Raw genomic sequence first — 56,953 nt, forward strand, 5'->3', positions numbered from 1 at the left:
TCGATTCGCCGCCTCCACTCATATATTCAGACTAACTGCCCCACACAGCAGCGGCTGTGTGGGGCAGTTTGTATTTCATAAGCGTACTCATCGAGTGCTAACTTCCGCTCATTATCGGTGATAGTGATATCTGTCGGTAGAGATCCGAGTTCAGATTGAGAGTCCGTTTGCGAATCGAGTAGAAAGCAGGGCGATCGAAGCGCGTCCCAAATTTATTTGGAGCGAGGTTTATCGGGGTGTAACTGGTAGGCACATATCATGTCAGATCACAGTGGTTCTGAACTCGATACTGTGTACGAGCTTTTGTCGAGTTCACGATGCCGACATCTCATGTATTCTTTTTTAGATGGAGATGCTGCGAGTGTTGTCGAGCTTACGCAACAGGTAGCAGAGTGGGAGCAGGGAGTGGAGACGGAGCCGATAGCGATGTCGTTGCACCATCAGCAGTTGCCGCGTCTCGCTGATCACGGGATGGTTGAAGTTGAGTACGGAGAGAAGGAGGATACGGTTCGAGCGACGGCGGGGTTCGAACGAGTTCAGGAAGTGGTGGCACAGGTGAGTGCAGTTGAGGAGGAGGATGGGGGAGCAAGTAGCCCACGTGAGTTTTTCGATGGGGATGAGGCTGTTATCGGGCATGGAGAGGAGATTACTGCTGAGTCGAATCTGGAATCGGGAGGCGGGCGTTGAAGTCGGTGTCGTGGTGGAACGAGTGATACAGGGTGGGTGGTTGTGGGAGTAAGTGCTGTGTTGTGCTGTGTTGGGTTGTTTCTTCCCTAGTGTGCTGTCGAGAGGGGGTAGTGGTGGGGTCCCGTGTCCTGTAGCCGCGGGTACTGCGACTATTAGTCGTAGGTGTGGAATTCGATCGCGCGTTCGAGGAGTTCATCTGGGAGTCCGGGGACTTCTTCGGCGCGGACGGGTCCGAGTTCATCGAGAAGATCGAGATCACGCGGAAACGGTCTGCGTTGCCAGTGAATCGAAATGCCGGCTTTGGCTCCGTCCGCGAGTGCGATGGGGACCTGATTGTGGCCGGGTGTCAGGTCGCCGACGGCGTAGACGTTTTCGACGGAGGTTTGGCCGTGGTCGTCGACGGCGACGGTGCCGTCGTCGTTGAGTTCACAGCCGAGTTCGTTTGCGAGGCCGTTGTTATAGTCTGCGCCATACATTGCGAAGCCGCCGGTGTATTCGCGGATGGTTCCGTCTTCGAATTCGAGGGCAGTTAGCCATCCGTCTGCGTCGTTCTGGACGCCGGAAACGTCCTCGTGGATGATGTCGATTGGATGGTTTTTGAGAACGGTGTCGGTGTCGTCACTCCAGGTTGGGGGGTCACCGCGTGTGAGGAGGTCGACGGTATCGGTGAAGTTGAGCATGATTGTGGCGACGTGGGCGGCGCTTTCAGAGGTCCCCATCACGTAGACGGGTTCGTCGATAAACATGTATGCATCACAGTGGAGACAGTAGTGGAGTCCGCGGCCGGTTCGGGGAAGTGGTGGGTCTGGACGGACGTCGGTAAAGCCGGTCGCAAGAACGACGTAATCAGCGATGTAGGTGGTCTCGGTACCGGAGAGGGTGATTTGTGACGGAGCGGTTGTGTCGCCGGGCGTATTGAGGTTTGTGGTGTCGGTATCGTTGTCGGTGTCGGTATCGGTTTCGTCTTCGCTGTCACTTTCGGAACGAGTCTCAGCGGGTGCTGATTCTGATTTTGATTCTGGTGCTGATGTTGATACTGGCGTTTCCGTTGAACAGGACGAGATCACGTCTTTGTAGACGGTACAGCCATATTCTCGAAGTTGTTCAATGCCCGTCGAGAGGAGTTCGTTACCGGTTGTTTCCTCGGTGATACCGATGACGTTGTGGACGTCCTGCATCATTGCGGCACGGCCGCCGCCGCGGTTAATGAGTGCCGTTTGATTGCCGAGGCGCGTACAGTACAGAGCAGCGCTGAGTCCGGCCGGTCCGCCCCCGACGACGATGACGTCGAACTCCTCGTGTGCTGGGTTGTCGGTCATAGGCACCGTTCCACAGAGAGCGATAAAAAGCCCGTTTGAGAATCGATGAGGATAGTGCTGGTAGCGTCTCGTGTCGGATGGCCGTACCGAGAAGTCGCCATACAAAGCTATCCGGTATACTATTCGGTCAGATTTGAAACGTGTCACCCGGAACACTAACGTCCAGCCTCATCCCGTGGCGGCGTGCCGCGTCGGCTGGCTAACCCTCGTGCCGGGTGAGAGAACGCCAGAAGTCGTGGCATCCTCCAGATGCTGCTGTCACGTGCCCGGGTTCGCCGTACTGTCATCGCACCCGAATGGGTTTGCTCGGACGGGGACTAAAGGCACGTAGGTGGTCTAAGTGCCTGCATCGTTTAACTCTTACATGCTCGTTCGACGAGTTCGGTGATGAGTGTCGGTCGAGCGCCTGCTGTTTTCACTCGGGTTCCGGTGTGTCGGTGACGGTCCCCTCGCCGTCGTGTTCTTCGATCCACTGGTCGTAGGTTTCAGGTTCGACGACGATGACGTCAGCGTCCATCCGCGAGTGACCAGCACCGCAGAACTCGGCGCAGACGGCGTCATAGCGGCCGGGTTCGGCGATTGTTCGGGCGCGGGTGTAGTCGCCGGGGAACGCGTCTTGTTTGATACCTAGATCGGGAACGAACAGCGAGTGAATAACGTCGTCACTGGTGAGCCAGATCGTCACGTTCTCATCGGCGGGTATCACGAGTTCATTTTCGGTCGTGATGTTGGAGTCGGGGTAGCTGGCTTCCCATGACCATTGGTAACTCTGAACGTAAATTTCTTCGTCGCCGGTGTCGGGGAGGTCGTCGAACGATTCGATCGTCTCTTGGCCGCTGGTATCCCCCCCGATCGCCTGTGAGGGAGAGACGTACGGGTTGACGAGAACGCTGTAACCGGAGAGGCCGACGAACAGCAGAATAATTGCTGTTGCGGCGGTCCAGGTAATTTCGAGGGCGGGGTCTTCTGTGGTCGGCTCGGGGTCGTCGTTGTCGTGGAACTTGACGGCCGCATAGACGAGGATCATGAGGACGAACAGGGTAAGCGGGAGGGCGACGTAGAGCAGTTGGTACTCGAGGCCGTCGATAAGTTCTCGGTTTTCTGACTGTGCAGCGACTGTGCCGGCCAGTACGAGGTTCGAGAGCGCCGCGATGGCGAGTGCGACGATCGTTCGTCGGCGGCTACTCATTGGTGGGGATTCGACAACCAGGCTGATATACGTCCTGCATAGCTCAGTGAACTGTAACGATATCAGATAAGTACGAAAGAGAGTGACCGAGAGCGGAGATATAAGTTGTACAGAAACTCACGGTTAGAGGAATTCATCTTTATTGGGATTGATGGTGACGACACCCGTATGCAGGATGTCGGGCAGTGTAGTCGGTACAGGAGGGGGGACAAGCGACGATGAACCGTGCACTCGTGGAAGTATCGTTGTTTGGCGCTATCATCGTCGGTTGTCTTCTGGTTGTCCTTCTGGCACAGCGGCTGCGAGCCGAGCCGTCGCCGGACGGCGGCTATGCTGTGGGTCGGTCGCGCCAGTTCGGTCTCGCGGACGTGAAAGCGGCTGCTGTTCGGTGGACGACGACGACGAATCATCGCGAGATCGGATTGCTGTACATCGCGTTCGGCACCGTGGCGGCTATTTGGGGTGGAATCGACGCGATGATGATCCGCACGCATCTGCTGACACCGGCGGCGAATCTCTGGACTGAACAGACGTACAACGAACTGTTCACGATGCACGGGCTGACGATGCTCATTTTCTTCGTCGCGCCGGTGTTTTTCGGGATCGGGAACTACTTCCTGCCGTTGTTGATTGGAGCCGACGACATGGCGTTTCCGCGGCTCAACGCGATCGGATTCTGGTTGTTGCCGCCATCGCTTTTGCTTGCGCGGCTGGGCATCGTTGCCGAAGTGACAGGGTCGATACTCGCGGTCGTCGTTCCGCGCGACCTGTTGTCCGTCTTGCTGGCGTTTCAGGAGCCAGCGATCGGCTGGACGATGTATCCGCCCTTATCACTGGATCCGAATCCACAGACGAATTTCCTCCTGTTAGGCCTCCATCTGAGTGGCATCGCTACCACGATCGGTGCGATCAACTTCATCACGACGATCATCTACGAGCGCGACGAGTCGATCGGCTGGGCGAACCTCGATATTTTCTCGTGGAATATGCTCGTCACGAGTTCGATCATCGTCTTCGCGTTTCCGCTGCTCGGGACGGCTGTCTTAATGCTGCTGTTTGACAGGAACTTTGGGACGACGTTCTACGCGATCGAGGGCGGTGGGCCGCTTCTGTGGCAGCACCTGTTCTGGTTCTGGGGGCATCCGGAGGTGTATATCATTTTCCTTCCGGCGACCGGGTTGATGAGCCTGATACTGCCGAAGTTCGTCGGTCGAAAGTTGTTCGGATTCAAGTTCATCGTCTATTCGACGATCGCGATCGGCGTCCTCTCGTTCGGCGTCTGGGCGCATCACATGTTTACGACCGGAGTCGATCCGCGCGTTCGGGCGAGTTTCATGGCGACTTCAATTGCGATTGCCGTGCCGAGTGCGATCAAGGTATTCAACTGGATCACGACGATATGGAACGGCGATGTGAGGCTGGCTGCGCCGACGATTCTCTGTATTAGCTCGATCGGGCTGTTTATCGTCGGCGGTGTCACGGGCATCTTCCTGGCCGTTATTCCCGTGGATATCATCTATCACGGGACCTATTATGTCGTCGGCCACTTCCACCTCATCGTCATGGGGATCATCCCGCTGATGATGTTCGCTGCGAGTTATTACTGGTATCCCCTGATCACGGGTCGCATGTACGATCGTCGGCTGGCGATTTTCCAATCATCGTTACTTGTTGTCGGCTCTGCACTCACGTTCTTGACGCTGATGGCGCTTGGGTTTCTCGAGTTGCCTCGTCGGTACGCGACCTATCCGGCGGAGTACTCGGGACTGCAGATCGTCGCGACCGTGGGGGCCTTCATCATCGGTATTAGCGTTCTCATGTGGATCTATAATATGATCTGGTCGTATTTCCAGGGGAAGCCGGTCGAGACCGCCGATCCGTGGGACCTGAAAGCGACCGAACAGTTCACGCCCGAGTGGCAGTGGTTCGAGGACCGCCTCGAGCGAAAGCGCGGCGTGGCTCCAACCGAGCCCGACGAGACCCGACCGTCCTACGTGCCCGCGAAGGACCGGCCACTCTCGATCTACAGTCGGATCAAGCCGGTCGCACGAACCGTCGCGAACGACGCGGGAGCAGGCGCGGCCGGCGGCCTCTTCGGGACCGTGCTCATGTCGGGGATGCTCCTGCTGGCAGTCGCCCTGGGTGTGTTCGATCTCGCGACGTTCGCGGACCTCGCGACGCTCGTCGGGTTACCGGCGAACATCGGACTCGGCTACGCGCTGTTCCTCTTTGCGGGGATGACGGTCTGGCCGCTGTTGTTCCTCTCGCTGGGGGAATATCTCCCGGGTGAACTCACGTTCGTGACGGGGCTGTGGTACGCGACGGTTATCGCATCTGGCTTCGCGATCGCCTTCTATACCGGACAGACCGGCCTTGAGCTTGTTACGTACCTCATCTTCGTGATCCTCTCACACTGGATCTACGGGCTGGGACTCGCGGGAACGATCACGTATCTCGGCGGTCGACAACGGCGTCCGTCGACGGAGGCCGAGAACGAATGAGCGGCGGTGACGACGTGTCCGCCGAGACGGACGACTCGTCCGCTACTGACACGGGACCGTCTGAACCGACGATAGCGTCCGAATCGCTGTTACTGACCTACGCTGCGCCCTTTCTTGGCGTCCTTCTAATCGCAATCGGGCTTCCGCTGTCGATCGTCGGCGGATACGTCGTGATTCAGGACGGTGTCGGCCTCTGCGGAGACCCCACGATCACGGCGACTCACGTCGACGAATACGATGGGGTCCCGGACACTATCGAGACGCTTCCAGCAGCAGAACTCACGACGGCCGAACAGGAAGCTCTCGAAGAGGCGATCGAGAGCCCGCTACAGGAAGCGAAAATCGAGGGAGACATCCAGAACCGAGAAGCGTTTCTCGAGGGGGTACTCGTCGAGTACGAGGGCGAGGAGTACTACGTTCAGATCACCTCCCAGAACTCCTGTCTCGAGGTTCAGCCGCTGTTGTTCCCGATCGGTGGAATCGCAATTCTCGTCGGGATTCTGGGCGTCTTGACGCCGCCGATCTACCGGAGGATGGCTGGGTTCGAGGAGCGAATGCAACGCGACCAGCCGTAGTGATCGCCGCCGTGCTTCTGTTTTCGTATTCTCGTATTTTCGTGTTCTCGCGTTCTCGTATTTTCGTCACCCGGTCACGAGCCTACACGTTGCACGCTGACCGTTCGCCGAACGCATCCCGGACGATGGCAGTCGACCGAACGATGAACGATGGCTCCCAACCGTCGGCTCTCGGATAGCCGGTTCTACAGCAGGAAATCTCAACGACGGTGGCTATTTGCCCGACGTGGTCGAGTCATCCGAATCGTCCGACTCGCTCGTCCGATTCGGTTCGTCGTTCGTCATCGGATCGGGCTGTGGGGCGATGACCTCACCGTCACCCGGCTGTTCGGCAGCGTAGGAGAACTCCCCCATTCCGTCCGGCGACTCGCCCTGCGTCCACGGATAGCCGGGATCGGGTTGTTCTTCCCGTCTGGTCGAGATAAACGTGTAGTTGAACTCCTGGTTCTCCTGTTTTTGTGGGAAACTTGCAGGGACCGGCACGGGATCATCGAGCGTCTCCAGCGCGCGCAGCCACTGGTTCTGGTGCATCGTGTCCCGTGCGATGAGGTAGGACAGCATGTCCTTCATGCCGGGGTCGTCGGTGTACTCCCAGAGGCGGGTTGCGAGGGTGCGCCCGGTCGCCTCGGCCATCACGTTCGCGTAGAGATCGCCGGCGAGGTTACCCGATGCGGCGATGTAGCCGCCGGTGAAGGGGACGCCGTTACTATCGACCGGCATCGCGGACTGACCGGCCGAGAGGAACTGCCGCGGATTCTGCCCGGTCATCGCGGCGGCCGTTGCCGCGGTCTCCTGTGCATCCTCGCTCATCTGTTTCGGCGACCCGCGCAGGTTCTTCGTCACGGCGGTTGCGAGCATCTCGATGTGACCGAGTTCTTCGGCGGCGGTCTCCATCAGCAGGTTGCGATACTCTTCGTAGCCTTCCGGGAGCGCCCAGGCCTGGAACATGTACTGCATGGCAACGCGCATCTCCCCTTCCTGCCCGCCGATCGCTTGCTGGAGGAGTTTTGCGAAGTGCGGATCCGGTTGTTCGACGGTAACCTCATACTGGAGTTCAGGTTCTTGGAAGAACATCCACTGGTCCCTGCCCAGCGCCGGCGGGATAAATCTCTGTTGCGGACGAGACTGAACGTATCGGTGCCTGGAATCCTCCTGTAGCTGGGTAGTCAGCGCCGGTGGCAATTGTAATCGTCTCGGTACGTTTCTCGGCGGTACGTTTCTCGGAGTCGTTGTGTCGTCATGCCAAACGATTATATCGACGCTGCTGGTCGGGGACCAGCGCATGAGCGAGAATACGCAATGGTCGATGGCGCGACGCACGTTCGTCAAATGCGGTGCCGTCTCGACGGGTGCGCTGTTGGGAACGTCGGGCGCGAGCGCACGTACCGACTCGACATCTCGGGAACCCGTCGATCACGGACTGCTCCTCCCCTATCAGTTTCGCCCCGGGAGCCGAGTCACAGTCGCCGCATCCGAACTCGACTGGCAACCGGACCGCTTCGAGCGTTCGTATCAGACGAACGTCATCACGTACGATCATGCACCGTCGTATCGTGCCTTTCTCTTTACGGAACCGAACGAGACCCTTGCGCCGGCACAGTCGCTCGAGTTCAGCGGCGTCGAGCGATCAGTGCAAACTGCTGGTCGGGGGGTCGTCACCGTCGGCCTCGAGTGTGATTTCGAGTGAGTCCCCTCAGATCGAGGCGCCGACGTAGAGCACGACCACGAGGAACAGCCAGACGGCGTCGACGAAGTGCCAGTACAGCGAGACGGTCGCAATAGAGGTATCGCGGTCGGGCCCGTAGTAGCCGCGAAGCGCCCGCCAACAGAGGATGGCGATCCCGCCGATGCCGAGTGCGACGTGGAAGCCGTGGAGTCCGGTCAAGCCGAAGAAGGCGCTTCCGAAGATGCCGCTCGTGAGGGAAAAACCCTCCGCGGTGATGAACTCGTAGTACTCGTAGGCCTGGCCGGCGAGGAAGACGATGCCGAGCGCGAGCGTCGCACAGAGCAGTGTGAGAAAGCGTCGCCTGTTGCCGTGGCCGAGTGATTCGTGAGCGTAGTGGAGGGTGATGCTGCTGGTGACCAGGAGTGCGGTGTTGATGACCACGAGCGAGCCGAGCAGCGGGGGGAGTTCCGCGGCCGGCCACGTCCCGACTCTGATAAAGAAGTAGTAGATGAACAGGCCGCCGAACGTCGACACGTCGGTCGTGAGAAAGAGCATCGTGGTCGAGATGTACGACCCCCGAGACTTGTGCGGCTCCTGTCGCTCGCGCGCGGGTGCCAGAAACGCCTGATTGAGCCAGCCTCCGATACCGGCCAGGAGTGCGGCCGCGCCAACGACGGCGAGGGCGATACCGATCGGGCGCGGCACGAGTTCGGTTTCGGCACCGAAGATGAAGAGTGCGAAGCCGCTGTAGAGGGCGGCAGCGCCGGCCGCGGCGATGAACGGCCAGCGGCTCCGGTGGTCGTGTTCGGGGTCGTCGTGCTCGTGGTCCCCGTGGCCGCGGTGGTCGCCGTACTCTTCGGGTGCCTGTCCGTCTGGAACGTGGTGGCCCGAGCCGTCTGCTCGAGCGGTGTTGTCTGTGGGCGGATCGGTGTGTCCACCAGAATCCATACACCTGCTTCTACGTCGATCCCGAAAAAGACTCCCGCGTAGGGGCAGGCCGGGAGCGGTGGTGGCGCTGGTTGAGTCGGAAATCAGAAGTTCGAAGCCGGGAGTCAGTAGAGATAGTCGTCCGCGTCGAACTGCACGTACGCGTCGTTGCGGTAGGCGAACTTGCGTTTTTTGTACGAGATGAGGAGCTTACTCGCGCCGATACCGGCCGCGTAGGTTCGGTTGAGCAGGACGTTTTCGCCGCTGCCACCCTGCATGTCGGTGACGATATCGAACGCTCGGTCCCAGTCGTCGGGTTCGTAATCCGCGACGATGTCGGCGAAGGCGACGTTTCGGCGGATCTCGTCCCCGATAGCGCGCTTCCAGACATCGTTGTAGTGCTCGAGCGAGTCCGTCGCGGCGAGACGGCCGGCGATTTTGCCGGTGCGGACGGCGACGTGATACCCGCCTTCGTGGAAGGCGGAGGTCGTCCCCATCGCGCCGCCGGCCACGGCGATGTTCGCGCCGACGGGCGAGTCGATCGGGCGCGTCGAGGAGATCGGGTACGTTTCGGTGCCCGTCGACTTGCCGCGGTCCTCGACGATCGGCATGTCCGACTCGATGTCGTACTCGTCGCCGAACTCGTGCTCTAAGAGGCGGGTGATATACTCCGAGCCCGACGGAAGGCGCTCGTCCGAGGAGTCGAGTAGCGCGTAGGACGCGGGGTTGTCGACGTCGTCGAGTTCCATGCCGATCGGCATCGTCAGCCCGACGCGGGCGACGGTGCCGTCGTTGGGGAACACCCACGGATAGGCGGTTTCGCCCGGCATGTATCCCCACCAGAATTTGAGCCAGTCCGAGTCGAACAGCTCTTCGGGGAACTCCCGATACTCCTGGTAGGCGATGTGGTTCGCCGTCGGCGGCGAGAGCGCGTCGGCGATGCTTCGCCCCGGCGGCGTGAACTGATCCAGTGCCTCGAGCGTAATGCGGCGCTGTGGGCCATCGGCGAGGACGACGTACTGGGCTTCGATCCGGTCGCCGTTCGAAAGCGCCAACGTGTGCGTCGGTCCCTTCGGGCTCGACGAACGGAGATCCGTCTCCAGATCCGAAACGCCGGTTCCCACGCGCAGGTCGGCCCCCGCGTCGGTCGCGCGCTCGTAGAGCCAGTCGTCCATCCGCGCTCGGTGGAATGTGTAGCCGAACTTCGGATAGCTGGCGTCCATTCCCGTCGTCGTCAACTCGACGGCGCTGTTCGGTCCGACGAACTCGGTTCCCTCGAGTTCTTGGAGGACGACATCGTCCGGGATCTCCGCGTAGTCGAAGTCCATGATGTCGATCCAGTAGTCGAGCATTCCGGCGGCGTCGGTCGAGTCCGGTCCGAGCCCCTCGCGGTCTTCGCGGGGCACTCCCTGCTCGAAGAGGACCGTCTCGGCTCCGTGTGCGGCGGCCCGTTCGGCGGCGGTGGCACCTGCGGGACCGCCACCGACGACCGCAACCTCAACGCGTTCCATACTCCGTGTGGAATCAGTGGCCCGTATTAAAGTACCTGTATTTCGCGTCTGGAACGGACTGCGTGCGACGACGCGTTCGCGGACAGCGGGTGCCAGTGCCCGCACGCCGTCAACGTTTTTGACCGTTCCACACGAGGGCACGTCTATGAGTATGAACTCGAGCGATGGACGCGACGACCGTCCCGGGAGTACCGACGAGGGTGGACGCACGGACGAGACGACTACCGAAACCGAACCGGACGTGCTCGTCCTCCGCAAGGGGACCCACGGCGTCCCCGTCGAACAGTACGCCGGTGCGCTCCGTGACCGACTCCCGGACCACACCGTCTCGCTCGCCCGAACGCCCGCCGCCGAACGCGAGGCCATCCGCTCTGCCGCGTTCGTCACCGGCATGATGCTCGACAGCGACCTGCTCGACCGCGCCGAGGACCTCGATGTCTTTGCATGCGCGTACGCCGGCACCGGCCACCTCCCGCTCGACGAACTCTCGGAGCGGGGTGTCACGGTGACGAACGCATCGGGCGTCCACGGGCCGAATATCGCCGAGCACGTCCTGGGGGCGATCCTTGGATTCACGCGGCGGTTTCACGTCGGCGCGCGCAGACAGCGCCGCCGGGAGTGGCGCCACTACAAGGCCCACGAACTCCAGGGATCGACGGTGACGGTCGTCGGACTGGGAGCGATCGGCCAGGCCGTCTGCGACCGCCTCGACCCGTTCGGCGTCGAGACGATCGGCGTGCGCTACTCGCCCGAGAAGGGCGGCCCGACGGACGAGGTCGTCGGCTTCGAAGGCGATGCGTTCGACGACGCCCTCGCAAGAACCGACTACCTCGTCCTGGCCTGCCCGCTCACGGAGACGACGCGCGGCCTGATCGGCACCGAGGAACTGGTCACGATCGATCCCGAAGCCGTCCTGGTCAATATCGCCAGGGGCCCCGTCGTCGACACCGACGCACTGGTGAGCGCGCTTCGGTCGGGAGCGATCCGCGGTGCCTCCCTCGACGTTACTGACCCCGAACCACTCCCTGAGGACCACCCGCTGTGGACGTTCGACAACGTCCAGCTCACCCCCCACAACGCCGGCCACACGCCGGCCTACTACGACCGTCTCGCCGATATCGTCGCCGAAAACGTCCGGCGCTACACCGCCGGCCGCGACGAACTCGTCAATCAGGTCTCGCTGTAACGCCACCCCGCTCGAGTTCTTCGTGCTGGTCGGGATCGGTTCCGAGACCATCCGCGTCCCCGCACGTCCCGTCCGTCCGAACGCCACTGCGGATACTTTTTTGCCCCGTTCCCGAGATGTGCCACTATGGACTCCACAGTTATCGCCGCTCCCGAAGCGTTCGGCGGAGGACGCAAACAGTGCCCGTGGCGTTCCCCCGGCACGCGGAGGCGACGATGACGCTCACCTTCGACGGAACGGTGATCGTCCCCGTCGCGGATCCCGACGACGGCGAGCAGACGACGACAGCACTCGTCCCGCATCTCACCGACAGCAGCCGCGTCGTTCTCGTCAACGTCATCGAGAAAGGCGGTGGGTCGATCGATAAGGCCTCGCCCGAACAGCGCAAGGAGTACGCCGCCGAAATCTTCACAGCCGCGCGCAAGCCGCTTGCGGACTCACCGGCGACGATCGAATCCGAGGTCCTCTACGGCACCGCTATCGCCGAGACGATCTTTGCGGCCGCAACTGAACGGGACGCAGAAGCCGTCGTGTTCAGCCCTCGAAAAAGCAATCGGATCGCCGAACTCCTGTCCGGCGATGTCGCCAGACAACTGATAAAGAACGGGTCCGTCCCCGTCGTTGCACTGCCGCAGAACTCCTGATTCGTTTTCGCCTCGTACACTTCCTTCGCCCTCGCCTTCGTCTCTGTCCCCGTCCCCCTCGTCACGGTTTCCTCCACCTGTTCTCAGGCTCAGTCTCAGGCTTCAGGCTCAGGCGATCGTCGCCTCGTCCTCCGCAGCATCTCTCTCAGCATCGACTCGCTCGAGTTCTTCGGCCACTGCTTCCCCGTCCTCGCGGAGCGCCACCGTGTTCGCGTCCGGATCGAACGCGACCAGCCCAGCCTCTGCGAGCCGCGGGACGTGGTTGTGTCGAAGCGAACTGTGAACTCGTTTTCGGGTGCCAAACAGCGCGTCGCCGGTCATGGCGAGGACCCCGGAGCGCTGGTCATCCGCGTCCGTCTCGAGAACGACGAAATCCGCGAGATCAGCGAGTGGAACCGGGTCCGCCGGGTCGTGCGTCGCGAGATAGCGAAGGACCGCTCGTCGGTGGCGATCGGCGAGAATATCGATATCGGCGTCCGTGTCCGCCGTTGCACCGACAAGCGGGGTCAGCGATTCGGGATCGGAGATGACTGGAAGCATATCTCACCGTTCGCATCGTATCTATTTGGGCCCCGTGCCAAAATAGCGTGGGAAGACCGGTATTCGAACTCGATCAAAAACGCCGTTTGTGCCCGCGTTTGGATCGCTACCATGGGTTCCGGGGGAACCCGGCCACCCGGTCGTTAGAAGTAGCCGTTCTCGGCGAGTAACTCGCCGTTCAGCACGCTCGCACCGGCAGCTCCGCGGATCGTATTGTGGGCCAGACAGTTGTACTGCAGCCCGAAGGGTGTCTCCTGCATCCCGCCCGCTGCAATTGCCATCCCGCCGCCGACGGTACGGTCCATCCGCGGCTGTGGCCGGTCCGGTTCGTCGAAGACGTGGATCAGCGGCTCCGGTGAGGAGTGCAGGTCGAGCGAGGGGAACGCCTCCATCGCTTCGGCGGCGGCCGCCGCGTCGAGTTCGTCTTCGGTCTCGACCCAGACGTTCTCGAGGTGGCCGTCGATCGTCGGGATGCGGTTACAGGACGCCGACACGGCCATGTCGTTGTGGGTCAGCGACGCGCCGTCGAACTCGCCGAGGAGCTTTCGCGATTCGGTCTCGAGTTTGTCCTCCTCGCTGCCGATGTATGGGATCGCGTTGTCGATGATTTCCATCGAGGTGACGCCGTCGTAGCCGGCTCCGGAAACGGCCTGCAGAGTCGAGACGTGGACCTTTTCGAGGCCGAACTCCGTTAGCGCGGCGAGCGTCGGGACGAAGGTGATCGTCGAGCAGTTCGGGTTCTTGATCAGCGCGCCGTCCCAGCCGCGCTCGTCGCGCTGGACTTCGAGGAGATCGAGGTGTTCGGCGTTGATTTCCGGGATAACAAGCGGCACGTCGTCGTCCATTCGCCCGTTCGACGAGTTCGACGAGACGACGTAGCCGGCCTCGCAGAAGCCGGGTTCGACGGCTGCGCCGACGCTCGAGGGGAGCGAAGAAAACAGCAAGTCGATGTCGTCCGGGATCGCATCGGGTTCGGTCGCCTGGACGGTCATCTCCGCGACATCGGACGGGATCGGGCTGTCGACGCGCCACTTTGCGGCCTGTCGGTACGTCTTGCCGGCGCTCGAATCGCTCGCTGTCAGGGCGGCGAGTTCGAACTCGGGGTGCGGGTCGAGAAGCTGGATCAATCGCTGTCCAACAGCGCCGGTCGCGCCGAGTACGCCTACTCGTACTACCATTTTGTGTCACTGTGTATCGTGGCCGCAAAACCGTTTGGATTCGTATCGCATGCGCCCTCATCACCATTTTTATTTACATATGGGCACTTTTGATAGTCACACCGTAGAGTCGGTAACGGCCGCAGCGCCGCGGTCGCTGCGACGCCCATAGAAGAAATTAAGAAAACGGGGCGGTATCTTCCGACCGATGAACTCTCGACAGACCCGATTCGATGTCAGTGCCGGTCGCCCGGCAGTGTCGTCCGGGCGTCCGTCGGCGGGGCGGGATCCTGGATCGACCGTGACTACGGACGGTGGTTCGAACACGGCGCGTTCGTCGTCGCTGACGGCTGTGACGACCACCCGCCGGACTGGATCGGAGGCGAACCGATGACGGACACGACGACGAGTTCGAAGTCGCGCGAACCCGGGCTCTTCGAGACGCCGTTTAGTATCGGAGCGACAATCCTCTCGGCGGTCAGTGCGATCATCGCGGTCCTGTTCTTCTGGATCGGCTTCCAGGGGTCGACACTGCCGGTCGTTGGTATCGAACTCTCGCTCCTGACCGGGACCGTTGGCTCGTTGTTTGCGCTGCTTGTGGCGGTCGTCGCGCTCGTTGCTGCGTTCTACATGGAACTCGGCTTCGATTATTGACGACGTTGGCGTCAGATCTCGTTTTCCGGAGCTAGCGTTCACGAGGTGAGGGGATGGATCGGGCCGCTAGTAGTGTACCTGGTGACGTAGTGTCGCCTTCTGCTTTCGATTCCGCCTCGCGTTCTGCCGGCCGACCCGCAAGAATCGATCTGTCGGCTCGGAGACGTGCGGACGCCGTGGCTCGCGTAGTGACGGAGTGCCGAAATGCAGCCCGATTCTCAGTTGGTCTTGCAAGTAACTGCCAAGTAATCGCCAAGCGATCGGCTCACCGGCCGGGACAACTGAAGACGAGAACTCGACGGATTATGCGGGAACCTGCGCGCCCTTCTTTCGCGTCACATAGCCCGCGATGCGGTTGCGAACGCCCTTGGATTCGACGTTGGTGAGCTTTTCGACGCTGTCTTTGTTCTGTTCGAAGTCGGTCGTAAACGCGTCCGGGTACCGCTCCAGCAGGAGGTTCCCGGTCTTCTTGACGTAGGCCGGTTTGATTGCCATGCAGGGAGGTTCCGTCCAGAGGCTCTTAATCCCTTTCTCTTTCGTTTTTGTTCTCGTTGCTCTCCACGCCGGGTTGTGTCTGGATTCGAGTTCCACTGATCGGTGTCGCCGTATTCGACGCTGTATTTGCCCCCAACATTCTCTATTTTTGTACTAATCACCAATACAGAATTCTACACTAGATCAATGAATTTAAATCATACCAACATACATTCTGATATGATGTCGCTACATTTCAGAGAAGCAACGGACGTATACAGGAAAACGTGGCCGTTCGTTCTCCTGCAACTCGCTATTGGCATCGCCTTTGCACTGCTCGGAGTAATCTATCTCGCCCTGGTTGTCTGGCTTGGAAGCCTGTTCCTCTGGGGTGACGGCGGGGGTGGAATCCTCGTCGTCGCACTCGTCATGCTCGTCGCGCTCGTGAGTTTTGCGTATATCTGGCGGTTGATCAAACGATACGTCCTCTATATGGTCAACGCTGGACACGTCGCCGTCATCGCACACATCGTCGAGGAGGGTGAGGTCCCGGAGAACCAACTCTCGTACGGGACGACGCAGGTCCAGGAGTACTTCGTGTCCGCATCCGGCCTCTACGGTGTCAACGTCCTCGTCGATGCGATTCTCAAACAGTTCACCCGTTCAATTGCCCGCGTTCAGGAACTGATCCCCGTTCCGATCCCATCTGAACTCGAGGCACTGATCGATGTCCTTCAGAAATCGATCGTCCTTGCCGTCCGGTATCTCGACACCGCAATCCTCGCGTACATGTTTGTCGACCGGAACGACAACCGGTGGGCATCAGCCCGCGATGGGGTCGTCCTGTACGGCAAAACCTGGAAAACGGTTCTCGGGTCGACGCTCCTGATCGTCGTCGGGATGTACGCCCTGTCGTTCGTCCTGGCGACGCTGCTTGCACCCGTCGCAGTCGCCCTCGACGTTCTTCCGCCCGCGTTCGAACTGCTCTCGTGGGTCCTGGTCGCCGGCGTCGTCGCGGTTGTCCACGCCGGCGTCGTCAAACCCTGGGTCAAAACCGTCGTCATCACGACGTTCCTCGTCGAACAGCGCGAGGAAACCACCGACAGCGAAACGATGTCGTGGATCGAAGATCGATCCGACCGGTTCAGTGAACTCGTCGAAAAGGCCGAGAACGACGCTCCAGTCGACGACGATCACCCGGACGCCGGTCGAACGCCAACCCCAGGCGAAACAGCCTGAACTCAGTCACGGTCCGGTCGAGTTCACTCGATCCCAGTTCTATCGTTCTCAAACACGGAAGCGACTGGTAGCAGAGTCTGAGCCACAGTCTGTCGACGACGAGTACCGTTTTGGGTTTCCGTTCGGGACTACCAGTCCGAGTGCGCTCGTACGCGCTCGATCGCCAGCCGTTCTCGCGGCCCTCCGGCGCGGTCGACGACCGACGCGAAGAACTCGAGTCGGTTCCGAAGCGTGGTTTCGTTGTAGCCGGGAACGCCGAGTCGCGAGGCGGCGACAGTCGCTTCGATGACGGCGTTGAAGCCGCGGTTGATCGTGGGAACGGTCTCGCGTTCGATTTCGGTCTCGATCGGTTCGAGCTCCCATTGTTCCCACGGTGTGCCGTCGTCGGATCCGGAATCGACCGGATCGGCGGAGACGCGTGCCCAGGCGGTAGCGGCGTCGAGGACCGGTTTCTCGACTTCATAAATCGTGAGGGCGGCGTCGGCGAAGACGACGGGGTCAGTGACGAACTGGACGTAGCCCTCGCCCTGTCGGTGGAAGTTCCGACGGGTGCGGGTATTACCCCAGGTTCGAGCGGTGATTGGTGCTGTTTCGGGTGGGCGCTTGTCGCTGGCCGTGTTGGAATCGGCGTTATCGACGCTGTCGTCAGCGTCGGTATCGCCGGCGAACAATCCGAGTGCGGCGACGTTCCACCGGTCGTTGGGGCCGAGTGTCGTGACGATGGATTCGGTGACGCCGGAAAGCGGTGCGGGCCAGGCTATCGCCCCGGAATGGGGGCTCGTTTCGTCCCCGCTATGTGTGTCCGCGTCGCGGCCGTCGTTCATATCTCAACCGTGTCGTGCTCGAGGGCGATGAAAAGCCCGGCCGCGGTGATATCCGCCGTCGTTCCCGGATTGATTCCGCGATCGACGAGTTCAGTTGCGAACGTCTCGACGGCGTCCCGATCAGTGGCGATGGCGTTGCGGTCGACCAGCGCGGCGGCGCGCTGGCTCACCTCCCGCGCGGTGGCCTCGTCGTGTCGGTTTGCAACCAGGGTATCGGGGCGGTCGGCGAGAAGGGAGAGGAAGACCGCTGCAGCGCGATCGGGCAGCGGGCCTGACTTTGCTTCGAGACGGTCGGCTGCGGCGAACGAGCGCTCAAAGCCGGTTGTCCATTCGCGGGCGACGTCGTCGCCGGGGACGCTTCGGTCCATCACGTCGACCAGCGTGAGTTCGCGCGCTTCGAGTGCGGGAATCGCGTCGGACCCTCGGCGAACGTCGAGCGGAGCCATGTCCGCCGGCGGGTCGGGGACGAAGACATCGACGTGTTCGAACGCGCGGTAGAAGGCTGCCGCGTCGGCGACGGTCGTTTGCTCGACGACCGATTCGACGGCTGATCGGGAGAGACCGTCCCGCGCGGCTCGAACGAGCGGCACGAGCAAGAGCAGTGCGCCGAACTGGGTGTTGTCGCCCTCCTGGGCGGCCATCCCTTCGATAGCCCGTTCGAAGGCGGGACCGATTTCGGAGTCGGTCGCGGCCATTTCGAGTCCGTCCCGAGCGCCGACCGCGCCCGCGAGAAAGTGTTCGAATCGCAGGTCGTCGAGATCGCGGTGGCGGTCGACGTTCCCCGGTTTCGGGGTGCTTGCGACCTCGAGCAGGAGTGCCAGTTCGCCGTTCTGTGCTGGCGTTCGCATGGGTTGATCGAATGACTGCGGCGGCTTAGGCGTACGGTTGTCGACATCGTTCCGGCGGACCGGTTACGATCGACTGTCGACGCAACCGTGCCGCCGAAAAACGCGACAGCCCCGCGACTTGGATCCGGACGGGAGTTCGTTCGACGGTCCGTACGGCCCTGCTGGCGTCTGCCAGATTCACGAACGCCAGTTACCTGGAATCCGTTACTTGGCCTTCTCGTCGTCTTCCATGGAAGACGAGTGGTGAACCGTTCGGTTCTCCTTCGGAGTACGCATCTCGTATCCCTGTGACGTGATACTCGATTTTCTCCGATCCTCCGCAATCGGTTCTTGCGAACGGATTGACGGAGATCGTCCGGTGTATCCTCGCGGTGCTGCTACAGTATGTGTTATGGTAGCAATGAACATAAACGTTCTCTAGCGGGACGGAGACTGTGTGGCTTCCTGATCGAACCCGGGAGCCGCGAGACACCTTCTATGATGCGCGAACGACCGTTCGATGATGTTGTCAGCGGTCGCGATCGATCGACACCACCATCCCTAAACCGTTCATCCGCCAAGAGCCATCGATGACTGACACGGAGGCAGCACCGACGTGGAGCCTCCCCGACGACCGCGACAGCGTTCGCGACGCGCTGATCGACTGGTACGAGGCCGACCACCGCGAGTTCCCCTGGCGACGGACCGACGACCCGTACGCGATCCTCGTCAGCGAAGTGATGAGCCAGCAGACCCAACTCGACCGCGTCGTCGAGGCCTGGGAAGCGTTCCTCGAGCGCTGGCCGTCCACGACTGAACTCGCGGCGGCCGATCGCGCCGATGTCGTCGGGTTCTGGACGGATCACAGCTTGGGATACAACAATCGGGCGAAGTATCTCCACGAAGCCGCCGGACAGATCGAGTCGGACTACGACGGCCACTTTCCGGAGTCACCCGACGAACTTCAGGAGCTGATGGGCGTCGGCCCGTACACCGCAAACGCCGTCGCGAGCTTCGCGTTCAACAACGGCGATGCGGTCGTCGATACGAACGTCAAGCGCGTGCTCTACCGCGCGTTCGACGTTCCCGACGACGATTCGGCGTTCGAGGACGCCGCGGGCGATCTCATGCCCGCCGACCGCTCGCGAGTCTGGAACAACGCTATCATGGAACTCGGCGGTGTCGCCTGCGAGCAGACGCCGTCGTGCGACGAAGCCGGCTGTCCGTGGCGCGAGTGGTGTAGCGCCTACGCCAGCGGCGACTTTACCGCACCGGACGTGCCGACCCAGCCCAGTTTCGAGGGCAGCCGCCGCCAGTTCCGCGGCCGCGTGATCGGAACCCTTCGAGAGTACGACGAACTCGAACTCGATACGCTGGGTCACCGAGTTCGCGTCGATTACGCGCCGAACGGCGAGTACGGCCGCGAGTGGCTCCGCGGATTACTGACGGATCTCGAAGCCGACGGTCTGGTCGAACTCGACCGAAACGCGGAACCGGTCGTCGCACGCCTCCGGCGGTAACGCACGGGTATCGGGGATCGATTGTTGTCGGCTGCGTGTCGTGGCCGTCGATCGCGAGGAGACAAGCCGAGACGCCGATACCTTCGAACTGCTCGTGGACGGCGAACCCGGCGACCGTCTCCGAGGGCGATACGACGACCGTTTTCGTCGACGCTGAGACCGGTGCAGGGAGCGATCGTGTATCGGGAGCAAAACGCCATCACGAACGAGCGAATCGACGGCTGATCGGGGGCGGTGAGCGATACAGTTAGAGGTCGGGTTCCAGGAGCCGCTGGAAGCGGTGCTGGTGGGCGAGGAAGGCACAGAGGCCGAACACGAGCGCGGCAAGCTGGATCGTTTCGATCCGAATCGCGATAATTCCGGCGTCGAGTTCAGCGAACGGGGAGCCGATCGTCCAGTCGACGAACCAGGCTGTTGTGAGGAGCGCGGCTGCGCCGAGGGCGAGAACCGCGGCGGAAAGGACTGGGGTCACGGCGGAGAGAGTCGGGGTCACGGAGTGGAAGACGTAACATTCGAAGCAGAACTGAGCGGTGAGGGCACCGGTGAGACAGACCGTTGCGACGAGGACACCGGCGACGCCGCCGAGGAATTCGGCGAGGAGGAGCCAGACGACCCAGCCAGCGGTGAGCGTGAGCGCGGTTCCGACCCGTTCGAGTGTGAGCGGTGGCGCCGAGTCGGTAATCGTCGTCTCGAAAATGGTGATCCGGAGAAGCGAGCCGCAGAGAAGAATCCCGAGTCCGGTTAGGGCCGTCGTGGTCGTCCGAGCGGTGATGACGAGGCCGAACCAGAGGCTGACGGCGAGCGCTTCGACGACGGCGACCGTCAGTGCGGCGGCGAGCCCGACGAGCCGACGGCGGGTCCGCTGCCCGAGGACGCCCGGATGCCGGATGACGCTCACGATATCACTGCGCCGTCGTTTGGTCCGAACGGGGTTTCGTTATCCGATGGTTACTGCGCGCTGGGCCGGTGTGAGAGGGATATATACGCCGGAAACAGTGTATTGGCGTGTGTTCTGTCTGCTTCAGTGATGCTGTGGCAACGGGTACCCGTGGACCTCGTTGAACACGGTAGGATAGTGTTACGTCACGTGGTCGTGCCCGCCGTCTGGAAAACGGTCCACAGAGTTATGTAGGGTCGTGTTGACGTAGCGGATTATGCCGGACACAAAACAACAGGACACACTTTCCGAACTCGTTGTCAAGGAAGCAATCGACAGAGGGCTGGACTCGTCGATGCGTGATTCCATTCTGGAGGCCGTCGAAGAAGCTGACGGGTCGCGGGGGCCGAGACGGCGACCGCTCGCACTCGCTGCGAGCGCGTTCGGACTGGGGGCAGCAGTCGGCTTTCTAGCCGGTCGTGAGTCGCCCTCCATCGAGGAGACACCGCTTTCAGATGTCGAGGAGCCCGAGATTATCGAAGACGTTCGAGAGACTGCAACCGGCGAGTCTCCGGTCGAAGAGATCATGGAGGTGACCGAAGAGACGACGGCTGAGTCGGAATCGGACACCGAGAAATCACCGAGTCGGTTCCTGGGGCTGGTACTCGTCCTCGGCGTCGCCGCCGCCGTCGCGTATCTGCGGCGTCGGTTCGCCGGTGACACAGAGGATTGGGAACCGATCGAGGAGTTCGAACCGGCAACGGATCTGACGGAGGAAGACGAGTCGAGCGACGAAGCAGCGATGGACGAAGACGGGACCGAGGAGGAAGCAGACGAAGCGAGTGACGAGGATGAAGACGCAGATACCGACACCGACACAGACACAGCCGACGACGAAACCGAAGACGACGACGAATAGGTCTGCGGTCTGCGTTCAACACGCTCGCCGACGACGCGATTGACGAAGAGCTAAGGGCCCGACGCCGACAGTGTGAACGCAATGGAGACGACCCATCGCGTCTTCGTCGGCGATTCTCGGACCCTCGAGACGATCGACGATGACTCCGTCGAACTCGTCGTCACATCCCCACCGTACCCCATGATCGAGATGTGGGACGATCTCTTTACCGAACTCGATCCCGATATCGGTGAGGCCCTCGACGACGGCGACGGCCGCCGCGCGTTCGACGCCATGCACGCCCAACTCGACCGCGTCTGGGACGAGCTCGAGCGCGTGCTCGTCGACGGCGGTATCGCCTGTATCAACGTCGGTGACGCGACCAGATCCGTCGACGGAAGCTTTCGCGTCTTCCCGAATCACGCCCGAGTTCTCGAGGCCTTCGAAACCCGCGGCTTCGATCCGCTGCCCGACGTGCTCTGGCGCAAGCCGACCAACAGCGCCGCCAAGTTCATGGGCAGCGGCACGCTCCCGCCGAACGCGTACGTCACCCTCGAACACGAGTTCATCCTGCTCTTTCGCAACGGCGGCGACAGCCGCGAGTTCGAACCCGGCGCGGATCGGCGCTACGAGGCGGCGTACTTCTGGGAGGAACGGAACCGCTGGTTTTCGGACGTGTGGACCGACGTGCAGGGCGAACTGCAGGCCCTTCCGGAGACGGATGCGTCGGACGACCGTCGCGAGCGCTCCGCCGCGTACCCGTTCGAAATCCCCTACCGCCTGATCAGTATGTATTCGACGTACGGCGATACCGTGTTCGATCCGTTCTGGGGCACCGGGACGACGACGCTCGCAGCCATGTGCGCCGGCCGGCACTCGCTCGGAAACGAACTCGAACCGGCGTTTCTGGACGACTTCGAGGACCGGGTCGAGAACGTGCCGTCGTTCTCTCGATCGGTCGCTCGAACGCGCCTCGAGCGCCATCGCGAGTTCGTCGAGCGCCAACGGCACCGGGCGGACGGGACGGCGTGTTCCTACGACGCCGTCCACTACGAGACGCCGGTCGTCACGAAAATGGAACGCGAACTCCTGCTTCGGGAGGTGACGGGCATCGAGTCGATCGAGAACGGGTACCGTGCAGTTCACGAGCCAGTCGTCCCGGGCGAGAACTGAACTCGTGTGGGCGACTCACTGATCGGTAAAGCCGAAGTCACTTCCGCCACAACCGGGACAGAGGTCCCAGTTGCGGGGTTGTGGCGCGGTAGTGCTCTTCGATCGAAGAACGAACCCGCAACCCGTACATTCGATATAGTCGTGCACCTGTACGACTGGTAGTCCGCCGATACGCAGTACCCTTTCCCCATGGTAATTTGGATACGATGCGATACGAGCGGTGCCGCGTCTGCCGGTGACGGTTTGCAGCGTCGTGTTTCTCGGACGTCGCTTTCGACGAGTGTACGCAGTGCCGGCCGATTTCGCACTGGTTACCTGCTCCCAGCGGCCGGTCGCGGTACCCGTCCCGGATTCCGCCGGCTCCCCTCGTCTCGGTACTTTTGACCACGAGTTCTTTTGACGAGTCGCGTTCGTGTGGTAATAGTGACCACTGTGAACGATCAGATCGAACTCGATCGCTTCGACTCGCGGCGCTCGACGGCGTACGCGACCGGCGGAATGGTTGCGACCAGCCAGCCGCTCGCGGCGCAGGCGGGTGTTTCGATACTAAAAGACGGTGGGAACGCCTTCGATGCCGCCGTGGCGACGGCAGCCGCGTTGAACGTCGTCGAACCGACTTCGACGGGGCTCGGCGGCGACGTGTTCGCCCTCTATCGAACCGCAGACGGCGAGGTCGGTGCGATGCGCTCCTGCGGCGGCGCGCCGGCCGGGGCGACGATCGAAACCGTGACCGAAGCGCTCGAGACGGCGGCTGAGCCGGGACGGTACTATCCGGAGTCGCGCGGCTACGCCGTCGACGGTGGGACTGGTGTGACCGATCTGCGGATGCCGTTTCTCGGGCCGCACGCGGTCACCGTCCCGGGGACCGCCCGCGGCTGGGAGGCGACGGTTCGGGAGTTCGGTCGGCGGTCGCTCGCCGACGTGCTCGAGCCGGCGATTCACTACGCTCTGGAGGGGTACCCCGTCTCGCCAATTATCGCCCACCACTGGGACGGGGCCGAGGAGCTATTTACCGACGAGCACGCTCGCGAGGCCTTCCTGTTCGGTGGTGAGAGCCCGGCACCGGGTCAGATCGTGACGCTCCCCGAACTCGGGGCCTCACTCCAACGGATTGCGGATGAGGGTGCGGATGCGTTCTACGAGGGAGCGATTGCCGACGCGATAGTCGGGGAGGTCCGGGACGCCGGCGGCGTGATGACGCACGACGATCTCGCCTCGTTCGAACCCGAGTTCGTCGAGCCGGTGCGGACGACCTACAACGGCGCGACGGTCTACGAACTCCCGCCGAACAATCAGGGACTCGTCGCGCTCGAAGCACTGAACATCGCCGAGGAGATCGGTGCCGGCGAGTACGCCTACGACTCGCCCGAACGGATTCACGCCTTCGCGGAGGCGACGAAACTGGCCTTCGTCGACGGCCACCACTACATCACCGATCCGGCCTACGAGACGGTCCCGCCGCTCGCCTCGAAATCCTACGCACGCGAACGCGCCCGTGCGATAGGCGAGACGCCCGTTCGAGAGCCGTCGGTGGGCGTCCCGAACGCACCCGCCGAGGACGCCGATACCGTCTTACTGACCGTCGGCGACGAGGCGGGCAATCTCGTTTCCTACATCAACTCCCGGTTCGCCGGCTTCGGCAGCGGCCTCGTCGCCGGCGATACCGGTATTGCGCTGCAGAACCGCGGCGCGTCGTTCTCGCTCGACCCCGACCATCCGAACAGGCTCGAACCCGGCAAGCGTCCCTTCCACACGCTCGTTCCGGCGATCGCTGCACTCGGGCCGGACGACTGGCTGGCCTTCGGCGTGATGGGTGGGTATATGCAACCCCAGGGCCACGTGCAGGTGCTCTCTAACCTTCTCGACTACGAGATGGCCCCCCAGGCTGCACTCGACGCCCCCCGGTGGCGCTATCGCGAGGACGGCACGCTCGGCGTCGAAGAACGGCTTCCCGCGCAGGCCGACCTCGCTCGGCGAGGACACGACGTTCGCGTGCTCCCGCCAGTCATGTTCGGCGGCGCACAGCTCGTCCGCCGAACCGGGGAGACGCTCGCCGGCGCAACGGAACCCCGGAAGGACGGCGTGGCGATCGGCGTTTGAACGCCGGCGGTCTTCTCCTCCGGTACGCAACCCCGAAATAGCTACCTCCGCTCCTCCACACCTCATATCGACGCGACGTTTTTACCGCTGCTTCACTCAGTGGGTGTATGAACGATCGGCTCGAGACGCTCCTCACACCCGAGCCTCCACAGTGGTCCTCTCCAGAGACGCTCCACGTCCTCGTCGCTGGCTCAGCAGCGCTCCGCCGAACCGTTTCGGAGACGCTCGCTGACAGCGCCCTCCTCGTCTCTACCGCTGACGATCTCACTGACGATCCTACTACCGACGAGACTACCGCCGACGATACCGCCGAACCCGCCGCTGCACGTGAACTCGAACTCGATTCGGATTCCGAATCGCAACCGGACTGCCTGCTCACCGACGATCCGTCACTATTCACGGAGCTGCACGCAGACGAGTTCACGATCGTCGTCGTCTCCGATTCGGCTGGTGACATTGATGTTGGTCTTGACACCGGTGCTGACGCCGACACTGATACTGACACTGACACTACCACTAACACTGACTCGCCAGTCGCTGGCGACTCGCCGTCGGTCGAGTTCATCTCGCGGGAGACAGTCGAGACGCAATCGCTGCTCGAACATCGGCTTCGCCGGGCGGTCGAGTTCGGTGCAGTCCAACGGCTCCAGTCGGGCCAGGCGGAGTGGTATCGGTCGCTGTTGGAGCGCTCGTCGGATCTGTTATTCGTCCTCGACGAGACGGGCGAGATCACGTACTGCTGTCCGTCGGTGGGTGCTGAAGATGGCTCGACCGGAAACGAACCGACGGGTGGCCACGCCCGGGGTGACACTCTGCAGGCGCTGCTTGGGACACACTTTCTGGAGCAGATTCATCCCGACGATACGGCGCAGGTTCGCGAGACAATCACGGCCGTTCGGACCGCCGCGGTCGGCGCGTCCGAGACGATCGAATACCAGTACCAGACCGGCACGGAATCCGACACCTGGTGTATCCACGAGGCGACCCTGACGAACCGACTCGGGGACGGACTCGTCGATGGCATCATCGTCTCGGCTCGAGACGTCACCGAGTTCCACCGCGTCGAACGCGAACTCGACGAGTCGTTTCGCCGCGTGACGGACGCGTTCTTCGCACTCGATGCGGACTGGCGGTTCACGTACGTCAACGAACAGGCCGCGGAGACCCTTGATGTCGATCGGGAGGCAATCCTCGGCCAACCGGTCCTCGACGTATTCCCCGACATGGACGGGACGGACTTCCAGACGGCCGCACTCGAGGCGATGGACCAACAAGAACCGCGCGCCCTGGAACGGTACTACGGCCCCTACGATCGGTGGATCGAGACCCGTATTTACCCGTCACCGACCGGTATCTCCGTCTACTTCCGCGACGTGACCGATCGTATCGAACGCGAACGCGAACTCGAAATCCGTACCGAACGCCTGCAGGCGATCGTCGACAACGCCCCCATTATTCTGTTCACGCTCGATCCCGACGGCACGGTGACACTCGCCGAAGGACAGGGGCTCAACCGTCTCGACACCGTCCCCGCCGAAGTCGTCGGCAAGTCGGTTCTGGACCTCTTCGACGACCATCCCAAGGTCTGGGCCGACTTCCGCGCCGCACTCGAGGGATATCCCATCCACGTCCACAACGAGATCGACGGTCGCGTTCTCGAGGCGTGGTGCCGGCCGATCATGGCAAACCGAGCCCCCGAGAACGGTGCAACAGCAACCGGTGACGACCCCACTGTCGAACGCATCATCGGCACCGCCGTCGACGTCACCGAACGCGTCCACTATCAGGAAACACTCAACGCCCTCCACGATGCCACGAGCCACCTCCTCACCGTCAAATCCAAACAGGCCGCCTGCGAATACATCGTCGACGTCGCCGGCGATGTCCTCGACTTAGATGCCGGCGTCTACCGCTTCGACGACCAGCAAAACGAACTCGTGCCGGCCGCCTACGCAACCGCCTTCGAATCCGTCGTCGACGACCTCCCCCGATTACAACCCGGCGGGAGCATCACCTGGGAGACGTTCGTCTCCGGCACGCCAGCCGTCTACGACGATGTCACCGACGCCGACCTCGCCTTCGATGAGTCGACAGCCGTCCGGAGCGGTCTCTACGTTCCCCTCGGCGAACACGGCGTCCTCGTGGCTGCCTCGCGCGAGCCCGGGCAGTACGACGACGAAACGGTCGAACTCGCCCAGCTATTCGCCCGCACCGCTGAGGCTGCCCTCGACCGGATCGGTCGAACCAGCCGCCTCCACGACCGTGAGCGCGAACTCCAACGTCAAAACACCCGCCTCGAGCGCCTCAACGCCGCCAACCGCGTTCGACAGGACATCGAGCAACTCCTGTTGCTGAGCGACACGCGCTCCGAAATCGAACGCGGCATCTGCAGCCGCCTCACCGAACTCGAGGCGTGTTCGATGGCCTGGATCGGTACTCCGGACCCGAGCGGCACCCAACTTCGACCCCGGACCCAGGCCGGTCGTGACCACGGCTATCTCGACGCCGTCACCGTCACAACCGTCGACGACTCCGCCGCCGAACCCGCCGGCCGTACCGCCCGCACCCGCTCGCCCACCTACGTCGAAAACATCGCCGATGCGGTCCACGACGGCGACTGGCGGGCCGAAGCGCTCTCACAAACCTTCCAGTCCGTCTACGCCGTTCCGCTGGTCTACGGCGAGTTCCGCTATGGCGTCCTCGCCCTCTACGCCGACGACCGCGATGCCTTCGATTCACAACTCCGGGACATTCTCACCGAACTCGGCGAAACGATCGCCTACGCGATCGACACCGTCAAACACAGGCAGGCCGCCGCCGAGGACGACCGCTCCGAGGTCGAACTCGAGATCGAACGGGGCTCGCTCCTCTCCACGCTGGCGACGCGACTCGACGCCACCGTCGAACTCGAAGGTGCGACGACCGGAACGGACGGGCCCCTCATCTTCGTCTCCGTCAACAGCACCGAGTTCGGAACGGACGACTCAAAGGCGTCTTCCGAATCCGTCGAGCCACCCTCTTTTCTATCAGAAATATCCGGGTTCGTCGATGCCTCGGTGATCGCCACCGCCGAGGGACGAACGCTCTTCCAACTCCAACTCACGGAACCGTTCCTCGGCTCTATCGTCGAGTCCCACGGCGGAACACTCCGATCGATCGTCGCCACAGCGGACGGTTCGACCCGCGCTCGCATCGACGTTCCAGACGCCGTCGAAGTCCGCAATCTCCTTTCGGGGCTCGCCGACAACGACGTCCACGCATCGCTCGTCGCCCGCCGCGACCAACCTGCAGACACGTCTCCATCGCTCGATCCAGCCAGCCGAAACGCCATTCTCGAACAACTCACCGATCGCCAGCGCGAGGTCGTTCAGACCGCCTATCACGGCGGCTTTTTCGAATGGCCGCGCCACACGACCGGCGAAGAAATCGCGGCCTCCCTCGAAATCTCCCCGCCCGCATTTCACAAACACGTCCGGGCCTCCGAACAGAAACTCTTCGAGACGCTGTTCGAAGACTCGTTCTCCGCGACGGACAGTTAATCAATTAACCCATCCGACCGAGCACGGTTACACAGTTAACAATCAGCCTCTTTACAGTCAACCGTGAAGGAAGACTACCTTCCACGGAATTGGGGGCTACTGCAATGACTAAAATGCCTTCACCATCGCAACCAGTCTCACGCACAGAGGAACCGTATACCACTCAGTACGACCGTCTCGACGACGAACCGCTCAGCGTCGCGGTCGCAACCGCCGTCGCAACCGCCTGCAACGAAGACGTCACTGAACTCGAACCGCTCCACTACGCAATCAACGCTGACGCACTCGAACGACTGTTCGAGCCGCGTGCCAACGGGCTCCGAACCGATGGCTCTGTCTCCTTCGAGTACAGCGACTGTCTCGTCACGATAACCGCAGACGGCACGATTCAGATCGAATCCTAGGTGTTACTCTTCACCCATTAATCACTCTGGGCGTCCTCCGTCGAGTTCGCTCGTGACTCTGAAAGCCGATCTGCTGTTGGCCGCACGTCGACACGGCCAGTCTCGTCCACACGAACTGTATACCCGCAGTAGGTGAACTCGATTTTCGAGCGTGCTGGCTTCGCGTGGGTTCCAAAGTCAGTGTTCGTCCTGTCGGCCATCGACTGAACCAGTGTATCGAGTGCGTCCGGATCGATAACGTTGTAGAGCGGCGGTTCGAGTTCAGTCGGATCGACACCTTCGGCTGTTGCAATCTGCTGTAGTATCTCGATACTCGGTTGGGTCCCCGACCCCATACTACTCCGTGCCACACCATCCAAGATAAAACCGCTGATGGTTTTCTGACGCGTGGCAGCCACACGTCAGCCACACGTCTGACGATTTCCAGATTCGCGGGCCGATTCGAGGGGCAACCGGGGCTGACTCACCGTTCGACACCCGTTCTCGGCGTCCACTTTCGATGACAAGAGCGGTTTCGACCGAGTTGAACTCGATCATCAACAACGGTTTCAAAACAGAAGCAGTTGCTCACCAGAGTTCAGAATGGCAATTAGTATTCCGTCGGAGGCGGACTCTTGTGGATCGTGAATTATATTGAATACGCCCATCACTCTGCTACACAAAAATACATCATTTGACCATAGAGTCTCGAAACAGTTCCGTCTAGCGACAAATTTGTCCTCCGGTTCGTTTTCGAAGGCGTATATACCTATTACCGGAAAGTAATAAATTACTATCTGCGCCGCCCTTTCGATCACAACTGGCCGAACAGAGCCTTGTAGCTGCGTATAACGGATTACCTCGGAATATGTTAGAACTGTTCTCGTGAGTACTTTCGTTACTGACTTCCCACCAAATACGACTCCACTTGATTTTCTTGTAGAGTTGTATTTGACACGGTTCTTTGAATTCCGAGCAGTCGTTTGGAAGTGAGGCTGAAAGCACTCTTTTCAGCCAATCGTTTTGATTCTAGTTAGGTGTAGTTACTATTGTAACATTTGTTGCCACTAATAACGGTATCCGGATGAGGGAGTGGTGGGGTGTGCGAATCAGAATGACAGACGATCAATCAATCCGTACTCGCCGCAACGTGCTCCGGACGACCGGTATCGTCAGTCTCGGAACGGTCGGACTGACTGGTGCCGTTTCCGCGCATAACGACCAGAAGAAGAAAGACGGGAAAAAGAGAGATAGCAAGAAGAAGCACGGCAAGAAGAAACACGGCAAGAAGCACGGCAAGAAGAAACACGGCAAGAAGCACGACAAGAAGAAACACGGCAAGAAGAAGAAGGACGGCAAGAAGCACGACAAGAAACACGACAAGAAGAAGGACGGCAAGAAGAAGAAGGACGGCAAGAAACACGGGAAGAAGAAAGGCAAGCGGAAGAAAGGCGATAAGAAGGGGCACCATCACAACGAGAAAGACAGGAGAAACGGAATCGTTGTGGAGACAAGCAATGTACGAGTTGCGATCGGGCCGCACGGAATCAGTGTTAGAACATCGAATAATTCCGTCAATCTGTAAGGACTCCGGATAGCCACGGAGACACGATTCCTCCCCTTCTTTTCGGTAAGTACGGTTCCATGAGTTCCCGTGGCCAGCCCACGAGTTCACTTTTGGCGACCGATGGCAGTGACTCGTCCGCCGCTGTCGGTCATTGTAGACACGGTTTCCGGAGAGACGCTGTGATGTTGGCGTGAGGACGAACGAAGTCCTGTACTGAACGCCGTGAGTTCCAGCAATTCACAGCCTATTAGTCACTATCATCACAATAATCTGGACAAACCGTTGGTAGCAGGGAATGCATATCCGTCGTTGCCAACCGCGGACGCCTATCCTGGGGGCAGTTCCCTGCTATCTCACCCATCCCACTCCGTTTCCCACTCCGATGGTGCTTCTCACCGATGTCTCCCAGCCTGCCGTCCGGATCGTCTCGGCGATCCGAGAGCTGGTTGCACTCTCCCCCCGACTATCGATATGGAGCTCTCCCCGCTCGGTAATCACTCACCTGCTACCCGGCGAGGGCCGTCGTCGCACGTGTCGTTCTCGTAGCCGACCGTAGACGAAGCGGCCACTGCACTCGTGGGGAATCTAGCGATATGGAAAAGTGGGAAATGCCCGGGGAGGGCTCCGAACCCTCGATCTCCGCATGTCCCAGGTCCGAGGCTCGGCAGTCCTCTGTGGGACACGGAGGCTTCCAAGGCGAAACCGCACCGAATCTCTGAACCCTATGAGTGCGGCGCTATGTCCAGCTAAGCCACCCGGGCTCACTCTTCGGTAGTGCCGTCTCTCTCTTTAACCTTCTCATTCCCGCCGGTCGTGCAATCTGGACCCACGGATTTATCACACGTTATTACGAACTGCGTTTCATGAACGTTCCCGGCATCGTTCAGTCTACTCTCGATGGCGAGGAGATCGCGGCACGCGTCTCTCTCGGCGGCGAGGATGAACTCTTCATTACACCCACGCGGACGCTCGTCTACCGTTCGGAGGGACTCTTGAGCGACGAATCGGTTAACGAGTATTCCCACGACGCGGATCGCCTTACGCTTTCGGAGGGTCGTCGCAAGACCAAATTCACGCTCGAGTACGCACTCGAGGGTACACAGGAGTTCTCCGTTCCGTCGAGCAAGACGGACGAGGCGTTGCATCCGGTGATTGCAGGTATTTTGAACGGCAACGAGATTACGGAGCCCGGTGAGACGGTCGTCCAGACGTATCGCTTTAGCGAGCTCACGCTGCTCATCACGAGCGAGCGGTTAGTCAAACACATCGGTGGCGCAGTCTGGGACGAGGATTACGAGGAGTACGCCTTCGAAGACGTGACGAACCTTTCGTTCGAGGACGGCAGCGTCGCTACTCAGATCGTCCTTTCCGTCGATGGTCGCCCGCAGCGGATCAAGGCCCCAAACGACGAAGCAAACGACCTCCGCGAGCGCCTCCAACGTGCACTGTTTGAGTACCACGATGTCGAGTCGCTCGCTGAACTCAACGAGACAGTCGGCGAAGACGACTCCGATGACGATACCGGGACATCCGACGCCTCGATGGACTTCGGTGACGGTGTCGACCCGCTCGACGCCAATCCGCCCGAGTTGACGGACCACGATGACGGAGAGCGAGAGCGCGACCCATCACGGAGCCAGACACAGCAAGATCACTCCACCGACCCGCTTGGCCAGCAAGCGGACACGCGTTCGGCTGAGAGTCAGCCGGGCCGTGATGAAATGCAGTCTCAGTCCCAATCCCAGTCTGCTTCTCACTCTCGATCCACCGCTTCCGACTCAGCCCACACCGACACCGTCTCGGAGCAATCGTCTGCCGCCGCTCCCGAAACCGACTCCGGAATCGCCGATACCGATCCAATTTTCGACGAGACCGACGAGGCCGCCGGAGAGGACGAGTTCAGTTCGGCCGCTGGGTCCGGTGTGGGTGCGAGTTCGGGTGTGGGTGCGACGGGCGATACTCCCAGCGCCGGTACCGACCCCGAAGTCCTCGACCGGCTCGACACGCTCGAGGCGGCACTCGAGGAACAGAACGAACTCATCGAGCAACAACAACGGACGATCGAACAGTTGATTACTGAACTTCGCCAGGGTCGATAACGTCGCAGTTGTCTGCACACTCTCCTATCTACTATCCTCGCTCCGCTCTCTCCTCCTCTCTCCTCCTCTCTCCTCCTCGCTCCTCCCCGCTCCGTTGTTGCCGCACTGATCTAGTGGTCGGTTACACGACCACCAGCCGTCGCCCTCGCTGGCGAGTTCTCAGTCAGTCCGTCTCACGTCCAGTCACCTTCCGGATACACGACGAGCCGAAGGGCCCGAGTTCACCCGCGTCGAGCGTGATGAAGTAGCCGGTCGAGAGGCCACAGCCGCACCGGCGGCAACTGAACTCGCCGTCCTTGGTGATGACGTCCTGTTCGAAGCGGACGTACTGGCGGCTTTTCGGTCGGACGATGCCGTCCTCGCGGTCGATAATTCCGCGAAGTTCGGCTTCGTCGAGGATGGTTCGGGTGATCGTGGGATCGGTCGTGACCGTCTCGATTCGATCGACGACGTCGGCGAGCGAGAGGGAGTCGTGTTCGAGGCGCTCGAGGAGTGCAAGGCCGAGTTCGACGCGTTCGTCGTGGCTGTTTGGCTGTCCGCGGTGCTGTGGCTCGGTTTCTGTGTTGTCTGTACGCTCACGTTGCTCGCGTTCGCGTTCATGTTCGTGTTCGTGTTCGTGTTCGTTCCCGGACCCGTCGCGCGCCATCGATGAGAGGTCACAGAGCGGGGCGAATAAACGTTGTGACGTGTCCGAACGAGCGGATTTGCGGTTGCGATTATGGTTGTGGTTGTGGCTGTGGCTGTGGTCACGGTCGTGGTGGTGATGGTCGTCGCCGCCCAGTTCGCAACTCGCGCGGACGGGAATCGACAGCGTCAGAGCACAAAGGTTTCAACGATTGCCGAAAAAGCCCGACCGATGTCGGCGCTGCCGGTCTCGACGCGAGTTCTCGCTGGCGTGCTCGTCGCCAGCGCAGCCGTCACTGCGGGACTTCTCGTCTCGCCGTCGTCGGTCGTTGTGGCCGTCGAATCGCTGGCAGCGAACCCTGTCGCGTTCGGTATGGCCGTCGCCGGACTCTATCTCGTCCGACCGCTATTTGCCTGGCCAACGACGCCGCTTGCCGCCGTCGTCGGGTACGGCTACGGTATCACGATGGGCGTTCCGTTCGCACTCGGTGGCGTCATCGTCACCGTTACGCCGGTCTTTCTGGGCGTTCGGATCGCTGTCGGTGACGATGCCGACGGAAGTACCGATACGCAAGCAGATGAACGCGAACACGAACGCGCACCCAAATCGCCGTTCACCGGCCTGTTCCAGCGGACAAACGCCGTCATCGACCGCTACTACGAGGCGGCGGGCCCGCTTCGCGGGGTCACAGCCTCGCGGTTGGCACCGGTTCCCTCTGACCTCTCGACGTGCGCTGCAGCGGTCAGCGGTGTCTCCTTTCGCACGTTCGTTCTCGGAACCCTCCTCGGCGAACTCCCGTGGACACTCGGCGCGGTCGTCGTCGGCGCGTCCGCTGGAACGGTCGCCACTGATGGCGTCGGTGAACTCGGGTTGATGCTGTCGGTCGCCTGTTGTCTAGCCGTGTTGTGTTTACTTGCTGGACCGGTCTATCGCGTGGTTCGCTCACGGCAACAGCGGTCCACCGGGAGCCGGTAACCGAGCTATCAGGACCTGGTGCGGTGAGGGCTCACTGAACGCTGGACGACCGTGACACAGCGTGTGTCGCCCTACGTCCAGAACGTATCGGCACAATCGTACACGACACCGTGTTGCGGACAGACATACTTGCAGTGGCGTTTGAATAACTCGCCGCGACAGCGGGGACAGGTCGGCCCTCCCGCAGTCTCCGCGGCCGTCTGATTCCGATCGAAGTTATCGCCGCCATCGTCACCGGCCATACGATTCGCTACCGGCTGTACGGTGCTAAGTGTTGGTGATCCGATTCGGAGACGGAACGCGATTGGAACCGAAAATCGACCGGAAACAAAACCGAGTTCGCTCGCTACGTCGCCCGCTTAGCACTCGCTCCAGCCACAGGACTCGCAGGTCTTGCAGCCTTCGGAGAAGTAAAGCGACAGGGAGCCACACTCGGGGCACTCTGGCGACTCGCCGGCGTCGATGAGATCCTGCGTCGCATCGTCACTGTCGCGGTCGGCAACGCCCGCACCGCCGTCGGTTTCCGGCTCGCTGAACTCGGCGTCCGTTCCCGTCTCGGCTGCGTCCTCTAGGGTCTGCTGGGTCGGGTACGGCTTGTCGATCTCGTCTTCGAGGTATCGGCGCATCGCGGTGCCGATTGCATCGGGGATCGACTGGATCTGCTCGCCCTTGTCCCAGGCGACCTTCGGACTTCGGGTGCCACAGAGTTCGTCGACGATTTCGTCGGGGTCGACGCCCGAACGCAGCGAGGTCGAGATGACCTTCGCGAGCGCTTCGGTAAAGGAGTTCGTAAAGCCGCCGGAGTGGCCAATGTTGGCGAACAGCTCGAACGGCTGGCCGGTTTCGGGATCTTCGTTGATCGTCACGTAGACCTTGCCGTAGCCGGTGTCGATGCGCTGGCTGACGCCCTGGAGCGCGTCGGGGCGCTCGCGCTTTTCGGTGAAGTCGACGTGGATCGGCTCCCGCTCCGATTCTGCAGCGCCATCGCGAGCGTCGCCGGCGAGTTCGTCGGCATCCTCCTCGAGTACCGCCTGTACGTCCTCGCTCCCGAGGAAGGCTTCGAGACCGCCGAAGATCTCGTCGATCTGGTCGACGAGGGCCTCGGCAGCTTCGGTTTCGTCCGCGAAGTCGGTGTTCTCGGCGCGCGTGGTGAGCACCTGCTTCGAGCGGGTGCCGTCGCGGTAGTAGGTGACGCCCTTGCCGCCGTTCTCGTAGACCCACTCGAAGACCTCCTTTGCGTCCTCGAGTGTGGAGTCGTTCGGCGCGTTGACGGTCTTCGAAATCGCGGAGTCGACGCCCTTCTGGCAGGCACACTGGACGGCGGCGTGCTGTTTGGCCGAGAGGTCCGCGGTGATGACGAACAGTTCGCCGATGGCGTCCGGCACGGTCGAAAGCCCTTCGACGCCGTCGAACTGGTTGGTCGCCATCTGTTCCTGGGCCTCTTCCTTGACGGCCTCGACGTCGATGTCGTTGGCCTCCAAGGTGCGAAGGAAGTAGTCGTCGAACTCGACCAGCATCTCGTCGCCCTGCACGTCGTCGGTGACGTTCTTGTAGTAGGCGACGTTGTAGATCGGCTCACAGCCGCCGGTCGTGTTGCCGACCATACTCGTGGTGCCCGTGGGGGCGATGGTCGTCACGTTGTGGTTCCGAATGGGGAACCCGTCCTCCCACTCGTCGGCGTCCTCGCCGGTCTGGCGCTCGAACCACTCGCGGTACTCGGTCGGGGCCGCGTACTTCGAGTCGTCCCAGTCGTTAAAGGAGCCGCGCTCTTCGGCGAGTTCGTGACTCTTTGCCTTCGCGCCGTGGTTGATGTGGGTCATCAGCTGGCGGGCGATTTCGTTGCCCTCCTCGCTGCCGTATTTGACGCCGAGCTGAACGTACAACTGTGCCAGCCCCATGATTCCCAGGCCGATCTTGCGCATGTCCCGGACCGTCTCTTCGATCTCTTCGACCGGGAAGTCCGACATCGTCACGACGTTTTCGAGGAACCGGGTGCCGTACTCGATGCGCTCGTCGAACTCGTCGTAGTCGATGGCCTCCGCGAGGAAGGCGTCGATGGCCTCGGCTTGCGAGGTGAACTCGTCTGCGTGTGCCTCGGACCAGACCCGCCAGTCGGGCGCTGCCTGATCGGCGAGCGTCGAGAGGTTGATGTGGCCGAGGTTGCAGGCCTCGTGTTCCTCTAGGGGCTGTTCCCCGCAGGGATTCGTTGCAAGTATTCTGTGGTCAGGGTTCGCTTCGGTGTCGAAGGAGTGTTCCTTGTTCACCCGCTCAAGGTAAATGACGCCAGGCTCTCCGTTTTCGTGAGCGCCCTCGACGATGCGTTCGAAGATGAGTTCGGCCGGAATCGACAGCGGCTCGCCGACCTCGACGTGTTCGCCGAGATCGTAGCGGCTGTACATCTCCTTGGTTTCCTCGGTCGCGATGTGGGGCTCTTCCGTGCGCGGGTTGGTGAACGTGTACTCGTCGCCGTTTTGGACGGCCTCCATGAACGCGTCGGTGACGCCGACGGAGATATTGAAGTTAGAGAGATGGCCTTCGACGGCGTTGCGCAGGTGCTTCGGGACGCGGCCGTCCTCGTCGATCAGGCTTCGAGCCTCTTCGAGCGCTTCGCTGAAGGAGGTGTAGGTGTAGTCGTCGGGGTCGTTGAGACGCAGACAGTGAGCCAGCGAGACGTCCTTGTTCTTCGCGTGGATGAACTCGATGACGTCGGGGTGAGAGACGCGCATGATGCCCATCTGGGCACCGCGGCGGGTACCGCCCTGGGCGATGGTTTCGCAGAGCTGGTCGTAGGTCCGCATGAAGGTGATCGGGCCCGAGGCGATGCCGCCGGTGGAGCCGACCGCGTCGCCGTAGGGGCGCAGTTGCCAGAACCCGTAGCCGACGCCGCCGCCGGACTGGAAGACCTCTGCGGCCTTCTTTGCGGTCTCGTGGATGTCCGAGAGGTCGTCGTCCGGGCTCATGACGAAACAGGCCGACAGCTGCTGGAGTTCGTCGCCGGCGTTCATCAGGGTCGGCGAGTTCGGCATGAACGAAAGCGATTCCATGCCGTCGGTGAACGTTTCGGCGACGTCCTCGACGTGCTCGCGGACCGGGGCTGGAAGTTCTGGAACAACGGTCTCGTAGGCGAACTTGTTGACGTTGTGTTCGGTGAGTTCCGTTTCGACGTCGTCGTCGACCGTGGTGCCAGCGCCGAAGACCTCCGCGGCGAGTTCGTCTCGGCGCGGGTGGTCCGGTTTGAGTTGGTCGGGCGTGACGGTGATCGTGGTATCCTGCTGTTCGGCCTCGTACACCGCCTCGGCGAGGGCGATGTTCCTGCCGACTCGTTCGAAGAGGTCTTCCTGTTCTTCGATGAGGTCGCCATTGGCGTCCTTGCGCAGGTAGCGTGCGGGCAGGATGTTGTTGTAGGCGTTTGCGGTCAGTCGCTGCTCGAGCGTCTCGCCCTCGGTGCGTTTGATCGGGAGGGTGAGATCCGCCGCGGAGATGTCGTGTTCGCTCACGCGAGAGTCACCTCGCGGGTATCACGTCGCGCTGTGTCGATTCGTGCGTGTATCCGAGTCCTGGCTCTCATCATTCGTGACGAAGGTCTGGTATTCATGCATCCATCATAAAACGTGGTGTTGTTATCCTACTCGTGTTGGAGTAGCACAAGTGTGGTTGTAAAGATGTCTCTATGACATCTGTCCGTGGACGACCGGGAGTGTCGCCGCTCGCGCTGAATACTGCTACGTGGTCGAGTGCCTTAACGATTATCAGAGCGACCTGAAAGTGACCGTCAGTAGCAATAGATGATAACAGCTGTGATTGGCAAAACGCCGCTTCACGGATGTAACGCGGTGTGAAGCTCGATTTCCGAGATAGATATCAGATATCGACATGGTCCCCGTTAAACTGCTGTCAGGATATCCAGAAAGATTACGGCACTGGGGTACGGGAGTTCGATCATGGTCGAACCACTAACAGGGTCGACGGTGTTTCTCGTGCTGGCGGCGCTGGCCGCCTTCGCGGTCGCTGTCATTGCGATTCGTATTGCGATCAAACTGGCCGTCCGCGTCGGGATCATCGCTGCGGTCGTTCTCGCCGCGCTGTATGCCACCGGGACGCTCGGACTGCTCCCCGGGGTCTAATGGACCGATCCGGCGCTCGTACTCTCCTCTTTTCCCACTCCGGATCACGAACCCGCCGAGCGCGACGGTCTCGGCCGATCTATCGCGTTGATCGTCACACCGAGCAACGCTACTCGTCGGCCCCGTCTACGGCTGCGAGGAAATTTTCGATAATATCGTGGCCGACGGCCGTCAGCACGCTCTCCGGATGGAATTGGACGCACTCGATCGGGTACTCGCGGTGGCGGATCCCCATCACGAGTTCGGCGTCGCCGTGGGTCGCCGTCGCCGTCACCTCGAAGCAGTCGGGAACGTCGGTCGCCACCAGCGAGTGGTATCGGCCGGCCTGAAAGCCCTGTTCGAGGCCGGCGAAGACGCCCGTCCCGTCGTGATCGACCGTCGACGCCTTGCCGTGGATCGGTTCGGGTGCTCGCCCGACCGTCCCGCCGAACTCGTAGACGGCGGCCTCGAGGCCGAGACAGACGCCGAGCGTCGGTATCTCGGGACTGAACTCGCGGAGCACGGCCGTCGAGACGCCGACGTCGCGGTCGTTCTTCGGGTGGCCGGGACCGGGACTGATGATGATCGCGTCGGGATCGGTGGCCCGCACGTCCGCGAGCGAGGCCGTATTCTTCACCACGGCGGTCTCCGTGTTCGCCTGCTGGCTCACGTACTCCACGAGGTTGTACGTGAACGAATCGTAGTTATCGACGAAGAGCACGCGCTGTGTCCGCGTCTGTGCCTGTGCCTGTGCCTGCGTCTGTGCTCCCCGCGCCGCGTCGCGTCGATCGACTGCCCGCTCGCTCATCGGCTCACCTCCGGCGTCTCGGCGGCCGAATCAACGGTCGTGGTCTCCGCTCCGTCAACGTCGGCATCGGCGTCACGCTCAATCGCTTCGAGTGCCGCCAGAACGCCGCCCATCTTCTGTTCCGTCTCCTCGTACTCGGCCGTAGGATCGCTATCGGCGACCAGGCCGGCTCCCGCGCGAACCGTGATCCGATCCCCCGTTCGCCCGTCCGAATCGGGGACCGGCGCGTCCGCCTCCACCGTCGCCGTCCGAATGACGATCGCGAAATCGGCGTCGCCCGTCCAGGAGTAGTAGCCGACGCCCCCGCCGTACAGCCCGCGGGGCTCAGTCTCGAGTTCGTCGATGAGCTCCATCGCACGGATCTTCGGCGCGCCCGAGAGCGTCCCCGCGGGAAACGACGCCCGCGTCGCGTCGAACGCGTCGGCGTCCGCGGCCAACTCGCCCGTCACCGTCGACTCGATGTGCTGGACGTGGCTGTACTTCAGCACGTTCATGAACTCGTCGACGCGGACGGAGCCGGCCGCCGAGACGCGCCGCACGTCGTTTCGCGCGAGGTCGACCAACATGGTGTGTTCGGCGCGCTCCTTCTCGTCCGCGAGCATCTCGCCCGCCAGTCGGCGGTCCTCGACGGGGCTCGTCCCGCGGTCGCAGGTGCCGGCGATCGGATTCGCCATGACTTCGCGCCCGCGCACCGACAGCAGCGTTTCGGGACTTGCACCGACGACGGTCAGGTCGTCGTGATCGAGCAAGTACATGTACGGCGAGGGGTTGATCTCTCGCATCGCCTCGTAGAAGCCGATGGGATCGACCTCCCCGTAGAGTTCGCGCGACCGGGAGATGACGCCCTGGTAGATATCGCCGTCGAGGACGTGTTCTTTCGCCCGCTTGACGCTCGCTTCGTAGCGTTCCGGCGACCCGGCGATCTCGTTTTCGCGAACGAAGCCGCCGGGATCGGGCCGGTCGGCGGTCCGCAGCGTCGACGCGACGGCGGCCGCCTCGGCGCGGAGGTCGTCGTAGACGGCAGCGGGGTCGTCCTCGGTGCCGACGATCGGTGTGAAGACGAGCGACACCGTCCCGTCGCGTTCGTCGAACGCGAGCGTCTTCGTCGTCAGGACGAACTGCGCGTCCGGAAACCGCGAGTTCGGTCGCTCGCAGCCGACCTCCTCGAGCCAGAGATCGTAGACGGCGTCGTAGGCGAGAAAGCCGACGAGACCGCCGTCCAGATGCTGTCGGTCGTGATCGGGGACGTTCGCGAGTCGCACGTCGGGCATGGCCCGTCGAAGCGCGTCGACGGTATCGCCGGTTGCGCTGGCATCGTCAGTACTGTCGTCGGCAGCGATGAACTCGAGCGGCGCATCCGGCGAGAGCGCCTCGACACGCATCCCGTCCGGTTCGACGGTGACGACGGCTTCGGGGTCGTAGCCCACGTACGAGAATCGCGCGTGTCGCTCCGTGCCGTCGGACCGCGGCCGGAAGGCACCATCCGGATCGCTCGACGGCGTCTTGTCCGCGCTTTCGAGCAGGAAGGCGTACGGCGAGGGGTCGCGATCGGTCGCCGTTGTCTCCTCGTCTGTGTTGGTTCCCGTTCTCGGTTCTGCGTTCGTCCGTCCGGTCAGCGCCGCATAGGCAGTCAGCGGCGTCGTCTCGAGATCGAGTGTTGCGACGGTACGCACGACGGCAGGTCGGTCGTCGGCTGTTGTCCTGTCACCGGTGGCATACGCACAGAACGTTTCACGGTCGATATTGAACGAAAGGAGGTCGTCTGCATTCGAAGTCGTGTCACTCATAGGATTACGGCTGCAACCCCGTCGTCTGTTCGGCGTGTCTGGCTCGGTCGACGAACGATCGAACGGCATCAGTATCCTTGCTCCCGCCCGCGGTCTCGACGCCGCTTGCAACGTCGACGGCGAACGGATCGACCGCCCGCACTGCGTCCGCGACGTTTTCGGGCGTGAGTCCCCCGGCGAGGATCACCGGCGTCTCAAGCGCGTTCGTCACTGTTCGCGTTCGATCCCAGTCGTGTGTTTCGCCGGTACCACCGCCGCCGTCTTCACCCGCGCTGTCGACAATGAGCGCATCGACCGCCTCAGCGTACTCGCCGACGAGCGAGGCATCCATCTTGCCGGCATCGACGGCAGCAATGAGGTCCGCATCGATCGTCTCATGCAGGGACCCGAGTTCAGTTGGCTCAAGGCTCCCATGGACCTGCACTGCGTCGGGTTCGACGCGCTCGACCAGGTCGATCGCTGCCGCCGCCGTTTCAGGCATCGTCACGAGCACCGCCGTCACGAACGGCGGCACGGCCGCGACGAGTTCACGTGCGCGGTCGGCGGCGACTTCTCGGGGCGTGTCGACCGGCACGTCACAGATGACGCCGACGGCGTCAGTTCCGGCGTCGATCGCGGTTTCGATATCCGCCGCGTTCGTCAGGCCGCAGATCTTGACGCGCGTCATCGGGGTTGTGGTTCTGACTCCGGCTCCGGCTCGGACGCTGCCGTGGTCGTACAGAGTTGCTCGAGTTTCGTCGCCGCCGCGCCCGACTCGATCGCCTCGCGCGCGACTGCCGCGCCGTCCGCAAGCGAGTCCGCCTCGCCGGCGACGTAAATCGCCGCGCCGGCGTTCGCGAGGATCACGTCGCGCTTGGCTCCTGTCACTGACCCCTCGACGATCCCGCGCAGATCGGTCGCGTTCTCCGCGGGCGTTCCGCCGGCGATGTCGTCGATGTCGTGCTCGTCGAGTCCGAGGGCCGCTGGGTCGATCGTGAACTCGTCGACGCTCTCGCCCTCGACCTCCGCGACGGCCGTCTCGCCGTGAATCGCGATTTCGTCCGTGCCGGAACCGTGGACGACCAGCGCCCGGTCGACCTCCATCCGCGCGAGTGCGTTCGCAAGTACGGGAACGAGTTCGGAATCGTAGACGCCGATCACCTGCGCGTCCGCGCCGGCGGGGTTCGTCAGCGGTCCGAGGACGTTGAAAACCGTCCGCATACCGAGTTCTTTGCGCGGGCCGATGACGGCCTTCATCGCCGGGTGGAACACCGGCGCGAGCATGAAGCCGATCCCGTCGCGCTCGATGGCGTCCTCGACTGCCGGCGGTTCGGCCTCGACGTTGACCCCGACTTCCTCGAGTACGTCCGCGCTTCCCGACGACGACGACACCGAGTAGTTCCCGTGCTTCGCGATCGGCACACCGGCCCCGGCGGCGACGATTGAACTCGTCGTCGAGACGTTGATGGTGTTGTAGTCGTCGCCGCCCGTCCCGCAGGTATCGACCAGCGGTTCGCGGTCCGGTTCGATCGTCCGTGCGGCGTTGCGCATGCCTTGGGCGAAGCCGGCGATTTCGGCTTCGGTTTCCCCTTTCGCACGCAGTGCGGCAAGCAGCGCGCCGATCTGTGCCTCGGTTGCGTCTTCGAAGACGGCCGTCGAGGCCGCTCGAGCCTCCGATTGTGTGAGATTCGTTCCGTCGGTCACTCGTTCGACATACTCCTGCATAGTGAACACCAATGTACGTTATTGTCTTATGATGTTCATATGAGTACACCATATTAAGCCTGTTGGAGCGTGCGGACCAGTTGCGTACGACGATCGATTCGAAACCTTCAATTACGGTGGCGGGCAACGAACGAGTGCAGACAGCGTGGCGCCGCGGGCCACGGAAAGCGAAACCAGGCGGGTTGGTGGTCTAGTCTGGTTATGACACCTCCTTGACATGGAGGAGGCCGGCAGTTCAAATCTGCCCCAACCCACTACTTCTGTCGCGAACAAATCCGTGAGCGACTGGGTTGTACCGTTGGGAAGATTTGAATCAGGGAGTGTAGCGAAGCGGAACGACCGTGGTTCAAATCTGCCCCACCCCATTTCTCAGCGACACAATGCGACGAGTTCTCACTCTGTCACTCGAAAACGAGCGAGCAGTTTCCACGACGCCTACAGGTCGAACTGGAGTCGATCACCTTCTTCGACGCCTCGATCGGCAGTCCACTCGTATCCGACTTCCAGCACGTATTGACCGCGACCGGGGTAGGTTTGTTCGGACCCGTCTTCGTCCGGTCCCGGTTCTGGTGCGTGGTGAATACCCGTGATAACGCCCTCTTCATCTGCAAAGATGATATCGATCCCGAACGACATCTCCGGCATTATGAACGTCCGATCGTCCACCGCTTCGTAGACGAACAGCATCCCGCGGTCTTCGGGTAACTCTTCGGTCTCGCTCAGCCCCACCCGTTGTAATGTCGGCGTATCAGCGATCGCTGCCGTCACCTCGCCAACGTCATCGCCATCGGGAGTCGTTATCCGAACGTCGGTCGTCTCGTAGTCCGAATGTACTGTTGCCGACGATTCGTCGCCGTTTGAACTCGCGTTCTCCGCCGGGTCTTCGCTTTCCTGGTCATCTTGACCGTTTTGCTCCCCTTCTTCGTCTTCGTTGCTTTCGGTACTCTCGTTGAGACAGCCCGCAAGTCCGATCGAACCGAGACTCGTCGCAAAGCCTGCAAGAACGGTTCGACGGTCTGTGGTCGGTGAACGCGGCGGGGTCATTATCAGGCACCACCGACCACGACACCATTCATAAACGTTTGTTACACGTTTCGTCACTTTCTGTACGTAGAGAGATCCTACGTGCTGGTATTGAGTCGATTCGTAATGGTTTCAGTACTAGCCGGAACCGAACGGTAGAAATGCCAGAGTCGACTGGGGCGGACTATGGACGTGGACGTGGACGTGCTCGGTCGGCTGCTTGCGTTGCTCGCGTTGTTGTTGTTCGGAGCCGGACTCCGAACGGTTGGTCTCCTCGATACGACACGCACTGCGTGGCTCAACGCTGCCGCGTACTACGTTGCGCTGCCGGCGCTCGTCTTCGTTGCGACCTACGACCAGGCGATCGACGAGTTGCTCTCGCCGTCGCTCGCAGGCGGGCTGGCGCTCGTCTTCGGACTCACGGCGGGTATCGCCTGGCTCGTCCATCGAAATCGCACGGCTGACTCGCGTCGAAGCGTGGCTATCGTCCAATCGTACCACTCGAACCTCGGCTATCTCGGCTTGCCGCTCGTCGCGGCGACCTTCGCCGACGACGTGACGGCGATCGCAAGCGTCGTCCTCGGCGTCGTCACGCTATTGCAGTTGCCGCTGACGATTCTCGTCCTCTCGTCGCTCAACGGAGCGAACGCCACGCTCAGTGCGGAACTGCGGCGACTTGCGACGAACCCCGTGTTGCTCTCGCTGCTAGCCGGCCTGGCGATCGGGTCGGCACACGTCTCGGTTGCGCCGGCCGTCACGACCGGCCTCGACGTTCTCAGCATGTTCGCCCTCCCGCTCGCGTTGCTTTGTGTCGGCGCGTCCCTCCAGATCGACACACCGTCGGTCGACGCCGGTGCGACGGGTGCCGTCGTCGCGCTCAAAATCTGCTGCATGCCGCTGCTCGCGTGGGCGATTTTCTCGTGGCTCGCCGTCGATACCGCGACGGTCACCGCAACCGTCGTCATGCTCGGCACGCCGACCGCCGTCTCGACGTTCGTCTTCGCAAACGAACTCGGCGGCGACGAGGCGTTCGCCTCGCTGAACGTGTTCGTAACCACGCTCGCGTCGATCGCGACGCTGTTCCTGTTGATTACGCTCGTCGGGTAATGGCTCGTTCAGATCCCTGTGATAACACGCATCGTCACCGCAGTCGAACCCCGAGACTATCGCGAGAAGAGTTCTTTGAGACGGCCGAGCAGCCCCGGCGAGTCGTCGGTTGCGGCGGCGCTGTCGGTGTCGTCGTGATCCGTAGCGGAGTTGGTGGCGGACGCAGCTCCCACACCATCGGCCGGTGAACTCGAGCCGTCGATCGATCCCGCGAGCGGTCCGGCGTCTTCGGGGATGTCGTCGATAGCGCCGGGCGAGTCACTGGCGGGTGAGCCGGAGCTGGCAGAACCGGGGCCGGTGGCCGTGCTCGTTTCGAGGTCGTCCATCGAGAGTTCGATCTCGTCGATGTCCGATATGGACTCACGGTCGGTGCCTGCCTCCGCAGTGCGAACGTCGGCTCCGGTGACGGTGCCATGTTCGATACGGGCGGCGAGGTCGGGGCTGATATCCGTCTCGTTGTCGGTGCCCGTCGCAGTTGGCTCGCCGGCGACAGCAGCGGCGGTGCCGTTCCCGTTAGAACTCGTGTCACCGCTCTCGTCACTGCCGGCAGTACCAGCGCCATCACCGGTCTGAACGCCACCGGCGGCGACACTGGCGTCGGTAGCGTTTTCGATCGGCGAACTGCTCGCGACGCGCTCCGCAGCTGTTTCCGTCGTCGCTTCTTCTCTCGCGCTCGCCACCCGCTCGTTGCTATTCGGGTTGGTTGGTGACGACTCACTACTGGGTTCCTCGGCCGCAGTCTCACCGTCCGCAAAGTCGTCCCCGGTCTCGTCGGCCGTCGAGTCGTCACTCGACGGAATCTCTATCCGCGAGGAGTCTGCTGCTGCGCCCGTCTCCGCGAGCGAGTCGAGAATATCGTCGACGCTCTCCTCGGAAACGACGCGGTTGGGACCGCCACCCGGTTCGAAGGGCTCGGGGTCGGCACCCGATTCCATTGTCGACTCGGCCTCGCTTTCGGAGCCGGAGTCGGGGTCGGAGTGGGACTGAACTCGGTCGTCGCTCATCGTGCGGGTCTGCTGGTGCCGGAACCATAACCGTTCCCCTGCTCCGGCGGCGGTTGTGGGTGGTTGCGTGCCGGTGTCGACTCCGACTTCGACAGCCTACAACTCGCGACAGAAGTTCTGCGACGCGTAGACCGCACCGTCGTCGTCGATGTAGACGCCGACTCCGGCCCGGTCCCAGCCCTGGGAATTGTGCTGCTCGAGGATGGCCTTCCGGTGATCCGTCGAGTTCATCCACTGGTTGACGAGGCCGGTCGCGAGGCCTTCGGCGGTCTGGTGTTCGACAACGGTCTCTCCGTTGGGGGACTCGACGCGCCTATCGACCCAGGTCATGGCGATGTTCTCGCCGTAGGCGCGACAGTAGTTGTCGACGGCGGTGAATCGATCGTACGGTCCTTCGCCGGCAGGGTTCGTGTGCGAGAAGTACTCCTGCTGGGCCATGTCGGCGCTGTGTGCGCGGGAGACGGAGGCGATGGTCCCGTCCCACGCCAGCGGTTCGAGTCCGTGGTCGGCCCGTCGCTCGTTGACTTCGGCGTGGACGAAGTCCTCGACGGTCGTCGCCGTCACGGTCTCAACGTCGGTTTCGTAGGCCGAGTCCCCGGGGTCGTCCGGGTCGGTTACCTCGGGGTTTCGCTCGCCGGCCGGCGGCGGGTCCGAACTCGGGGCGGGCCGTTCGGTAATAGGGATGTCGCCGATGGAATCGAGGTCGTCGATTACGATCGGTGCGAGCATCGCCGTGCCGGCGAACAGTCCGCCGACGAGGACGGCTGTGAGGAGGAGGCGTCCGAGGGAGCGAATCGTGGAGCCAGTGCGAGTGCGGGAGTCGTCCGATGGCTCCGGCTGCGTCTCGGCCGTCGACTGGTCCCGTCGGTCCATCATCTCCCTCGTTGGTGTCCAGGAATAAGACAGCCGTGATTACTCTCATTCGGTGATAGTTGTCTGTTCGCTGCCAAATATGGTCTCGTGAAAGCCGATGACGAGACCCGGCACGACGGCCATGAACAGGTGTTCTTCGAGCGGGATGCCGGCGATTTCGATTCCCGTTCGGAGTTCGATACTGAAGACCCCGACGGCGAGTGTGTATCGGTCCCAGAGGTATGCGATGGGATAGAGGGCGAGGATCGTCACCGCCGCTTTGCGGACCGCGTTTGCCCGGTACAGTAAGGCGGCCGCGATCGTTCCCCAGAAGAGTTCCGTTGCGAGGTACGTGTACCGTCCGAGAACGCCGATATCGGACCTCATACGCGCATTACATCGGGTTCGGGCAAAATAGTGTCTGGCCCTGCGAGCTAACCCGGATCGACTCGTTACGAAACGGTCCGACTTGGATCGATCCGTTGCATAACGGTCCGACCCGGACAAACCGTGCGGTATGTTCAAAACCCCTGATGTAGTATATCCATTCGCAAGGATGAATATCGCTGATATCGCCACCCAGGACTACATCGAAGTCGATGTCGGGACGCGAATGGGGAAAGTCCGTTCGACGTTCGAGGACGGCAACCCCAAGGGAATCATCGTCACTGACGACGGGGACTACGAGGGCGTCATCAGCGAGCGGGAGCTCCTCCAATCTCACGTCGAGGACGACGCGAAGGTTGCGGCACTTACCAAACCCAGTCGGAGCACGCCGTCCCCGAAGGTCGACCGGCAGGAAGATATTCGGGAGACCGCCCGCGTGCTCGTCGAGAGTAACGCCAAGGTCGCGCCGGTCTTCGAGCACGACGACCTGTGGGGCGTCATCTCCGACGATGCGATTCTCGAGGCGGTTCTCGAGAATCTCGATGCGCTTACCGTCGAGGATATTTACACGGCTGACCCGGTCACGCTGCAGGAAGACGACGGCGTCGGGAAGGCGATCAATCACCTGCGCGAACACGGCATCTCGCGACTGCCGGTGTTGAACGAAAACGGCTACCTCACCGGTGTGGTCACGACCCACGACATCGCCGACTTCGTCATTCGGGAGAATCACACGACGACGACGGGCGATCGTGTCGGCGATACCCAGCGCCTGCTCGATGTGCCGGTCTACGACATCATGAACAGCCCGGTCAGTACGACGACCCTCGATGCCACTGCTGAGGAGGCCGTCAGGACGATGCTCGATAACGACTACGCAGGGCTGATGGTGACGCCCGAAGACGACGATCGGACCGTCATCGGGGTCATCACCAAGACGGACGTTCTGCGGGCGCTGACGTTCACCGAAGAGGAACACATGGACGTCCAGATTACGAACGTCTCGCTGCTCGATACGATCACCCGAGAGTCGATCGTCCAGAGCATCGAGAACGTCTCGGACAAGTACGCCGACATGCAGGTGCTTCACGTCCACGTGCGATTCAAGGAACACAAGGAGAAACTCCGCGGCACGCCGTTGATTCACTGCCAGGTCCGCCTGCGGACAAACAAGGGGCAGGTCGCCGGCACCGGCGAGGGCTACGGCGCGGAGAACGCCTTCCGCGTGGCGCTCGACAAACTCGAGCGTAACGTCCTCGAAGTCAAGGGCATTACGAGCGACGAGGAGTACCGCGGCCAACTCCTTCGGAAACTGAACGAACTGTAGCGGCCGTCGCTTCGTCGCCTTCCTTTCGTTTCTTTTGCATCCTGCTCGTCTCCAGAGTCGTCACAGCCACCACGGTCAGCATACCCTGTCGCTTGGCAGCTAGTCTTACGAGTTCAGCGTTCCAATCCCGGCCCAGTCGCACGAACTTGACAGCCAAACACAAAGTCTATTAGCGATGGCTGTGGGGTCTGCTGTATGGTCGCCATCGAATTCAGTGGCGTGTCAAAGCGCTACAAGCGCCGCGGTATTATCCGTAGTAGTTCCGTGACTGCCCTCCGGAACGTCGATCTCACCGTCGAAGAAGGGGAGGTGTTCGGCTTTCTCGGCCCGAACGGGGCCGGCAAGTCGACTGCAATCGACATCATGCTCGATTACGTCCAGCCAACCAGCGGGTCGGTCCACGTCCTGGGTCACGACGTCCAGACCGACAGCGTCAGTGTGCGCGAACGCACTGGCGTCCTTCCGGACGGCTACGGCCCGATCGGCGAACGGACGGGGCGCGAACACGTCGAGTTCGCGATCGAGTCCAAGAACGCCACCGACGACCCGGAGGAACTGTTAGAGCGGGTGAACATGCTCGGTCCGGACGCCTACCCCGTCGACCAGTACTCGAAGGGGATGGCCCAGCGGCTCATGCTCGCGATGGCGCTGGCCGGCGAGCCCGACCTGCTCGTCCTCGACGAGCCGTCGACCGGCCTCGACCCCAACGGTGCCCGCACGATGCGGCGCATCGTTCGCGAGGAGCGCGACCGCGGCGCGACCGTCTTCTTCTCGAGTCACATCTTAGAACAGGTCGAGGCGGTCTGTGACCGCGTCGCCATCCTCGACGCCGGCCAACTCGTCACCGTCGACAGCATCGACCACCTCCGCGAAACCGTCGGCGGCATGGCCCGCGTCACGCTCGAACTCTCGCAAGTCCCCGCCGACGCACTCGACCGCCTCTCGTCCATCGACGGCGTCGCAGAACTCGAAACCAACGGCACGACGATCGAAGTCGCCTGTGAGAACCGCGCGAAAGCGCCGGTTATCGCCGCCTGCCACGACTCACCCGCAACCGTTTCGAACGTCTCGACGACCGATCCGTCGCTGGATGAACTCTTCGCGACCGTCACGGAGGGTGTCGCATGAGCCAGGCCGGTCTCGGGTTCTTCGGCCGCCTGCTGCTCTTTACCCGCGAGGACGTCCAGGACGCCGTCCGCGATCGACAGGCCCACGTTCTCGTCGGTATGTTCGCACTGCTCGGTGCCGGACTCGCGTACGCGGCGGGCCGAACCGCCCGGCGAACGTCCGCGCAGGTCGACATCGAACTCGTCTCCCAGTTGCTCGCCCCGGTCACGCTGTTGATTCCGCTCGTCGCACTCGGGGTCGTCGCCCCCGCGCTGGTCGAGAAACGATCGACGGGCTCGCTGACGGTGCTGCTCGGCCTTCCGTTTTCCCGGCAGACGGTCGTTCTCGGGACGCTGCTCGGGCGAAGCATCGTCATCGCCATGAGCGCCCTTGCAGCGCTGCTCGTCGCCGCGCCGATCGCGCTCGTGATGGGCGTCTCGATCGACGGAACGCTGTTTGCCGGGTCCCTGCTCGCCTTTTTCGTCCTCACGATCACGTTTACCGCGATTGCCGTCGCTATCTCGGTCGTCACGAAAACCTCGACTCGAGCCTCGTTTGCGGCGTTCAGCGCCTACGTCGTCTTCGTCTTCCAGCTCTGGACCGTCCTTCCGCAGATTCTCCTCTATGTCGTGTCCGGCTTCACGCTCCCCGAAACATCGCCGCCGTGGGTCGACTTCGTCGTCGCCCTGAATCCGATGACCGCGTTTACGAACTTCGCCGGCGGACTCGTTCCGGCGTTCGAGACCATCCCGTTTCACGCCGTTCCGGACAATCCCGCCGTCTACGAACAGCCGCTGTTCGCGTTCGTGATCCTTCTCGGCTGGATCGTCGGCCCGCTCTGTTTCGGCTACCTGCGATTCCGGAAGACAGACCTGTAGTGTAACTAGTGTCGCCCCCGCTCGCCGTCGCCTTCGATACCTGCATCCGTAATCCGGAACTGTGCCGACTCTCCTGCCGGTTTCGAGCGGTGTTTTTCGAGCATCGCACGTCGTTTGCCACCGCGAAAGCGCTCGAGTCGCAAGACGACGCCGGTCCAGTGTTCGAGCGTGTTTCCGCCGAGTGCGCGCGTGCGGTCCGAGTCGGGATCGGCGAACACCTGGTTCGTGAGTACGACCGCGAGTTCGTGTTTGCGCGCGAGCGAGAGGAGGTGTGTCACCTGTCTGGTGACGCTTCGCAGGGCTTCGCCGTCGCTGCCCTCGCCGGTGCGTTCGAGTCGGTAGAAGCCGGTTGCGCTGTCGAGGACGATCAGGTCCGCCCGCTCGGCGAACTCTTCGGCATCGCGGACGGCTTCGGCTTGTTCTTCGAAGTCGAGGGCGTCTTCGATGACGATTCGCGAGGCGACGGTTTCGATGTCGGGGTGGGTGTCACCGGTGGTGTCTGTGTCGCGTTCAGGATGGGATTTCGATTTGGGCCCGGTATCGCGTTCCATCGTTGGTTCCGTCCCCGATTCGAGTTCGTCTGGGTCCGGGTCCAGGGTTGGGTTTGAGTTCGGATCTCGGTCTCGGTCACCGGCGACCGCCCCATCCGTGCCGACGCGAGCGGACAGCAGTTGGTCGAAGCGATCGACCGAGACGCCTTCGGTGTCGATGTAGACGACGGTCCCGCCGGTGGCGGCGGTTTCGACGGCAGCCGAGAGGGCGAGGTTGGTCTTGCCTGCGGCCGGTGGTCCGTACAGTTGCGTCACGGTGCCGCGCTCGAATCCCCCGCCGAGTAACTCGTCGACCGGCCCGCACCCGGTCTGGATTGCCGCGTCGTTCACGCCCGTAATTGGTGTTGTTCGGGCAAAAAGTCCCCGAAACGTCACCGACGGCCGACTCGTTCTCGCGCCGCGGTGCCGGCGCTGGCGTCGGACACGTTTATTCGGCGGGCCGGCGAAAGACGAGTGTGATCGTCGTCGCGACAGCGGACTTCGAGGTCTACCACGGCGTCGTTACCGAACTCCGGGACCGGGGGACCGAGTTCACGACCGTCGAGCCGGACGCCGAGTTGCCGGATCGAACGTCCGTGGTCATCACGGACGCGGAATCGGCAGCCGAGTTGGGCGACGTGCCGACGGTCGTCGCCGAACCCGACGAGCCGCGGCGGGCGGTCGATCAGGCGTTGACGACGCTTCGAGGCGCGGGCGGGCGGACGATTATCGGCGTCGATCCGGGACGCGACCCCGGCATCGCCGTGCTGGCGGGCGAGACGGTCGTCGCCGCGTTTCAGGTGCCACTCGCCGACGCGGTGGCCGTGATCCAACGCGAAGTGAGCGACGCCGCCGACCCGGTCGTTCGCATCGGCGACGGCGCGCGCCTCCGGAGTTCAAAATTGGTCAACGACCTGGAGGACGTGCAAGTCGAACTCGTCGACGAGACGGGGACGACGCCCTACCTCGGGACCGGTGCGCGAGGGATGGGCGACGTGTTGGCCGCGGTCAACATTGCCCGGCACGAAGGGGAGGTCGTCGACGCCCGCGATATCGAGCCGACTGCGGGTGAACTCCAGGTGATCAAGGATCGCTCGCGCGAGCAGAGTCGGACGAATCGGGCGATCGACGAACTGCTCGCCCGCCGCGTCGCGGCCGGGGAGTTGACAATCGGGGAGGCGCTCGCCGAGCACCGATCCGATACCGAGTCGGCGGCTGCGGATGAATCACAGGAGCAGGAGGAGCAAACGGCGAGTACGGAGGGGACCGATCCTGTCAGTGAGGGGGCTGCTGATGACGCCGACGGCACCGACGATACTTGAGTGGGTCCGAACTCGATGCCGGCTTTTCAGTCCAACGGACAGTACTGCAACGGCGTCGGCTGCCCACCGCCGCTACTGGATTGCCGACAGCCACCGCTTCCGAACTCGCGGCCGCGTGCTCATCCACCACCCGGTCGCACCGCCGACGCAGCTTCCGAACGCTATCCACCCCTCGTCGGTACCGCCCGTCGCGATGACGGCAAGGCCACCGAGTACCGCTGTGCCGGCGAAGGCTTGTTCCGGGTCTCTGTCGGTGGCCCACGCTGCGACGAGCAGATAGCCGATCCCGAAGCCGATCGACGCCAGTACGTCGACGAAATAGTGAACGCCGAGTGCGAGCCGCGAAACCGCAACGAGACCGATGACAAGGGCCGCCCCGGCGAGTCGCCGACGGCGCGTCGAGTACACGCTCCAGAGTGCGATCGCCCCCCAGAGCACCGTCGCAGCCATCGCGTGCCCGCTCGGAAAGCCATCCCCCGAACGCGGAACCGCTTGCAACGACGACGGCGGCCGCGGAAGACCGAACACCGTCTTCAAGAGTAGCGTCAGTGCGAGACCACCCAGGACGACTGCCAGCACGAACGCCGCTCGATCCGAAACGAGGCGATCGTAGTCGTGAGTTGCCCGCCTGTACGCGTCGGAACCGGTAACGAGTGCCAGCACTCCCACGACGACGAGTTTGTCGCCAAGCAGTGCAATGTACTCGAACGCCGGGACGGCCCACTCCGGCAGATTGTCTCGAATCAGTTCCGTGAGGCCGACGTTTCGGTTCATAGCCGGTCGGTTCCCATCCGTTGACGGCGTTCAGCACACTGCTGCAGTGTCGTCATTGTGCTCGCTACGACCGCCCGGCAGTTAATTCTTGCAAACCGATACTGTGGCCCCCGATTTATGCTCACCGGTGGTCTCTCTGTGCACAGACCCGATCCGATCTCGAGACCGGGTGGTCGTAGCCGATGGCTCCCGCACTCGTTCACTTCCTCGCCGGCGCGACGCTCGCGCTGTTCGCAGCGACGCCACTGGCCGTGCGCGGATACCTCGTCAAACGGCAACTCTGGCTCGTCGCCATCGGCGGACTCTGGGGAATGGCTCCGGATAGCCACTACGTCACGCCGGTGGGAACGTCCGCACTCACCACCCTCCATCGCACTCACTGGGCCAACCTGTGTGCGTTTCACTACACGCTCGATCAACCGCCGATCGCAACGCACGAACTCGAGAGTATCGCGGTGTCGGTCGCAACGTTTCTCGTGGCGACCGCTGTCTTCACGGCCACGATCACAGTCGGCGACCGTCGAACTCGCGCGGCTCGCTCGCCACGAGTGGGGGCCGTCTCTCGGACACTCCTAACGGGCTATGCCGCAGGTCTCACCGCGATGGTCGCCGCCGTCCCCGTCGGCCTCGTTCTCTCCTGGACCGGTCAAATCGACACAGTCGCAGCGCTGTCTGGCCGCGAAAGCACGGCGGCAGGCTGGCTGCTGATTGGGAGCGGGTGTCTCGTTGCAAGCGGTGTCTTTGCGGGACTTTTCGCACTCCTCGGGGCCCGGTGGAACGTTACGAGTTCACACGCGCGAGCAGTTCTCGGAGTCTTCTTTGGGGTGGCTGGCTGGTTGATTATCGGTCTGATCGGAGTGGCACTCTGGATGCGCGTCGTATTAGAACTCTCGCGGCCGATTCCGTCCGTTCATCCGGTGGGTCTGCTCGCACTCGTCGTCTGTGGGGTGGTGATTGGCGCGGTCTATCCGTTCGTCCGGCGAGTCGTTGCCGTTTCGTCGGTAGACTGAGATATCTGCCTCTCCCTGTGTGCTAGAATCCCTGTGCCGATCAGGAACGCTGAACTCGAATTCGTCTGTGAGTGGCTACCAGCGACGACCGGCACATCGCACAAAAAAGCGGCTGCGGGACGGCCGGGCGGTCAGTTAGTCATCGGTGGTGTCTTCGAAGAGCGAATCGAAGTCGATGTCCGAAGCGGCTGTCGAACCGGAGACGTTGGCTTCGTTCGATTGCGAAACAGCCTGTGACTGGGTGATATTGCCATCGGTCGATTCGGCAACCTGGCTGTTACTATTGCCCTGGATCACAGTCTGGTTCGACTCCGAGTCACCGCCGTCGCCACCATCGCCAGGCTCGCCTGGTTCTTCTGCAACCGTCACGATCGCCTGTGCACTGTCGCCGGCACTGGCGACGGTTACCAGGTAGGTACCGGGTTCGAGGCTGTCAGTGCTGGCAGTCAGCGTTGCCGTATCCGATTCACCCGGACCGAGTGTAACCGTCGTTTCGTCGACGGGTGACCCGTTGAGCGAGAGGGTGATCTCCTGTGTCGTCTCCGTATCTCCGGTGTTCTCGACGGTTGAGACGACCTCGAGCGGTTCACCCGGTTCGACCGGGGAATTCGTCTCGCCGATCGAGACGGTGACTGTCGGCTGCTCGCCGGACCCGTCGCCGATCGTGATCGTTTCCTGGGCGGAGTCGTCCTCGCTCGAAACGGTTACCGTGTACTCGCCGGGGTCGAGTCCGGTGGTGTCACCGGTCAACGTTATCGTTTCGGACTCGCCGGGTCCGAGTGTGACTTCTACCGTATCGAGGACCTCACCGTCGAGTTCGAGCGAGATCGTCTGGGTGAGTTCCTCATCAGTCGTGTTTTCGATGGTCGCGTCGACTTCGATCGGCTCACCGGGTTGGATCGGCGTATTGATATCACCGATACTGACCTCGAACGCCGGGCCAGTTTGCTCGTCGCCGATCGTGACCGTTGTCTGGTCGGAGCCGTCCTCGCTCGAAACGATGGCCGTGTATTCGCCGGGATCAAGTCCGGAAGTGTCGGCGGTCAGCGTTATTGACTCGGATTCACCGGGACCGAGGGTCACCTCAGCGGTGTCCTGAACCTCACCGTCGAGTTCAAGTGAGACCGTTTGAGTGAGTTCCTCATCGGTCGTGTTTTCGATGAGTGCGTCGACTTCGAGGGGATCACCAGGTTCGACGGGCGCGTTGGTTCCTTCGATGGTAACATCGAATGCTGGGCCAGCCTGCTCGTCGCCGATCGTGACCGTTGTCTGGTCGGAGCCGTCCTCACTCGAAACGATGGCCGTGTACTCGCCGGGGTCGAGTCCGGAAGTGTCGGCGGTCAGTGTTATTGACTCGGATTCACCGGGACCGAGGGTCACCTCAGCGGTGTCCTGAACCTCACCGTCGAGTTCGAGCGAGATCGTCTGGGTGAGTTCCTCATCGGTCGTGTTTTCGATGAGTGCGTCGACTTCGAGGGGGTCGCCCGGTTCGACGGGTGAGTTCGTCCCTTCGATAGTGACATCGAACGCTGGGCCAGCCTGCTCGTCGCCGATCGTGACCGTTACCTGATCGGAGCCATTCTCGCTCGAGACAGTGGCTGTATACTCGCCGGGGTCGAGTCCGGCGGTGTCGGCGGTCAGCGTTACCGTCTCTGACTCATCGGGCGCGAGCGTGACCTCTGCCGTGTCCTGGACTGTCCCATCGAGTTCAAGCGTGACTTCCTGGGTTCCTTCTTCGGTTCCGGTGTTCTCGATCGTGGCGTTAACTTCGAGCGGCTCACCTGGGTCGACTGGATCGTTCGTGCTATCAACAGTTACGTCGAAGACAGGACCCTCGTCAGGACAGTCGATGCCGGTACCGAAGAGCCCCAGGCAAACGGTGGCCTGGGCTCCAAGGACTGGGTCTTCGACCGTAATTCTAGCAGTGGCCTCGAAATCCCCAGTGATCACCGGGCAAAACGAGGCTGACACCGATAAGACACTGTCGTCAAGTGATGCATCGACAGTGAACACGTCCGCGTCGCCGACAACATCGATGTTTACGAGTTCGAAGACATCGAGCGGGAGCCCGAGGGTGCTGAGATCGGCTTCGAGACTTTCCTCGAGACAGTTTCCACCCGTATCATCAACACACACTTCACCGAAATTCAGCGCGTTTAATTCCGCGTCACAGTCGTTTCCATCACAGTCGAGGCCAGTACCGAAGAGTCCCAGGCAAACGGTGGCCTGGATACCAAGGATCGGATCTTCAACTGTAATAATCGCAGTGGCCTCGAAATCCCCGGTGATCGTCGGGCAAAACGAGGCTGCCACCGATAAGACGCTGTCGTCAAGTGACGCATCGACGGTGAACACGTCCGCGTCGCCGACGACGTCGACATTTGCGAGTTCAAAGACATCGAGCGGGAGCCCCAGCGTGCTGAGGTCGACTTCGAGATCTTCTTCGAGGCAGTTCGCACCCTCATCGTCGGCACACACTTCTCCGAAATTCAGCGCGTCTAGTTCTACGTCACAGTCTTCCTGTGCACCCACGGACTGAGACATGTAGATTGTTCCAATGGCACCTGTTCCACCGATCGTTTTCAGTATTGTTCGGCGTGATTGCTCGGTCATAGTAGCTGTTTCAGAGCTTGACTCCGGTAGATAACCGGAAGCCAAACCTGTCAGAAATTACTGTTAGTAGGGAATATTATAGGCTCGCATTGTTTATCTTGAAAGTAAACTGTAGGCGAATATATGATGAAACAACGGGACAGTATCGTTCAGTATCGTCTCAATAGGAGATCGCTATGGAGTGGCTGATTCGTCTTCTCCCGACCGGCATCCGTGTAATCCCATTTCCGTGAGTCTCGGCTACTGAACGAGTTATCTGTAAGCCATCACAGAACGTCTATCCGAATCGAAGTCACCTCGCCTCGGTTGTCACTGTCGTTCTACAACTCACTGCAGTTGATAGGTTACTTGCAGTACGTGATCACCGGTAGCAGACGGCCAGTATTCACGAGACGCGGTGTGTCCTCGATATCACTCTCTCCACTATGTTGAGATGAACTCACTCTCGCTGCGGTCTGTAGCGCTAAACACACTGGTTTCCAGCAGAAGATCAGATTCAGCGGTAATTGTGGCATACAGCGATGTCCGCTCCAGTCACGTCGGTCTGCGTTTCGTCGGGGGTCGCTACGAGCGCCGTCTGCAGTCACAGGGGCCACCTATTTACTCGTCCTCGAAGTGGCCTCTGTCTATGCAAGCCGTCGTTCTCGCGGCCGGCAAGGGAACTCGCCTGCAGCCACTTACCGACGACACGCCCAAGGCGCTCGTCGACGTCGACGGCCGACCGATCATCGAAGACGTCTTCGACAATCTCCTCGCAGTCGGTGCCGACGAACTGATCGTCGTCGTCGGACATATGAAAGAGCAACTCATCACCCGCTACGGCGACGCTTATCGCGACGTCCCGATTACCTACGCCCACCAGCGCGAACAGCTCGGCCTCGCACACGCCATCCTCCAGGTCGAACCGCTCGTCGAGGACGAGTTCATGCTCATGCTCGGCG

General features: G+C 62.0%; 51 protein-coding genes and 2 tRNA genes (1 of these 53 cut by a window edge). 26 read left to right on the forward strand and 27 right to left on the reverse strand.

Annotated elements, in window-relative coordinates; all coding sequences use genetic code 11:
* Positions 1–258 precede the first annotated feature (258 nt).
* On the forward strand, positions 259–687 hold the full coding sequence (locus SM755_RS16960) for a hypothetical protein (protein ID WP_323173701.1): 429 nt from the start codon (positions 259–261) through the stop codon (positions 685–687).
* 152 nt (positions 688–839) lie between these two features.
* Here the strand turns inward: SM755_RS16960 and SM755_RS16965 are convergent, their stop codons facing one another.
* Complete coding sequence (locus SM755_RS16965; RefSeq protein WP_323173702.1) at positions 840–2,006, reverse strand: NAD(P)/FAD-dependent oxidoreductase; 1,167 nt, start codon at positions 2,004–2,006, stop codon at positions 840–842.
* A 415-nt stretch (positions 2,007–2,421) separates the two neighbouring features.
* Positions 2,422–3,195: a cytochrome c oxidase subunit II gene (gene coxB / locus SM755_RS16970; RefSeq protein WP_323173703.1), complete on the reverse strand. Its 774-nt coding sequence runs from the start codon at positions 3,193–3,195 to the stop codon at positions 2,422–2,424.
* A 218-nt stretch (positions 3,196–3,413) separates the two neighbouring features.
* Here coxB and SM755_RS16975 point away from each other — a divergent pair, with 218 nt between their 5' ends.
* Both SM755_RS16975 and SM755_RS16980 read left to right on the forward strand, forming a co-directional pair.
* A complete protein-coding gene (locus tag SM755_RS16975; RefSeq protein ID WP_323173704.1) occupies positions 3,414–5,696 on the forward strand; it encodes a DUF6789 family protein in 2,283 nt (760 codons plus the stop codon).
* Positions 5,693–6,271: a hypothetical protein gene (locus SM755_RS16980; protein WP_323173705.1), complete on the forward strand. Its 579-nt coding sequence runs from the start codon at positions 5,693–5,695 to the stop codon at positions 6,269–6,271. The genes SM755_RS16975 and SM755_RS16980 overlap by 4 nt, the downstream gene beginning before the upstream one ends.
* Positions 6,272–6,484: 213 nt before the next feature.
* Here the strand turns inward: SM755_RS16980 and SM755_RS16985 are convergent, their stop codons facing one another.
* Positions 6,485–7,345, reverse strand: a complete 861-nt coding sequence (locus SM755_RS16985; RefSeq protein ID WP_323173706.1) for a manganese catalase family protein — start codon at positions 7,343–7,345, stop codon at positions 6,485–6,487.
* A gap of 208 nt (positions 7,346–7,553) precedes the next feature.
* Between SM755_RS16985 and SM755_RS16990 the strand changes: the two genes are divergently transcribed.
* Positions 7,554–7,958 (forward strand): hypothetical protein, encoded by a 405-nt coding sequence (locus SM755_RS16990; protein WP_323173707.1) that lies wholly within the window; start codon positions 7,554–7,556, stop codon positions 7,956–7,958.
* A 6-nt stretch (positions 7,959–7,964) separates the two neighbouring features.
* Here the strand turns inward: SM755_RS16990 and SM755_RS16995 are convergent, their stop codons facing one another.
* Both SM755_RS16995 and SM755_RS17000 read right to left on the reverse strand, forming a co-directional pair.
* On the reverse strand, positions 7,965–8,885 hold the full coding sequence (locus tag SM755_RS16995; RefSeq protein WP_323173708.1) for a heme-copper oxidase subunit III: 921 nt from the start codon (positions 8,883–8,885) through the stop codon (positions 7,965–7,967).
* 104 nt (positions 8,886–8,989) lie between these two features.
* Positions 8,990–10,375: an NAD(P)/FAD-dependent oxidoreductase gene (locus SM755_RS17000; RefSeq protein ID WP_323173709.1), complete on the reverse strand. Its 1,386-nt coding sequence runs from the start codon at positions 10,373–10,375 to the stop codon at positions 8,990–8,992.
* Between the two features lie 151 nt (positions 10,376–10,526).
* On the opposite strand from SM755_RS17000, the gene SM755_RS17005 reads away from it, so the two are divergent.
* Together SM755_RS17005 and SM755_RS17010 are read left to right on the forward strand one after the other, a co-directional pair.
* Positions 10,527–11,561 carry a D-2-hydroxyacid dehydrogenase gene (locus tag SM755_RS17005; protein WP_323173710.1) on the forward strand — a complete coding sequence of 345 codons (1,035 nt, stop codon included), beginning with the start codon at positions 10,527–10,529 and terminating at the stop codon, positions 11,559–11,561.
* A gap of 215 nt (positions 11,562–11,776) precedes the next feature.
* Entirely contained in the window at positions 11,777–12,205 is a 429-nt protein-coding gene (locus SM755_RS17010) for a universal stress protein (protein WP_323173711.1), read from the forward strand.
* Positions 12,206–12,313: 108 nt separating this feature from the next.
* Here the strand turns inward: SM755_RS17010 and SM755_RS17015 are convergent, their stop codons facing one another.
* Positions 12,314–12,745 (reverse strand): ArsR family transcriptional regulator, encoded by a 432-nt coding sequence (locus tag SM755_RS17015; protein WP_323173712.1) that lies wholly within the window; start codon positions 12,743–12,745, stop codon positions 12,314–12,316.
* A 143-nt stretch (positions 12,746–12,888) separates the two neighbouring features.
* The gene (gene asd / locus SM755_RS17020; protein ID WP_323173713.1) at positions 12,889–13,923 is read right to left on the reverse strand and encodes an aspartate-semialdehyde dehydrogenase; all 1,035 of its coding nucleotides are present in this window, start codon (positions 13,921–13,923) and stop codon (positions 12,889–12,891) included.
* Between the two features lie 369 nt (positions 13,924–14,292).
* On the opposite strand from asd, the gene SM755_RS17025 reads away from it, so the two are divergent.
* Positions 14,293–14,556, forward strand: a complete 264-nt coding sequence (locus SM755_RS17025) for a hypothetical protein (protein WP_323173714.1) — start codon at positions 14,293–14,295, stop codon at positions 14,554–14,556.
* 303 nt (positions 14,557–14,859) lie between these two features.
* On the opposite strand, the gene SM755_RS17030 is transcribed toward SM755_RS17025, so the two are convergent.
* Complete coding sequence (locus SM755_RS17030) at positions 14,860–15,051, reverse strand: 30S ribosomal protein S17e (RefSeq protein ID WP_006666749.1); 192 nt, start codon at positions 15,049–15,051, stop codon at positions 14,860–14,862.
* 222 nt (positions 15,052–15,273) lie between these two features.
* On the opposite strand from SM755_RS17030, the gene SM755_RS17035 reads away from it, so the two are divergent.
* Positions 15,274–16,269, forward strand: a complete 996-nt coding sequence (locus tag SM755_RS17035) for a hypothetical protein (protein WP_323174062.1) — start codon at positions 15,274–15,276, stop codon at positions 16,267–16,269.
* Positions 16,270–16,397: 128 nt separating this feature from the next.
* Here SM755_RS17035 and SM755_RS17040 read toward each other — a convergent pair whose 3' ends face one another.
* Positions 16,398–17,093, reverse strand: coding sequence for a DUF447 domain-containing protein (locus SM755_RS17040; protein ID WP_323173715.1), 696 nt, complete (start codon positions 17,091–17,093; stop codon positions 16,398–16,400).
* Positions 17,090–17,941: a triphosphoribosyl-dephospho-CoA synthase gene (locus tag SM755_RS17045; RefSeq protein ID WP_323173716.1), complete on the reverse strand. Its 852-nt coding sequence runs from the start codon at positions 17,939–17,941 to the stop codon at positions 17,090–17,092. Before SM755_RS17045 ends, SM755_RS17040 begins: the two co-directional genes overlap by 4 nt.
* A 569-nt stretch (positions 17,942–18,510) precedes the next feature.
* Between SM755_RS17045 and SM755_RS17050 the strand changes: the two genes are divergently transcribed.
* Positions 18,511–19,440, forward strand: a complete 930-nt coding sequence (locus SM755_RS17050) for an A/G-specific adenine glycosylase (protein ID WP_323173717.1) — start codon at positions 18,511–18,513, stop codon at positions 19,438–19,440.
* Positions 19,441–19,687: 247 nt separating this feature from the next.
* On the opposite strand, the gene SM755_RS17055 is transcribed toward SM755_RS17050, so the two are convergent.
* Complete coding sequence (locus tag SM755_RS17055) at positions 19,688–20,338, reverse strand: hypothetical protein (RefSeq protein WP_323173718.1); 651 nt, start codon at positions 20,336–20,338, stop codon at positions 19,688–19,690.
* A gap of 256 nt (positions 20,339–20,594) precedes the next feature.
* Between SM755_RS17055 and SM755_RS17060 the strand changes: the two genes are divergently transcribed.
* The 5 genes from SM755_RS17060 to SM755_RS17080 all read left to right on the forward strand — a co-directional run bounded on the left by SM755_RS17060 (position 20,595) and on the right by SM755_RS17080 (position 28,431).
* The gene (locus SM755_RS17060) at positions 20,595–21,236 is read left to right on the forward strand and encodes a hypothetical protein (protein ID WP_323173719.1); all 642 of its coding nucleotides are present in this window, start codon (positions 20,595–20,597) and stop codon (positions 21,234–21,236) included.
* Between the two features lie 81 nt (positions 21,237–21,317).
* Positions 21,318–22,388, forward strand: a complete 1,071-nt coding sequence (locus SM755_RS17065; protein ID WP_323173720.1) for a site-specific DNA-methyltransferase — start codon at positions 21,318–21,320, stop codon at positions 22,386–22,388.
* A gap of 432 nt (positions 22,389–22,820) precedes the next feature.
* The gene (locus SM755_RS17070) at positions 22,821–24,488 is read left to right on the forward strand and encodes a gamma-glutamyltransferase family protein (RefSeq protein ID WP_323174063.1); all 1,668 of its coding nucleotides are present in this window, start codon (positions 22,821–22,823) and stop codon (positions 24,486–24,488) included.
* 107 nt (positions 24,489–24,595) lie between these two features.
* Positions 24,596–28,027 carry a GAF domain-containing protein gene (locus tag SM755_RS17075; protein WP_323173721.1) on the forward strand — a complete coding sequence of 1,144 codons (3,432 nt, stop codon included), beginning with the start codon at positions 24,596–24,598 and terminating at the stop codon, positions 28,025–28,027.
* A 104-nt stretch (positions 28,028–28,131) separates the two neighbouring features.
* Entirely contained in the window at positions 28,132–28,431 is a 300-nt protein-coding gene (locus tag SM755_RS17080) for a HalOD1 output domain-containing protein (protein WP_323173722.1), read from the forward strand.
* Between the two features lie 17 nt (positions 28,432–28,448).
* On the opposite strand, the gene SM755_RS17085 is transcribed toward SM755_RS17080, so the two are convergent.
* Positions 28,449–28,766 carry a HalOD1 output domain-containing protein gene (locus SM755_RS17085; RefSeq protein ID WP_323173723.1) on the reverse strand — a complete coding sequence of 106 codons (318 nt, stop codon included), beginning with the start codon at positions 28,764–28,766 and terminating at the stop codon, positions 28,449–28,451.
* Between the two features lie 758 nt (positions 28,767–29,524).
* Between SM755_RS17085 and SM755_RS17090 the strand changes: the two genes are divergently transcribed.
* Positions 29,525–29,995 (forward strand): hypothetical protein, encoded by a 471-nt coding sequence (locus SM755_RS17090; protein WP_323173724.1) that lies wholly within the window; start codon positions 29,525–29,527, stop codon positions 29,993–29,995.
* Between the two features lie 591 nt (positions 29,996–30,586).
* Here SM755_RS17090 and SM755_RS17095 read toward each other — a convergent pair.
* Positions 30,587–30,738: transfer RNA gene (locus SM755_RS17095), tRNA-Met, on the reverse strand.
* 102 nt (positions 30,739–30,840) lie between these two features.
* Between SM755_RS17095 and SM755_RS17100 the strand changes: the two genes are divergently transcribed.
* Positions 30,841–32,076, forward strand: coding sequence for a hypothetical protein (locus SM755_RS17100; RefSeq protein WP_323173725.1), 1,236 nt, complete (start codon positions 30,841–30,843; stop codon positions 32,074–32,076).
* A gap of 163 nt (positions 32,077–32,239) precedes the next feature.
* Here the strand turns inward: SM755_RS17100 and SM755_RS17105 are convergent, their stop codons facing one another.
* Positions 32,240–32,722: a DUF5830 family protein gene (locus SM755_RS17105; RefSeq protein ID WP_323173726.1), complete on the reverse strand. Its 483-nt coding sequence runs from the start codon at positions 32,720–32,722 to the stop codon at positions 32,240–32,242.
* Between the two features lie 210 nt (positions 32,723–32,932).
* Between SM755_RS17105 and SM755_RS17110 the strand changes: the two genes are divergently transcribed.
* Positions 32,933–33,676, forward strand: a complete 744-nt coding sequence (locus SM755_RS17110) for a VTT domain-containing protein (protein WP_323173727.1) — start codon at positions 32,933–32,935, stop codon at positions 33,674–33,676.
* A gap of 71 nt (positions 33,677–33,747) precedes the next feature.
* Here the strand turns inward: SM755_RS17110 and SM755_RS17115 are convergent, their stop codons facing one another.
* Both SM755_RS17115 and SM755_RS17120 read right to left on the reverse strand, forming a co-directional pair.
* Entirely contained in the window at positions 33,748–33,918 is a 171-nt protein-coding gene (locus SM755_RS17115; RefSeq protein WP_006109038.1) for an HVO_2523 family zinc finger protein, read from the reverse strand.
* 117 nt (positions 33,919–34,035) lie between these two features.
* Positions 34,036–37,173, reverse strand: a complete 3,138-nt coding sequence (locus SM755_RS17120) for an adenosylcobalamin-dependent ribonucleoside-diphosphate reductase (protein ID WP_323173728.1) — start codon at positions 37,171–37,173, stop codon at positions 34,036–34,038.
* A gap of 444 nt (positions 37,174–37,617) precedes the next feature.
* On the opposite strand from SM755_RS17120, the gene SM755_RS17125 reads away from it, so the two are divergent.
* The gene (locus SM755_RS17125; protein WP_006666730.1) at positions 37,618–37,800 is read left to right on the forward strand and encodes a hypothetical protein; all 183 of its coding nucleotides are present in this window, start codon (positions 37,618–37,620) and stop codon (positions 37,798–37,800) included.
* A 109-nt stretch (positions 37,801–37,909) separates the two neighbouring features.
* Here SM755_RS17125 and trpG read toward each other — a convergent pair whose 3' ends face one another.
* Genes trpG through trpD form a run of 4 tightly spaced genes read right to left on the reverse strand, consistent with a single transcriptional unit; the run spans position 37,910 to position 42,078 of the window.
* Positions 37,910–38,587, reverse strand: a complete 678-nt coding sequence (trpG, locus tag SM755_RS17130; RefSeq protein WP_323173729.1) for an anthranilate synthase component II — start codon at positions 38,585–38,587, stop codon at positions 37,910–37,912.
* The gene (trpE, locus tag SM755_RS17135) at positions 38,584–40,374 is read right to left on the reverse strand and encodes an anthranilate synthase component I (RefSeq protein ID WP_323173730.1); all 1,791 of its coding nucleotides are present in this window, start codon (positions 40,372–40,374) and stop codon (positions 38,584–38,586) included. The genes trpG and trpE overlap by 4 nt, the downstream gene beginning before the upstream one ends.
* 4 nt (positions 40,375–40,378) lie before the next feature.
* Positions 40,379–41,041 (reverse strand): phosphoribosylanthranilate isomerase, encoded by a 663-nt coding sequence (locus SM755_RS17140; RefSeq protein ID WP_323173731.1) that lies wholly within the window; start codon positions 41,039–41,041, stop codon positions 40,379–40,381.
* Positions 41,038–42,078: an anthranilate phosphoribosyltransferase gene (gene trpD, locus SM755_RS17145; RefSeq protein WP_323173732.1), complete on the reverse strand. Its 1,041-nt coding sequence runs from the start codon at positions 42,076–42,078 to the stop codon at positions 41,038–41,040. Before trpD ends, SM755_RS17140 begins: the two co-directional genes overlap by 4 nt.
* Positions 42,079–42,257: 179 nt before the next feature.
* Between trpD and SM755_RS17150 the strand changes: the two genes are divergently transcribed.
* Positions 42,258–42,332, forward strand: a tRNA-Val gene (locus SM755_RS17150).
* Positions 42,333–42,513: 181 nt separating this feature from the next.
* Here the strand turns inward: SM755_RS17150 and SM755_RS17155 are convergent.
* Positions 42,514–43,122 carry a DUF192 domain-containing protein gene (locus tag SM755_RS17155; protein WP_323173733.1) on the reverse strand — a complete coding sequence of 203 codons (609 nt, stop codon included), beginning with the start codon at positions 43,120–43,122 and terminating at the stop codon, positions 42,514–42,516.
* A gap of 177 nt (positions 43,123–43,299) precedes the next feature.
* On the opposite strand from SM755_RS17155, the gene SM755_RS17160 reads away from it, so the two are divergent.
* On the forward strand, positions 43,300–44,208 hold the full coding sequence (locus tag SM755_RS17160; RefSeq protein WP_323174064.1) for an AEC family transporter: 909 nt from the start codon (positions 43,300–43,302) through the stop codon (positions 44,206–44,208).
* Between the two features lie 56 nt (positions 44,209–44,264).
* On the opposite strand, the gene SM755_RS17165 is transcribed toward SM755_RS17160, so the two are convergent.
* The 3 genes from SM755_RS17165 to SM755_RS17175 form a co-directional block, all read right to left on the reverse strand.
* On the reverse strand, positions 44,265–45,212 hold the full coding sequence (locus SM755_RS17165; protein WP_323173734.1) for a hypothetical protein: 948 nt from the start codon (positions 45,210–45,212) through the stop codon (positions 44,265–44,267).
* 96 nt (positions 45,213–45,308) lie between these two features.
* Complete coding sequence (locus SM755_RS17170) at positions 45,309–46,085, reverse strand: CAP domain-containing protein (RefSeq protein WP_323173735.1); 777 nt, start codon at positions 46,083–46,085, stop codon at positions 45,309–45,311.
* Positions 46,086–46,130: 45 nt separating this feature from the next.
* The gene (locus tag SM755_RS17175; RefSeq protein WP_323173736.1) at positions 46,131–46,451 is read right to left on the reverse strand and encodes a lycopene cyclase domain-containing protein; all 321 of its coding nucleotides are present in this window, start codon (positions 46,449–46,451) and stop codon (positions 46,131–46,133) included.
* A gap of 169 nt (positions 46,452–46,620) precedes the next feature.
* Between SM755_RS17175 and SM755_RS17180 the strand changes: the two genes are divergently transcribed.
* From SM755_RS17180 to SM755_RS17190, 3 genes are all read left to right on the forward strand, one after another.
* Positions 46,621–47,778, forward strand: coding sequence for a CBS domain-containing protein (locus SM755_RS17180; RefSeq protein WP_323173737.1), 1,158 nt, complete (start codon positions 46,621–46,623; stop codon positions 47,776–47,778).
* 195 nt (positions 47,779–47,973) lie between these two features.
* Positions 47,974–48,906, forward strand: a complete 933-nt coding sequence (locus SM755_RS17185) for an ABC transporter ATP-binding protein (protein ID WP_323173738.1) — start codon at positions 47,974–47,976, stop codon at positions 48,904–48,906.
* Positions 48,903–49,763: an ABC transporter permease subunit gene (locus SM755_RS17190; RefSeq protein ID WP_323173739.1), complete on the forward strand. Its 861-nt coding sequence runs from the start codon at positions 48,903–48,905 to the stop codon at positions 49,761–49,763. The genes SM755_RS17185 and SM755_RS17190 overlap by 4 nt, the downstream gene beginning before the upstream one ends.
* Before the next feature lie 5 nt (positions 49,764–49,768).
* On the opposite strand, the gene SM755_RS17195 is transcribed toward SM755_RS17190, so the two are convergent.
* Positions 49,769–50,644 carry an AAA family ATPase gene (locus tag SM755_RS17195; protein WP_323173740.1) on the reverse strand — a complete coding sequence of 292 codons (876 nt, stop codon included), beginning with the start codon at positions 50,642–50,644 and terminating at the stop codon, positions 49,769–49,771.
* A 125-nt stretch (positions 50,645–50,769) separates the two neighbouring features.
* Between SM755_RS17195 and SM755_RS17200 the strand changes: the two genes are divergently transcribed.
* Positions 50,770–51,615, forward strand: coding sequence for a hypothetical protein (locus SM755_RS17200; RefSeq protein ID WP_323174065.1), 846 nt, complete (start codon positions 50,770–50,772; stop codon positions 51,613–51,615).
* Between the two features lie 72 nt (positions 51,616–51,687).
* Here the strand turns inward: SM755_RS17200 and SM755_RS17205 are convergent, their stop codons facing one another.
* A complete protein-coding gene (locus SM755_RS17205; protein ID WP_323173741.1) occupies positions 51,688–52,389 on the reverse strand; it encodes a phosphatase PAP2 family protein in 702 nt (233 codons plus the stop codon).
* A gap of 182 nt (positions 52,390–52,571) precedes the next feature.
* On the opposite strand from SM755_RS17205, the gene SM755_RS17210 reads away from it, so the two are divergent.
* Complete coding sequence (locus tag SM755_RS17210; protein ID WP_323173742.1) at positions 52,572–53,399, forward strand: hypothetical protein; 828 nt, start codon at positions 52,572–52,574, stop codon at positions 53,397–53,399.
* A 135-nt stretch (positions 53,400–53,534) separates the two neighbouring features.
* On the opposite strand, the gene SM755_RS17215 is transcribed toward SM755_RS17210, so the two are convergent.
* Positions 53,535–55,943 carry a CARDB domain-containing protein gene (locus tag SM755_RS17215; protein WP_323173743.1) on the reverse strand — a complete coding sequence of 803 codons (2,409 nt, stop codon included), beginning with the start codon at positions 55,941–55,943 and terminating at the stop codon, positions 53,535–53,537.
* Positions 55,944–56,640: 697 nt separating this feature from the next.
* Between SM755_RS17215 and aglF the strand changes: the two genes are divergently transcribed.
* Positions 56,641–56,953 carry the start of a UTP--glucose-1-phosphate uridylyltransferase AglF gene (gene aglF, locus SM755_RS17220; RefSeq protein ID WP_323173744.1) on the forward strand. Its footprint extends 461 nt past the window's final position, so 313 of the gene's 774 nt are visible here — the first part of the coding sequence; it begins with the start codon at positions 56,641–56,643; the stop codon falls past the right edge of the window.

Source organism: Natrialba sp. PRR66, from assembly GCF_034808065.1.
GTDB classification, from domain to species: Archaea; Halobacteriota; Halobacteria; order Halobacteriales; family Natrialbaceae; genus Natrialba; species Natrialba aegyptia.

Coding starts and splice junctions, on each gene's coding strand:
- SM755_RS17180 (WP_323173737.1), top strand. CDS start 46,621: ATGAATATCGCTGATATCGCCACCCAGGACTACATCGAAGTCGATGTC.
- SM755_RS17165 (WP_323173734.1), bottom strand. CDS start 45,212: ATGAGCGACGACCGAGTTCAGTCCCACTCCGACCCCGACTCCGGCTCC.
- SM755_RS16990 (WP_323173707.1), top strand. CDS start 7,554: ATGAGCGAGAATACGCAATGGTCGATGGCGCGACGCACGTTCGTCAAA.
- SM755_RS17100 (WP_323173725.1), top strand. CDS start 30,841: ATGAACGTTCCCGGCATCGTTCAGTCTACTCTCGATGGCGAGGAGATC.
- SM755_RS17010 (WP_323173711.1), top strand. CDS start 11,777: ATGACGCTCACCTTCGACGGAACGGTGATCGTCCCCGTCGCGGATCCC.
- SM755_RS17185 (WP_323173738.1), top strand. CDS start 47,974: ATGGTCGCCATCGAATTCAGTGGCGTGTCAAAGCGCTACAAGCGCCGC.
- SM755_RS17155 (WP_323173733.1), bottom strand. CDS start 43,122: ATGACCCCGCCGCGTTCACCGACCACAGACCGTCGAACCGTTCTTGCA.
- SM755_RS17175 (WP_323173736.1), bottom strand. CDS start 46,451: ATGAGGTCCGATATCGGCGTTCTCGGACGGTACACGTACCTCGCAACG.
- SM755_RS17170 (WP_323173735.1), bottom strand. CDS start 46,085: ATGGACCGACGGGACCAGTCGACGGCCGAGACGCAGCCGGAGCCATCG.
- SM755_RS17125 (WP_006666730.1), top strand. CDS start 37,618: ATGGTCGAACCACTAACAGGGTCGACGGTGTTTCTCGTGCTGGCGGCG.
- SM755_RS16975 (WP_323173704.1), top strand. CDS start 3,414: ATGAACCGTGCACTCGTGGAAGTATCGTTGTTTGGCGCTATCATCGTC.
- SM755_RS17015 (WP_323173712.1), bottom strand. CDS start 12,745: ATGCTTCCAGTCATCTCCGATCCCGAATCGCTGACCCCGCTTGTCGGT.
- SM755_RS17110 (WP_323173727.1), top strand. CDS start 32,933: ATGTCGGCGCTGCCGGTCTCGACGCGAGTTCTCGCTGGCGTGCTCGTC.
- SM755_RS17035 (WP_323174062.1), top strand. CDS start 15,274: ATGTCGCTACATTTCAGAGAAGCAACGGACGTATACAGGAAAACGTGG.
- SM755_RS17085 (WP_323173723.1), bottom strand. CDS start 28,766: ATGGGGTCGGGGACCCAACCGAGTATCGAGATACTACAGCAGATTGCA.
- SM755_RS17040 (WP_323173715.1), bottom strand. CDS start 17,093: ATGAACGACGGCCGCGACGCGGACACACATAGCGGGGACGAAACGAGC.
- SM755_RS17045 (WP_323173716.1), bottom strand. CDS start 17,941: ATGCGAACGCCAGCACAGAACGGCGAACTGGCACTCCTGCTCGAGGTC.
- SM755_RS17065 (WP_323173720.1), top strand. CDS start 21,318: ATGGAGACGACCCATCGCGTCTTCGTCGGCGATTCTCGGACCCTCGAG.
- SM755_RS17025 (WP_323173714.1), top strand. CDS start 14,293: ATGACGGACACGACGACGAGTTCGAAGTCGCGCGAACCCGGGCTCTTC.
- SM755_RS16960 (WP_323173701.1), top strand. CDS start 259: ATGTCAGATCACAGTGGTTCTGAACTCGATACTGTGTACGAGCTTTTG.
- SM755_RS17105 (WP_323173726.1), bottom strand. CDS start 32,722: ATGGCGCGCGACGGGTCCGGGAACGAACACGAACACGAACACGAACAT.
- SM755_RS16980 (WP_323173705.1), top strand. CDS start 5,693: ATGAGCGGCGGTGACGACGTGTCCGCCGAGACGGACGACTCGTCCGCT.
- SM755_RS16965 (WP_323173702.1), bottom strand. CDS start 2,006: ATGACCGACAACCCAGCACACGAGGAGTTCGACGTCATCGTCGTCGGG.
- SM755_RS17210 (WP_323173742.1), top strand. CDS start 52,572: ATGGCTCCCGCACTCGTTCACTTCCTCGCCGGCGCGACGCTCGCGCTG.
- SM755_RS17205 (WP_323173741.1), bottom strand. CDS start 52,389: ATGAACCGAAACGTCGGCCTCACGGAACTGATTCGAGACAATCTGCCG.
- coxB (WP_323173703.1), bottom strand. CDS start 3,195: ATGAGTAGCCGCCGACGAACGATCGTCGCACTCGCCATCGCGGCGCTC.
- SM755_RS17005 (WP_323173710.1), top strand. CDS start 10,527: ATGAACTCGAGCGATGGACGCGACGACCGTCCCGGGAGTACCGACGAG.
- SM755_RS17090 (WP_323173724.1), top strand. CDS start 29,525: ATGACAGACGATCAATCAATCCGTACTCGCCGCAACGTGCTCCGGACG.
- SM755_RS17115 (WP_006109038.1), bottom strand. CDS start 33,918: ATGGCCGGTGACGATGGCGGCGATAACTTCGATCGGAATCAGACGGCC.
- SM755_RS17190 (WP_323173739.1), top strand. CDS start 48,903: ATGAGCCAGGCCGGTCTCGGGTTCTTCGGCCGCCTGCTGCTCTTTACC.
- SM755_RS17050 (WP_323173717.1), top strand. CDS start 18,511: ATGACTGACACGGAGGCAGCACCGACGTGGAGCCTCCCCGACGACCGC.
- SM755_RS17075 (WP_323173721.1), top strand. CDS start 24,596: ATGAACGATCGGCTCGAGACGCTCCTCACACCCGAGCCTCCACAGTGG.
- SM755_RS17080 (WP_323173722.1), top strand. CDS start 28,132: ATGACTAAAATGCCTTCACCATCGCAACCAGTCTCACGCACAGAGGAA.
- SM755_RS17215 (WP_323173743.1), bottom strand. CDS start 55,943: ATGTCTCAGTCCGTGGGTGCACAGGAAGACTGTGACGTAGAACTAGAC.
- trpD (WP_323173732.1), bottom strand. CDS start 42,078: ATGCAGGAGTATGTCGAACGAGTGACCGACGGAACGAATCTCACACAA.
- SM755_RS17030 (WP_006666749.1), bottom strand. CDS start 15,051: ATGGCAATCAAACCGGCCTACGTCAAGAAGACCGGGAACCTCCTGCTG.
- SM755_RS16995 (WP_323173708.1), bottom strand. CDS start 8,885: ATGGATTCTGGTGGACACACCGATCCGCCCACAGACAACACCGCTCGA.
- SM755_RS17000 (WP_323173709.1), bottom strand. CDS start 10,375: ATGGAACGCGTTGAGGTTGCGGTCGTCGGTGGCGGTCCCGCAGGTGCC.
- SM755_RS17140 (WP_323173731.1), bottom strand. CDS start 41,041: ATGACGCGCGTCAAGATCTGCGGCCTGACGAACGCGGCGGATATCGAA.
- SM755_RS16985 (WP_323173706.1), bottom strand. CDS start 7,345: ATGTTCTTCCAAGAACCTGAACTCCAGTATGAGGTTACCGTCGAACAA.
- SM755_RS17060 (WP_323173719.1), top strand. CDS start 20,595: ATGCCGGACACAAAACAACAGGACACACTTTCCGAACTCGTTGTCAAG.
- trpE (WP_323173730.1), bottom strand. CDS start 40,374: ATGAGTGACACGACTTCGAATGCAGACGACCTCCTTTCGTTCAATATC.
- asd (WP_323173713.1), bottom strand. CDS start 13,923: ATGGTAGTACGAGTAGGCGTACTCGGCGCGACCGGCGCTGTTGGACAG.
- trpG (WP_323173729.1), bottom strand. CDS start 38,587: ATGAGCGAGCGGGCAGTCGATCGACGCGACGCGGCGCGGGGAGCACAG.